The organism is Streptomyces sp. NPDC015144 (assembly GCF_043079735.1).
GTDB lineage: Bacteria > Actinomycetota > Actinomycetes > Streptomycetales > Streptomycetaceae > Streptomyces.
On record NZ_JBIBUU010000012.1, the window covers coordinates 1 to 56,761 of the forward strand.

Annotated in this window: 48 protein-coding genes (1 of these 48 cut by a window edge); 19 read left to right on the forward strand and 29 right to left on the reverse strand. The window is 72.7% G+C overall.

Features of this window, described 5'->3' with window-relative positions:
• Positions 1–387: 387 nt before the first annotated feature.
• Together ACF08W_RS20650 and tatA are read left to right on the forward strand one after the other, a co-directional pair.
• Positions 388–1,374 (forward strand): sporulation protein, encoded by a 987-nt coding sequence (locus ACF08W_RS20650; protein ID WP_392280115.1) that lies wholly within the window; start codon positions 388–390, stop codon positions 1,372–1,374.
• Positions 1,374–1,619 (forward strand): twin-arginine translocase TatA/TatE family subunit, encoded by a 246-nt coding sequence (gene tatA, locus ACF08W_RS20655; protein WP_385216300.1) that lies wholly within the window; start codon positions 1,374–1,376, stop codon positions 1,617–1,619. The genes ACF08W_RS20650 and tatA overlap by 1 nt, the downstream gene beginning before the upstream one ends.
• Positions 1,620–1,686: 67 nt before the next feature.
• On the opposite strand, the gene ACF08W_RS20660 is transcribed toward tatA, so the two are convergent.
• Together ACF08W_RS20660 and ACF08W_RS20665 are read right to left on the reverse strand one after the other, a co-directional pair.
• A complete protein-coding gene (locus tag ACF08W_RS20660) occupies positions 1,687–3,918 on the reverse strand; it encodes an NACHT domain-containing protein (RefSeq protein ID WP_392280116.1) in 2,232 nt (743 codons plus the stop codon).
• 8 nt (positions 3,919–3,926) lie between these two features.
• Positions 3,927–4,853, reverse strand: a complete 927-nt coding sequence (locus tag ACF08W_RS20665; RefSeq protein ID WP_392280117.1) for a DUF6801 domain-containing protein — start codon at positions 4,851–4,853, stop codon at positions 3,927–3,929.
• A 474-nt stretch (positions 4,854–5,327) separates the two neighbouring features.
• Here ACF08W_RS20665 and ACF08W_RS20670 point away from each other — a divergent pair, with 474 nt between their 5' ends.
• Positions 5,328–6,206, forward strand: coding sequence for a helix-turn-helix domain-containing protein (locus ACF08W_RS20670; RefSeq protein WP_392280118.1), 879 nt, complete (start codon positions 5,328–5,330; stop codon positions 6,204–6,206).
• Positions 6,207–6,379: 173 nt separating this feature from the next.
• Here the strand turns inward: ACF08W_RS20670 and ACF08W_RS20675 are convergent, their stop codons facing one another.
• Entirely contained in the window at positions 6,380–6,844 is a 465-nt protein-coding gene (locus ACF08W_RS20675; RefSeq protein ID WP_385216285.1) for a peptidase inhibitor family I36 protein, read from the reverse strand.
• A gap of 517 nt (positions 6,845–7,361) precedes the next feature.
• On the opposite strand from ACF08W_RS20675, the gene ACF08W_RS20680 reads away from it, so the two are divergent.
• A complete protein-coding gene (locus ACF08W_RS20680; protein ID WP_392280119.1) occupies positions 7,362–8,261 on the forward strand; it encodes an oxygenase MpaB family protein in 900 nt (299 codons plus the stop codon).
• 238 nt (positions 8,262–8,499) lie between these two features.
• Positions 8,500–9,564 carry a biotin/lipoate A/B protein ligase family protein gene (locus ACF08W_RS20685; protein ID WP_392280120.1) on the forward strand — a complete coding sequence of 355 codons (1,065 nt, stop codon included), beginning with the start codon at positions 8,500–8,502 and terminating at the stop codon, positions 9,562–9,564.
• Between the two features lie 25 nt (positions 9,565–9,589).
• Here the strand turns inward: ACF08W_RS20685 and ACF08W_RS20690 are convergent, their stop codons facing one another.
• Entirely contained in the window at positions 9,590–12,106 is a 2,517-nt protein-coding gene (locus tag ACF08W_RS20690) for a SpoIIE family protein phosphatase (RefSeq protein ID WP_392280121.1), read from the reverse strand.
• A 92-nt stretch (positions 12,107–12,198) separates the two neighbouring features.
• On the reverse strand, positions 12,199–13,647 hold the full coding sequence (locus ACF08W_RS20695) for an amidase (protein ID WP_392280122.1): 1,449 nt from the start codon (positions 13,645–13,647) through the stop codon (positions 12,199–12,201).
• Between the two features lie 233 nt (positions 13,648–13,880).
• Between ACF08W_RS20695 and ACF08W_RS20700 the strand changes: the two genes are divergently transcribed.
• Together ACF08W_RS20700 and ACF08W_RS20705 are read left to right on the forward strand one after the other, a co-directional pair.
• Entirely contained in the window at positions 13,881–14,549 is a 669-nt protein-coding gene (locus ACF08W_RS20700; protein WP_392280123.1) for a hypothetical protein, read from the forward strand.
• Positions 14,546–15,574 carry a nucleotidyl transferase AbiEii/AbiGii toxin family protein gene (locus tag ACF08W_RS20705; RefSeq protein ID WP_392280124.1) on the forward strand — a complete coding sequence of 343 codons (1,029 nt, stop codon included), beginning with the start codon at positions 14,546–14,548 and terminating at the stop codon, positions 15,572–15,574. The genes ACF08W_RS20700 and ACF08W_RS20705 overlap by 4 nt, the downstream gene beginning before the upstream one ends.
• 87 nt (positions 15,575–15,661) lie before the next feature.
• On the opposite strand, the gene ACF08W_RS20710 is transcribed toward ACF08W_RS20705, so the two are convergent.
• The gene (locus tag ACF08W_RS20710) at positions 15,662–16,015 is read right to left on the reverse strand and encodes a hypothetical protein (RefSeq protein ID WP_385216259.1); all 354 of its coding nucleotides are present in this window, start codon (positions 16,013–16,015) and stop codon (positions 15,662–15,664) included.
• Positions 16,016–16,228: 213 nt separating this feature from the next.
• Between ACF08W_RS20710 and ACF08W_RS20715 the strand changes: the two genes are divergently transcribed.
• The gene (locus ACF08W_RS20715; RefSeq protein WP_392280125.1) at positions 16,229–17,020 is read left to right on the forward strand and encodes a hypothetical protein; all 792 of its coding nucleotides are present in this window, start codon (positions 16,229–16,231) and stop codon (positions 17,018–17,020) included.
• On the opposite strand, the gene ACF08W_RS20720 is transcribed toward ACF08W_RS20715, so the two are convergent.
• The 3 genes from ACF08W_RS20720 to hydA all read right to left on the reverse strand — a co-directional run bounded on the left by ACF08W_RS20720 (position 16,983) and on the right by hydA (position 21,283).
• Positions 16,983–18,542, reverse strand: a complete 1,560-nt coding sequence (locus ACF08W_RS20720) for an NCS1 family nucleobase:cation symporter-1 (protein ID WP_392280126.1) — start codon at positions 18,540–18,542, stop codon at positions 16,983–16,985. The two genes, ACF08W_RS20715 and ACF08W_RS20720, sit on opposite strands and share 38 nt — an antisense overlap.
• An 89-nt stretch (positions 18,543–18,631) precedes the next feature.
• The gene (locus tag ACF08W_RS20725) at positions 18,632–19,633 is read right to left on the reverse strand and encodes a TIGR03842 family LLM class F420-dependent oxidoreductase (protein ID WP_352280489.1); all 1,002 of its coding nucleotides are present in this window, start codon (positions 19,631–19,633) and stop codon (positions 18,632–18,634) included.
• A 249-nt stretch (positions 19,634–19,882) separates the two neighbouring features.
• The gene (hydA, locus tag ACF08W_RS20730) at positions 19,883–21,283 is read right to left on the reverse strand and encodes a dihydropyrimidinase (RefSeq protein WP_352280488.1); all 1,401 of its coding nucleotides are present in this window, start codon (positions 21,281–21,283) and stop codon (positions 19,883–19,885) included.
• A gap of 338 nt (positions 21,284–21,621) precedes the next feature.
• Between hydA and ACF08W_RS20735 the strand changes: the two genes are divergently transcribed.
• Complete coding sequence (locus ACF08W_RS20735) at positions 21,622–23,508, forward strand: alkaline phosphatase family protein (RefSeq protein WP_392280127.1); 1,887 nt, start codon at positions 21,622–21,624, stop codon at positions 23,506–23,508.
• A 48-nt stretch (positions 23,509–23,556) separates the two neighbouring features.
• On the opposite strand, the gene ACF08W_RS20740 is transcribed toward ACF08W_RS20735, so the two are convergent.
• A complete protein-coding gene (locus tag ACF08W_RS20740) occupies positions 23,557–24,840 on the reverse strand; it encodes an aspartate aminotransferase family protein (RefSeq protein ID WP_385216241.1) in 1,284 nt (427 codons plus the stop codon).
• A complete protein-coding gene (locus tag ACF08W_RS20745; RefSeq protein ID WP_352280485.1) occupies positions 24,837–25,679 on the reverse strand; it encodes a nitrilase-related carbon-nitrogen hydrolase in 843 nt (280 codons plus the stop codon). The genes ACF08W_RS20740 and ACF08W_RS20745 overlap by 4 nt, the downstream gene beginning before the upstream one ends.
• 254 nt (positions 25,680–25,933) lie before the next feature.
• Here ACF08W_RS20745 and ACF08W_RS20750 point away from each other — a divergent pair, with 254 nt between their 5' ends.
• Positions 25,934–27,205: an aminotransferase class I/II-fold pyridoxal phosphate-dependent enzyme gene (locus tag ACF08W_RS20750; RefSeq protein ID WP_352280484.1), complete on the forward strand. Its 1,272-nt coding sequence runs from the start codon at positions 25,934–25,936 to the stop codon at positions 27,203–27,205.
• A gap of 147 nt (positions 27,206–27,352) precedes the next feature.
• Positions 27,353–28,438 carry a Rieske 2Fe-2S domain-containing protein gene (locus ACF08W_RS20755; RefSeq protein ID WP_392280236.1) on the forward strand — a complete coding sequence of 362 codons (1,086 nt, stop codon included), beginning with the start codon at positions 27,353–27,355 and terminating at the stop codon, positions 28,436–28,438.
• Between the two features lie 67 nt (positions 28,439–28,505).
• On the opposite strand, the gene ACF08W_RS20760 is transcribed toward ACF08W_RS20755, so the two are convergent.
• Positions 28,506–28,775: a helix-turn-helix transcriptional regulator gene (locus ACF08W_RS20760; protein WP_352280483.1), complete on the reverse strand. Its 270-nt coding sequence runs from the start codon at positions 28,773–28,775 to the stop codon at positions 28,506–28,508.
• 41 nt (positions 28,776–28,816) lie between these two features.
• Here ACF08W_RS20760 and map point away from each other — a divergent pair, with 41 nt between their 5' ends.
• Entirely contained in the window at positions 28,817–29,584 is a 768-nt protein-coding gene (gene map, locus ACF08W_RS20765) for a type I methionyl aminopeptidase (RefSeq protein WP_385216235.1), read from the forward strand.
• A gap of 12 nt (positions 29,585–29,596) precedes the next feature.
• Here map and ACF08W_RS20770 read toward each other — a convergent pair whose 3' ends face one another.
• Both ACF08W_RS20770 and ggt read right to left on the reverse strand, forming a co-directional pair.
• Positions 29,597–30,283, reverse strand: a complete 687-nt coding sequence (locus ACF08W_RS20770) for a glycoside hydrolase family 75 protein (protein WP_352280481.1) — start codon at positions 30,281–30,283, stop codon at positions 29,597–29,599.
• A gap of 144 nt (positions 30,284–30,427) precedes the next feature.
• A complete protein-coding gene (gene ggt, locus ACF08W_RS20775; protein ID WP_392280128.1) occupies positions 30,428–32,236 on the reverse strand; it encodes a gamma-glutamyltransferase in 1,809 nt (602 codons plus the stop codon).
• Positions 32,237–32,340: 104 nt separating this feature from the next.
• On the opposite strand from ggt, the gene ACF08W_RS20780 reads away from it, so the two are divergent.
• Positions 32,341–33,081, forward strand: a complete 741-nt coding sequence (locus ACF08W_RS20780; RefSeq protein ID WP_385216227.1) for a hypothetical protein — start codon at positions 32,341–32,343, stop codon at positions 33,079–33,081.
• Between the two features lie 46 nt (positions 33,082–33,127).
• Here the strand turns inward: ACF08W_RS20780 and murJ are convergent, their stop codons facing one another.
• Complete coding sequence (gene murJ, locus ACF08W_RS20785) at positions 33,128–34,915, reverse strand: murein biosynthesis integral membrane protein MurJ (RefSeq protein WP_392280129.1); 1,788 nt, start codon at positions 34,913–34,915, stop codon at positions 33,128–33,130.
• Positions 34,916–35,003: 88 nt separating this feature from the next.
• Between murJ and ACF08W_RS20790 the strand changes: the two genes are divergently transcribed.
• Positions 35,004–36,197 (forward strand): Ig-like domain-containing protein, encoded by a 1,194-nt coding sequence (locus ACF08W_RS20790; protein WP_392280130.1) that lies wholly within the window; start codon positions 35,004–35,006, stop codon positions 36,195–36,197.
• 239 nt (positions 36,198–36,436) lie between these two features.
• On the opposite strand, the gene ACF08W_RS20795 is transcribed toward ACF08W_RS20790, so the two are convergent.
• From ACF08W_RS20795 to ACF08W_RS20815, 5 genes are all read right to left on the reverse strand, one after another.
• Positions 36,437–37,309, reverse strand: a complete 873-nt coding sequence (locus ACF08W_RS20795) for an amino acid ABC transporter permease (protein WP_352280476.1) — start codon at positions 37,307–37,309, stop codon at positions 36,437–36,439.
• Complete coding sequence (locus ACF08W_RS20800; protein WP_352280475.1) at positions 37,306–37,950, reverse strand: amino acid ABC transporter permease; 645 nt, start codon at positions 37,948–37,950, stop codon at positions 37,306–37,308. The genes ACF08W_RS20795 and ACF08W_RS20800 overlap by 4 nt, the downstream gene beginning before the upstream one ends.
• Positions 37,951–37,966: 16 nt before the next feature.
• Positions 37,967–38,878, reverse strand: coding sequence for a glutamate ABC transporter substrate-binding protein (locus tag ACF08W_RS20805; protein ID WP_392280237.1), 912 nt, complete (start codon positions 38,876–38,878; stop codon positions 37,967–37,969).
• A gap of 19 nt (positions 38,879–38,897) precedes the next feature.
• Positions 38,898–39,641 carry an amino acid ABC transporter ATP-binding protein gene (locus ACF08W_RS20810; protein ID WP_366297813.1) on the reverse strand — a complete coding sequence of 248 codons (744 nt, stop codon included), beginning with the start codon at positions 39,639–39,641 and terminating at the stop codon, positions 38,898–38,900.
• A gap of 147 nt (positions 39,642–39,788) precedes the next feature.
• Positions 39,789–40,229, reverse strand: coding sequence for a DUF6278 family protein (locus ACF08W_RS20815; protein WP_392280131.1), 441 nt, complete (start codon positions 40,227–40,229; stop codon positions 39,789–39,791).
• 533 nt (positions 40,230–40,762) lie between these two features.
• Between ACF08W_RS20815 and ACF08W_RS20820 the strand changes: the two genes are divergently transcribed.
• Positions 40,763–41,947, forward strand: a complete 1,185-nt coding sequence (locus ACF08W_RS20820) for a Cmx/CmrA family chloramphenicol efflux MFS transporter (RefSeq protein ID WP_392280132.1) — start codon at positions 40,763–40,765, stop codon at positions 41,945–41,947.
• 158 nt (positions 41,948–42,105) lie between these two features.
• Here ACF08W_RS20820 and ACF08W_RS20825 read toward each other — a convergent pair whose 3' ends face one another.
• The 4 genes from ACF08W_RS20825 to ACF08W_RS20840 all read right to left on the reverse strand — a co-directional run bounded on the left by ACF08W_RS20825 (position 42,106) and on the right by ACF08W_RS20840 (position 46,906).
• Positions 42,106–42,885 carry an exodeoxyribonuclease III gene (locus tag ACF08W_RS20825; protein ID WP_392280133.1) on the reverse strand — a complete coding sequence of 260 codons (780 nt, stop codon included), beginning with the start codon at positions 42,883–42,885 and terminating at the stop codon, positions 42,106–42,108.
• A gap of 48 nt (positions 42,886–42,933) precedes the next feature.
• A complete protein-coding gene (locus ACF08W_RS20830) occupies positions 42,934–43,599 on the reverse strand; it encodes an MBL fold metallo-hydrolase (RefSeq protein WP_352280220.1) in 666 nt (221 codons plus the stop codon).
• Positions 43,600–43,611: 12 nt separating this feature from the next.
• Entirely contained in the window at positions 43,612–44,886 is a 1,275-nt protein-coding gene (locus ACF08W_RS20835; protein WP_352280219.1) for an alpha/beta fold hydrolase, read from the reverse strand.
• A 97-nt stretch (positions 44,887–44,983) separates the two neighbouring features.
• Positions 44,984–46,906 carry an FUSC family protein gene (locus tag ACF08W_RS20840; RefSeq protein WP_392280134.1) on the reverse strand — a complete coding sequence of 641 codons (1,923 nt, stop codon included), beginning with the start codon at positions 46,904–46,906 and terminating at the stop codon, positions 44,984–44,986.
• A gap of 505 nt (positions 46,907–47,411) precedes the next feature.
• Here ACF08W_RS20840 and ACF08W_RS20845 point away from each other — a divergent pair.
• Together ACF08W_RS20845 and ACF08W_RS20850 are read left to right on the forward strand one after the other, a co-directional pair.
• A complete protein-coding gene (locus tag ACF08W_RS20845; RefSeq protein ID WP_392280135.1) occupies positions 47,412–48,533 on the forward strand; it encodes a hypothetical protein in 1,122 nt (373 codons plus the stop codon).
• 160 nt (positions 48,534–48,693) lie between these two features.
• Complete coding sequence (locus ACF08W_RS20850; RefSeq protein ID WP_392280136.1) at positions 48,694–49,152, forward strand: SRPBCC family protein; 459 nt, start codon at positions 48,694–48,696, stop codon at positions 49,150–49,152.
• Positions 49,153–49,265: 113 nt separating this feature from the next.
• Here the strand turns inward: ACF08W_RS20850 and ACF08W_RS20855 are convergent, their stop codons facing one another.
• Both ACF08W_RS20855 and ctaD read right to left on the reverse strand, forming a co-directional pair.
• A complete protein-coding gene (locus ACF08W_RS20855; protein WP_352280215.1) occupies positions 49,266–49,616 on the reverse strand; it encodes a hypothetical protein in 351 nt (116 codons plus the stop codon).
• A 34-nt stretch (positions 49,617–49,650) separates the two neighbouring features.
• Positions 49,651–51,336: a cytochrome c oxidase subunit I gene (gene ctaD, locus ACF08W_RS20860; protein WP_392280238.1), complete on the reverse strand. Its 1,686-nt coding sequence runs from the start codon at positions 51,334–51,336 to the stop codon at positions 49,651–49,653.
• A gap of 519 nt (positions 51,337–51,855) precedes the next feature.
• Here ctaD and ACF08W_RS20865 point away from each other — a divergent pair.
• Positions 51,856–53,526: a GAF domain-containing protein gene (locus ACF08W_RS20865; RefSeq protein ID WP_392280239.1), complete on the forward strand. Its 1,671-nt coding sequence runs from the start codon at positions 51,856–51,858 to the stop codon at positions 53,524–53,526.
• Between the two features lie 201 nt (positions 53,527–53,727).
• On the opposite strand, the gene ACF08W_RS20870 is transcribed toward ACF08W_RS20865, so the two are convergent.
• Positions 53,728–54,441: a response regulator gene (locus ACF08W_RS20870; RefSeq protein WP_385216192.1), complete on the reverse strand. Its 714-nt coding sequence runs from the start codon at positions 54,439–54,441 to the stop codon at positions 53,728–53,730.
• A gap of 272 nt (positions 54,442–54,713) precedes the next feature.
• Between ACF08W_RS20870 and ACF08W_RS20875 the strand changes: the two genes are divergently transcribed.
• Positions 54,714–56,018: a globin domain-containing protein gene (locus tag ACF08W_RS20875; RefSeq protein ID WP_392280137.1), complete on the forward strand. Its 1,305-nt coding sequence runs from the start codon at positions 54,714–54,716 to the stop codon at positions 56,016–56,018.
• Here the strand turns inward: ACF08W_RS20875 and ACF08W_RS20880 are convergent.
• Both ACF08W_RS20880 and ACF08W_RS20885 read right to left on the reverse strand, forming a co-directional pair.
• Positions 55,969–56,640 carry a vitamin K epoxide reductase family protein gene (locus ACF08W_RS20880; RefSeq protein WP_392280138.1) on the reverse strand — a complete coding sequence of 224 codons (672 nt, stop codon included), beginning with the start codon at positions 56,638–56,640 and terminating at the stop codon, positions 55,969–55,971. The genes ACF08W_RS20875 and ACF08W_RS20880 overlap by 50 nt on opposite strands.
• Positions 56,637–56,761 carry the end of a hypothetical protein gene (locus tag ACF08W_RS20885; RefSeq protein WP_366297830.1) on the reverse strand. Its footprint extends 355 nt past the window's final position, so only the last 125 of its 480 coding nucleotides appear in the window; its start codon lies beyond the right edge, outside the window; it ends in the stop codon at positions 56,637–56,639. The genes ACF08W_RS20880 and ACF08W_RS20885 overlap by 4 nt, the downstream gene beginning before the upstream one ends.

Below are 56,761 nucleotides of genomic sequence, written 5' to 3' on the forward strand. Positions count from 1 at the left end.
TTCGACCTCGTCGACTACGGCGTCGTCGGCGACCTCTTCCAGGTCGTGCCCCAGCTCACCGAGGAGATCAACGCCCGCAAGGGCTGACACCCCCCCCCGGGACGGCGAACGGGTGCGGGGCCGCGCGGTACACACCGCACGGCCCCGCACCCGTTTCCCGTCACCACTCCGTACAGCAAAAGCGCGGTAAAAGCACGGCAAAACGCGCACGTCAAGCGGTCCTTCGGACCACCTGAGCGATCCTTTTCGGACTTTCCCGCTCCCCGGGTACCCACGGACCGGAGAAGCCCCTTCGGCGGCCCTATGCTCTACACGTTTGTAGAGAACGGGAGCCGTCGTCGGCGTTCCCGGGCTCCCCCGTACGCACATAAGGGAGTGGACGCCTCCATGGTGTTCAAACGACTGCTCGGCTCGCTCGGCGTGGGCGGCCCCACCGTCGACACCGTCCTCGCCCCCGGGGCGACCGTCCCCGGCGGCCCGCTGTCCGGTGAGGTCCGCCTCGAGGGCGGCAACGCCGACTTCGACATCACGCACATCACGCTGGAACTCGTCGCCCGGGTGGAGGCCGAGCACGCGGAGGGCGAGGACGAGCACGTCGTGGCCTTCGAGCGGTTCACCGTTGGCGGCGGCTTCCGGCTGGCCGGGGGCGAGCAGCGCACCGTGCCGTTCACGGTGACACTGCCGTGGGAGACACCCGTCACCGAGCTGTACGGGCAGGGTCTCGGCATCGTGCTCGGCGTACGCACGGAACTCTCGGTCGCCGGGGCCAGGGACAAGGGCGATCTCGATCAGCTCGTCGTGGGGCCGCTGCCGGTGCAGGAGGCAATCCTCGAAGCGTTCGGACAGCTCGGCTTCGGCTTCAAGTCCGCGGACCTGGAGGCCGGCCGGATCGGCGGCACGGGTCAGCAGCTCCCCTTCTACCAGGAGATCGAGCTGTCCCCGTCGCCGCAGTACGCGTACGCGTTCAAGGAGATCGAGGTGACCTTCCTGGCCACCGCGGGCGGCATGGAGGTCGTCCTGGAGGCCGACCGGCGCGGCGGGCACGACGCGCTCACCCGGTTCACCGTCGCGCACGACGGCATCCACCACCAGGACTGGACCGCCCTGGTCGACGGCTGGCTCCAGCAACTGGCCGCGCACCACTCGGTGTACGCGGAGGGCTCCGCGTACGGGCACGGCGACCCGTACGCCGGTCACCACGGTCACCACGGCCACCACGACGAGGAGCGCCGCTCCGGTCCGGGCCTGGGCACGGCCGTCGCGGTGGGCGCGGCCGGGCTCGCGGTCGGTGTCGTCGGCGGTCTGGTCGCCGCCGAAGTCGTCGACGAGGTGGGGGACTTCTTCGAGGGCGACGACGAGGACGGTGACGACTGATGTTCGGCATCAGTGAGCTCGCGATCGTCCTGATCGTGGTCATCCTTCTTTTCGGCGCCAAGAAGCTCCCCGAACTGGCCCGTTCCGCGGGCAAGTCGGCCCGCATCCTGAAGGCCGAGGCCAAGGCCATGAAGGAGCCGCAGGACCCCGGGGCGGCGCAGGGCCCGCCCCGGGTCATCCAGGGCGAGACCGTCGCCCGGAACGAACCCACCGCCCCGGCGACCGACCGGGGACCGCACATCTGACACGGCGCGGCCGGTCACCGGGCCGATCGGGCCCCGGCGACCGGCCGCGTCGTCCGGGCGTCGCCGTTCACCCGGAAGCGGAATCACCTGACGGGCCGGGACCGCCCGACGGGCCGGAGCCACCCGTCGGCGCTGGTCCGTCGGAGCGGCGCGCGAGGAATTCCTGGAGCTCGCGGTGGCGGAACTGGTAGGCGGTCCCGGCGGTACGCATCAGCCCCGCACCGCAGCACCAGTCGAGGAAGCGCCCCAGACGCCAGGGCAGCACCCGGTCGGACCACCAGCCGCGCGTGCAGAGCAGCAGGACCACGTAGCGGGTGCCCGCGGCTCCCAGGGCGGGACCGGCGCCGGTCCTGAGCAGCGGGCCGAACACCCGCCAGGGCCGGAACAGCAGATCGAGCGTGCCCCGGAACCCGCAGCGGAACAGCCGGTTGTAGAGGAGCGCGAGAGCACGCCCGCCGCCGAGCCCGAAGAGCACCAGGTAGATGAGCACCGCTCCGAGCGCGAGGACCGGGCTCAGCGCGTACCAGTAGAACGGGATGAACCCGATCCCGACCACGAGGCCGGTCACGATCCCGGTCACGAGGTCGTCCTTCACCATGGCCCGGGGCGATGTGTTCCCCCGTTCCGTACGGATCTCGGGCAGGTCGGAGAGCACGCCCGCCAGCCCCGAGCCGACCAACGCCCCGCCGAGGAGCCCCAGCACCGCCCCGTACACGAGCCCGATCGTCAGTCCGACGACATCGCCGATGTCGAACACGACGACGAGCCCTCCCCAGAAGAGGCCGCCCGCGATCCCGTTCAGGAGCTGGCGCCGTCCCGTCCCGGTTGCGACGGTCACCCGTTCCAGCCGGGACGGGACGGGCCAGGGAGGAGCCGCCACGAGGAGGCCGCCCAGCACCATGAGCGCCACGTTCATCACGTACACGCGCCAGTCGTCGAGCAGGGCAGCGGACACGTCGGCGACGGCCCACACCGCGACGGTCAGCAGGACATGGACGGTACGGGTGCGGCGGGGCCCGGCGAGCGGCCACAGTTCGTGGAGGACGAGATCGGTGCCGGACAGGCGCCGGCCGGCCACCTCGCCGGTACCGGCGTTGTTCGCCTGCAGGTAGCGGGCGAGAGTCGTCAGCCAGGTGTCCACCTGTCGTGGGGTGTAGGGCGCCTTCCGGCCGCCCGTGGCGGGGGCGTCGCGGATGAACAGGTGCAGCAGCCGGTCCCGGACCTGCTCCGGGGTCTCCGGGGCGGGGTCACACAGCTCCCGGGGGTCGTGGGCCCAGTTGCCGTCGGGGCCGGACTCGTCGTGGACGGCGAGGGCGATGGTCAGCCGCCAGGGAGTGGACAGACCCTGGGCCAGCGGGCCCGTCGGGTCGGCGCGGAGGGCTTCGAGGACCGGTGTCCATCGGCGCGGGTCCTCGGCGCGGGCGGCGATGAACGCCTCGGTCGCGGCCAGGCCGACGGGGGCGATGTCGATCCGGGAGGCGTCCCGCGCCCACAGGCCCGCGGCCTCCAGGGCGTTGTAGGCGCTGTGGCGGCAGGTGAGGATGAGCTGTCCCTTGACGACGCCGTGGACGTAGGCGTTCATGGCCTTCAGGGCGGCGGCGGCGCGGGAGCCGCGCCCGGGTGTCCCGCTGGCGTCCATCTCGTCGAGCCCGTCGAGCACGGGAAGGACCAGCCGGGCATCGACGAGGGCGGCCGCCGAGGCGGGGCGCAGCCGGTGGGCGCGGGCGAGTTCGTCGACGAGCCAGGTGGTAAGGCTGTCGCGGTGCGGGTCGAAGGTGGACAGCGACAGCCGTACGGGGACGGGGTCGCCCGGCCTCCGGTCGGTGAGGAGGCGCAGCATGAGGTGGAGGGCGAGGACGGTCTTGCCGGCTCCGGGAGCCCCGGTGACGACGAGACGGCCGGGCCGGAGCGCGCTGTAGTAGGCGGCGACGTCCTTCAGTGTGCCGTGGGGCGCCGCCCCCGCCCCGTGGTGGGCCGGGGAGGGCAGGAAGCCGAACTCCAGGTCGATGGTGTCGGTACTGCTGCCGAGGAGCCCTGTGTGGACTTCCTCCTCGTGTTTCCTGATGACGACGGCGAGACGCTCGGCGAGCGCGGCGGCGTCGGTGTCCGTGCCCGCCTGGGCCACCCCCGCCTGATAGAGGCTCACGACCGTCAGTACCAGGCCGGCCGCCCCGAGCACCAGCCCTCCCGGGTCCACGTCCCCGGTACCCGCCCGTACGGCCGCGGCGACCGCCGCCCCCACGGTCACCACCGTCAGCACCAGCCAGCCCCGGCGCGGCTGCCGCATCACGACGGACATCGCTCCCGTCACCTGGAGCGCGAGCGGACGCGGAAGAGGGCGGCGGCCGCGCAGGCGACGGCTCCCAGGGCGGCGGCCCCCACCGCCAGCGGGATCAGGGTCCCGGTACCCCGGCTACCGGTCTCGGCCATGGCGCCGGAGGGGCCGGACGGCTTCTCCCCGGCCGTGTCCGGCTTCGTCCCGTCGTTCTCCCGGTCCTGGGACGCGCCGGTGGTACCGGAGGTGCTCGCGCCGGCCGTGCCGGACGGGGCCGGTCCGGTCGTCGTCCCTCCCTTCCCGACGATGTCGAACGACGCCACGACGTCGTTCTGGCCGGGGTCCAGGCTGCACGGCAGACCGACCTCGATGGTCAAAGGACCCACGCGGGCGCTGACATGGGCCTTGAGGTCACCAACGGCGATCGTCGCCCGGCCCGGCTTGTCGAAAGTGCGGGTCGGTGCGGCACCGGTCGCCTTGATCACGAACGCTCCGGACGCCGGAACACTGGTCCTGGCCACCCGGAACCGTACGCTCACGGGGGTGCCGCCGGTGCCCGGTGCCGTGACCCGGGCCCGTACGTCGACGGTGCCCGAGAGCTCCTCGACATGGGCCTTGCGCAGCTCGCTCGCGTCGGCGGCGCTCACCGGCACCGCCGCGTGGATGACGAACTTCGGGGTGGCCTCACCGACCACGGCCGACGCCGGGACGTCCGCGTCGATCCTCACCTCGCCCCGCCGCTGCTCCTCCTTCGAGAGGGAGCAGGTGTACCGGAGTGCGGGCGCCGCCGGGTCCGCGACGGCGGACCCGGCCCCGAACACTCCCACTCCCGCGAACGCGACCACCGCGGCCGCCGCCAACCCCCGGGCTCCGCGGCCCGCCGGGCCCGGACGAGCGGCGCGGGACGTGGCGCGCCGCTCGCGCGCGTGCGGATTCCGGATCAGTTCGTCATGTGCCATCTCGGTCCTCAGTCAGTGCTCGTACCTCGGGTGTTCGGGGGTCCGGCGCGGAGTGCGGGGCCGATGGGCTCCTCGGTCGTCCGGGACCCGGCGCGCCCTCGCGCGTGCAGCGGACCCTGCGGCCACCGTAGGACGCGGCCGCGCGTCCGGAATTGCGCGTGCGCGTAGAAAAGTTGTCACGGCGCGCAGCGGAGCGAATTCGGCGCACACCCGTGCGGAACGCGCCGCCCTTTGCACACTGCCCGGCCCCACTGTCGTCCACTACGCTATTGCGGCGCCTTTGGACGGACTCTTGCCATGAGCGCGAGAACCGGATGCGGGTACGCGCACGGTGAGACGGTGAGAAGACCTGGGTGAAAGGTGTCTTCGATGGCCTTGGGAACCTACACGGTGAGTTCATGCACTACCCAGGACGTGACATCACGTGACCGCGCCGAATTCTGGGGTGCCCATGTGACGTCGTATCAGAGCCGGATGAGCTATCGGTATGCGCGCACCGACGATTTCCACGCGGGAACGGTCCGCCAGCACACCGACACCTACCAGCTCGTCCAGTGGTGGTCGGAAACGATCGAGTACACCCGCACCGCGCGTCAGACGCGGCACGACCCGGACGAGGACTACCGCCTGGTGCTGCCGGTCTCCGGGGAGATGGTGCTGCGCCAGGACGAGCGGGAGCTGCGGCTGGCACCGGGGACCGGGAGCCTTCTCACGTTCAGCACACCGTTCGAGCTGTCGCAGGACGCCTCCGCGCGGGCGTTCATCCTGTCGATCCCCGCCCAGGAGGTGAACGGGCGCCTGAACCGGTCGTCGCCGCTCGCCGTGCGCCTCGGTCTCGGCTCGGGGCTCGGCCGGGTGGTGGGCGACATGCTGGCCGTCCTGCACGAGGAACGCGCCACCCTGACCAGCAGCGCGTTCGACGCGGTGGCCGAGCGGCTGGTCGAGCTGGTGTGCCTGCTCGTCGTGGGCGACGACCGGCCCACCCCGTCGGGCCGCCTGCCGGAGGTGGAGACGGTGGTCCGCCGGTACGTCCGCGAGCACGTGGCCGACCCGCGCCTGAACGGTGCCACCGTGGCGCGTTCCCTGGGCTGGTCGCTCCGCCAGGTCCAGCTGGCCCTCCAGCACGCCGGGACGACCCCGAGCGAGCTGATCCGGGAGGAGCGGCTGCGGCTGGTGAAGGACCGGCTGCGGACACCCGCGTACCGGCACATGACCATCACCGACCTGGCCCACGCCTCCGGATTCTCCTCCTCCAGCGCTCTCAGCACCGCATTCCGGCGGCGTTTCGGAGTATGCCCCCGCGATATGCGGCGGGCGGGATTTCCGCCCGACGGCGATACGTGCGGGAGCTGACCGAAAACATTCGGATCTCCGGCCGTTTCCCTGCGCGACCGTCGGAATAGAGCCGAATCCGTTCTCAGGGAATCGGGCGGGGGAAGAATCACATGCCGACAGGCCGGACGAAGGACGTACGACGTGCGCCCCGGACCGCGGGCGGCCGGGGCGCACGTCCTTCCGTCATGGTGTCAGCAGGGGCGGACGTACCAGACGGGGGAGAAGTCGTACGAGGTGTACCCGTAGATGGTGCCGTTGGAGTCCCGGCCCCGGACGGAACCGATGACGGTGAACTGCCGGTTCATGAAGACGGCGGTCGTGCCGGTGGTCTGGTTGTTCCACACCGAGCCGGCCCCGTTCCACTGGACGAGCCGGTAGTCGCCGCACTGGTACAGGTCGAACCGGGTGCCCGTCATGTTCGGGCCGGTGTACAGACACACACGCAGGTACGCGCAGTCCTTCCCGTCACCCGTGGCGCGCACGCCGTCGACACCGTCGACGGACGCCTGGCTGTTGTCGCCCTGGATGGTCACCCCCTGCACGGACGGGGCCGTGTTCGCCTGCGCGGACGCGGCTCCGGTGACCAGCGCGAGCGGAACGAGCGCCGCGACGAGCAGGGCGCGCAGAGCGGTGACGAGCATGGTGCGTAAGGCCATGATTCCTGACTCCTGATCGCGTAGGACGGAGCGGCCCCGGTCGGCCGCCCCGGACGTGCGGGCGTGTGGGCGTGACGGCGCGGATCTCCGATGTCCGCGGAAGAACACTGCGCCGGTTTCCCGAAGCGCGGATGACATGCGTCTTCCCGTACACGTACACCTCCGGTAACTGATGGTGCGCCACCGACGGATCCGGCGGCAAACCCTTGGAGGCACCGGAGTGTTGGGTCCGTGTGGTGTTTCGCGGTGGGGGTCGCCGCTCAGCCGGTGTTGGGGTTCTGGAGCGTGGAGCTCCGGCCCGGGCGGGGCGTGGTCGCGGGGCAGTCGGGGTGGCAGATGTGGCGGGCCGGCAGATGTGGCGGGCCGGCAGATGTGGCGGGCCGGTCCCTCGGACGTCGGGACTCGCGGACGGGCGTTCGCCACCCGTCCCCTCTGCGGACTGCTGGTCCTGGCGGCCGTGCTCGCCGGGCGGGTCGGTACCCTCGGCTGAGGTGAACGGGCCCTGGAGGTGCTGGCTGTGCTGGTGGGACTGCGGAAGCGGATCGGGGCGGAACTCACCGCGACCATGCACGGCGGGGACCTCGAGCTGGAGCGGTACGCCGGGCCGCCCGGCGATCCCGGGCTGTTCGGCATCACGCCCGGGGATCCGGTGTGGCGGGTGCACGGGCAGGCCACCGGGATGCTCACCGGCGGGTTCGCCGCGCTCATGCTCCAGTCGCTGCACCCGCTGGCCATGGCGGGGGTCGACCAGCACTCCGACTTCCGCGCCGATCCGGTGGGGCGGCTGAACGGGACCGTACGGTTCATCACCACGACCACCTTCGGGTCCTCGGCCGCCGCCCGCGAGGTGATCGGCGTCGTCCGCCGGATCCACACCCGGGTGCACGGCACCGCCCCGAACGGCCGCCCGTACCGCGCGGACGACCCCGACCTGCTGACCTGGGTGCACACCGCCGAGGTGCACAGCTTCCTCGCCGGCCACCAGACGTACGCGCCCCGGCGGCTCCGGCTGACCCCCGCCGAGTGCGACGCCTACTACCGCCGGGCCGCCCCCATGGCCGAGGCGCTGGGCGCGCGGAACGTACCGCTCACCTCCCTGGAGGCCGAGCGCCACCTGACCCGCCTCCGCCCCGAACTCCACGCCACCGAGGCCGCGTTGGACTCGGTGCGGTTCCTCCGCCGCTTCGGACGCACCCGGCGGGAGCGGCTGGTCGTGCACCTGCTGATGAACGCCTCGGTCGGCCTCCTCCCCGACTGGGCCCGCGCCGAACTCGGCATCCGCCGCCCCGCCCTCGTCCGCGCCGCCTGGGACCGTCCCCTGGCGGCAGCCGTCGGCCGCGTCTTCCAGTGGGCGATCGGCCCCTCCCCGATCCAGGCCGCCGCCCGGGGGCGGCTCGCGGGGACGGCGCGGGGGTGACGAGGGAGTCGTCGCCCTCCGCGACGTGATCGACGAGGCCGGTGACTTCCCCGACCGGACGTCCCCGGCCCACTACCGCGACGTCGCCCGTGACCGGGCATGGCCGGCCCGCCGCCCGCCGTCGCGTGACGGGCCCGGCGGTCGCCCCACTACAGTGCTGAGCGAAGCACGTGCGCGATCGTCCCGTGTCGGAGCAACAGGTTCAGGGCCACGCCGCGCACGGGAAGGGAACAGAACCGTGCATGGCGAGTACAAGGTGCCCGGCGGCAAGCTCGTCGTCGTGGACCTGGAGGTCGAGGACGGCGTACTGCGCGAGGTGCGCGTCGCCGGGGACTTCTTCCTGGAGCCCGACGAGGCGATCCTCGCGATCGACGGCGCCCTGGAGGGGGCGCCCGCCTCGACGGACGCCGCGGGGCTGGCGGCCCGGATCACGGCGGCGCTGCCCGAATCGGCCGTCATGCTCGGGCTGACCGCGGAGGGCGTCGGCATCGCGGTCCGGCGGGCGCTGGCCCACGCGACCGAGTGGAGCGACTACGACTGGCAGCTCATCCACGAGCCCCCGCAGTCGCCCGCGCTTCACATGGCGCTCGACGAGGTCATCACCACCGAGGTCGCCGCGGGGCGCCGCCCGCCGACGCTCCGGGTCTGGGAGTGGGACTCCCCCGCCGTGATCATCGGCAGCTTCCAGTCCCTGCGCAACGAGGTCGATCCCGGGGGCGTCGAGCGGCACGGGGTCACGGTGGTCCGGCGGGTCTCCGGCGGCGGCGCGATGTTCGTGGAGCCCGGCAACACGATCACGTACTCGCTCTCGGTTCCGGAGGCCCTGGTCTCCGGGCTCTCGTTCGCCGACAGTTACGCGTACCTCGACGACTGGGTGCTCGGCGCGCTCGGCGACATGGGCATCAGGGCCTGGTACCAGCCCCTGAACGACATCGCCACCGAGGCCGGGAAGATCGCCGGCGCCGCCCAGAAGCGGATGGTCGGCCCGGACGGCGGACCGGGGGCCGTGCTGCACCATGTGACGATGTCGTACGACATCGACGCCGACAAGATGCTCGACGTGCTGCGGATCGGCAAGGAGAAGCTCTCCGACAAGGGCACCCAGAGCGCCAAGAAGCGCGTCGATCCGCTCCGCCGCCAGACCGGCCTCGCCCGGGAGCAGGTGATCGAGAACATGATCGCCTCCTTCCGCAACCGCTACGGACTGACCGGCGGCGAGGTCACGGCGGAGGAGATGGCCCGCGCCGAGACGCTGGTGCGGACCAAGTTCGCCACCGACGAGTGGATCGCCCGGGTGCCGTGAGGACCGGCCCCGGAAGGGACCGGGGCTATCCGGCGGGGATCTCCTGCTCGGTCCAGATGATCTTGCCGTCGGGGGTGTAGCGGGTCCCCCAGCGGCGGGTGAGCTGGGCGACGAGGAAGAGGCCGCGGCCGCCCTCGTCCGTGGTACGGGCGTGCCTGAGCCGGGGCGAGGTGCTGCTGGTGTCGGAGACCTCGCAGGTCAGCACGGACTGGCGCAGCAGCCGGAGCCGGATCGGGCCCGTGGCGTGGCGCACCGCGTTGGTGACGAGCTCGCTGACGATCAGTTCGGTCGTCATCGCCAGCTCCTCCAGGTCCCAGTCGCTCAGCTGCCGGGCGGCCTCGGCGCGGGCCCCGGCGACGGCGGCCGGATCGGTGGGGATCTCCCACGAGGCGACGTGGTCGGGGCTCAGCTCGTGGGTACGGGCGAGGAGCAGGGCGACGTCGTCGGGCTGCGGGACCGGGACAAGCTGCTCCACGACCCGGGCGCAGAGCGCGTCCAGGGAGAGGCCGCGCTGGGCGAGGGCGCCGCCGAGGCGGGCCATGCCGAGCTCCGCGTCCCGGTCCCGGCCCTCGATGAGCCCGTCCGTGTAGAGGCCGATCAGGCTGCCCTCGGGGAGGGTGGTCCGGGCCGTCTCGAACGGCATCGTGCCCAGGCCGAGCGGGGGCCCGGCGGGCAGTTCGGGGAAGCTGACGCGTCCGTCGGGGGCGACGACCACGGGTGGCGGGTGGCCGGCCCGTGCCATGGTGCAGCTCTGGGTGACCGGGTCGTACACGGCGTACAGGCAGGTGGCGCCGAGCACCGGGGGCCCGCCGTGTCCGTCGCCCCCGGGTTCCTCGTCGCTCAGGCGGACCACCAGGTCGTCGAGGTGGGCGAGGAGCTCGTCGGGCGGCAGGTCCATGTCGGCGAGGGTGTGGACCGCGGTGCGCAGCCGGCCCATGGTGGCGGCCGCGCCGATGCCGTGGCCGACGACATCGCCGACGACCAGGGCGACCCGGGCCCCGGACAGCGGGATCACGTCGAACCAGTCGCCCCCGACGCCGTCCTTGGCGTCCGCCGGAAGGTAGGCGGAGGCCACGTCCAGGGCCGTTCCGCCGGGCAGGGTGTGCGGGAGCAGACTGCGTTGGAGGGTCAGCGCGGAGGTGTGTTCCTGGGTGTAGCGGCGGGCGTTGTCGACGCAGACGGCGGCCCGCGCCACCATCTCGCGGGCGGGCAGGACGTCGTCCGGCTCGAAGGGGGCGGGGGTGTCCGACCGGATGAAGGTGGTCAGTCCGAGCACCGTGTCCCGGGCCCGCATCGGCACGCAGATCAGGGAGTGGAGTCCGTGCGCGCGGATGCTCGCCGCGCGGGCGGGCTGGTCGGCCGCCCAGGCGTGGTCGTCGGGGTCGAGCACGGGGATCAGGACGGGTTCGCCCTCGGCGAGGAAGCGCAGGCCGTGGGGCGGGGGCAGGAAGTCCACCGGCTCGCCGATCCGGCTGACGGCCTCCGGGCAGCCCTCGTGTACGGAGCGCATCCCGGCCCGGCGCATCCTCGGGCGCCTGGAGTCGGAGGCGGGGGTGGTGGCGGTACGGGCGAGTTCCGGGCCGGACAGGCCGACGCCCGTGGGCCAGGTGCCGGGGTCGTCGGGGCTGACGACCGGTTCCAGCAGGTCGACGAGGACGAGGTCGGCGAAGCGCGGTACCGCGAAGTCGGCCAGTTCCTGGGCGGTGCGCATCACGTCGAGGGTGGAGCCGATGCTGGCGCCGGCGTCGTTGACCAGGGCCAGCCGCTGCTGGGCGTTCCAGCGGTCGGTGACGTCCAGCACCATGTAGCAGAGGCCGGTGACCCGCCCGTCGCCGTCGGTCAGCGGCAGGTACGAGGTGGAGAAGGCGCGTTCGCGGCGCGGATCGGCCCAGGTCCAGCCCAGGTACTCGTAGTCGATGACGGGGATGCCGGTGTCCAGCACGCCGCGCATCAGGGTCTCGATGGAATCCGCCTCCAGCCCCGGGAGGACCTCGCCGAGCGTGCGGCCCACACGGTGCTCGCGCGGTACGCCGCTGAAGCGCTCCAGGGTGTCGTTCATCCAGACGTAGCGCAGGTCCGGGCCCAGCACCGCCATGCCGATGGGCGATCCGGCCAGGAAGGCGTCCAGCACCGACTGCCCGACGATCCGCTCCGGCCGCCGCTCGCGCCCGGAGACCAGGAAGCACTCCCGGCCGTCCATGTGGAAGGAGGCCGAGACCCGGAGGTCCAGCTCGATCCGGCCGCCGTCGCGCCGCCGCACGTCGGCGATGCCCCGCCAGCCCACACCCGCGCGGCAGCGTTCGGCGATCCCGGCCACCCGGACAGGGTCCTCGGCCATGGCGAGCAGGGCGCCACCGGACCGCCCGACCACCTCGGGGGCGCGGTACCCGAGGAGGTCTTGGGCGCTCTGCGTCCAGCCGACGACCGTGCCGTTCCCGGCGACCACCGCGGTGGCGTCGCTCGCCGTGTCGTAGGCGGGCCCGGCGGTGCGGGGCCGGGCGGGCCCGGCGCCGGGCTCCGGCTGCGGACCTGGACACGCCATGCCGGCCACCATCCCTCCGTTCCCTGTCCATGGTCGCGCCTCACGCACCGGGGCGCGAACAAGACGGCGGACGGCGGGGCCCCGGCCGGTCCCTACGCGGCCGGGGGCCGGTGCTCGTACCAGCGGCGGTCGGCCTCCAGCTGGGCCGCGAGGGAGATGAGCCGTTCCTCGCTGCGGGAGGGGCCGAGCAGCTGTGCCCCGACCGGCAGCCCGGCGGAGGTGAACCCGGCCGGTACGTTGACGCCCGGCCAGCCCAGCACGTTCCAGGGCCAGGCGTACGGGCAGGTCTCGGCCATCGCCAGGTCGGTGCGCCAGGCGCTCAGCCCGTCGAACCTGCCGATCGGGGGCGGGGGCAGGGCGGTCGTGGGGGTGAGCAGGACGTCGTAGCCGGGGCCGTCGCTTCCGGTGCGGCGGAAGAAGGCGCCGATCCTGCGGTGCTGGTGGACTTCGCGCCGCCGGGCCGCCCGGACGACCCGGCCGCCGAGCCGGGTGCCGGTGCGCAGGGCGCTGCGGGTGCGCGGGTCGAGGAGGGCGGGCGCGGGGTGGCGGGCGGCGAGTTCGGCGATCCCGGCGGTGGCGCGGGGGACGAAGCCGAGGCCGATCAGCCCGTACCGGGGCCGGGCGGCCTCGACGTCGTGGCCGAGGCGGGCGAGGGCCTGGGCCAGGTCGAGGACGGCCCGGCGCACCTCGGGGTGGGGTGCGGAGCCGGTGAGGGTGAGCGGGGGGCGCCAGGCGAGGGCGATGCGCAGCCGGCCGGGTTCGCGGCGGGCGGCGGCCGAGGCGGCGACGGGCGGCGGGCGGTGCGGGTCGTCGGGGTGGGATCCCGCGACGGCGTCCAGCAGCAGGGCGGCGTCGGCGACGGTCCGGGCGAGCGGGCCGTTGACGGTCAGCCCCTGGAAGGCGTCGGAGTGCGGGTGGACGGAGATCCGGCCGCGCTGGGGCTTGATGCCGACCAGATGGGTCCAGGCCGCGGGGATACGGACGGACCCCGCGCCGTCCGAGCCGAGCGCGGCGGGTACGAACCCGGCGGCGACGGCCGCCGCGGAGCCCCCGGAGGAGCCGCCGGGGGTGTGGCCGGTGTGCCAGGGGTTGCGGGTGGCACCGAAGGCGTGGCCCTCGGTGAACGGCCACTGGCCGAGCTCGCAGGAGTTGGTCTTGCCGACGATGACGGCCCCGGCCGCCCGCAGTCTGCGGACCGCCTCGCTGTCGGCGGTCGCGGCGGGCAGGTCGCCGTCGCAGCCGAAGTAGGTGGGCATCCCGAGGACGTCGGTGTCGTCCTTGACCGCGACCGGGACCCCGAGCAGCGGCAGCCGCTCCCCCGCCGCGAGCCGCCGGTCGGCCTCGGCGGCCTCGGCGAGCGCGGCCTCGGCGCGGACCTGGCGGAAGGCGTTGAGGCGGTGCTCGCCGGCCCGGATGCGGTCCAGCGCGGCGGACACCTGCGCGACCGAGGTGGTGGTGCCCTCGGCCAGTTCCCGGGCGCTGTCGGCCAGGCCCGCCGGGGCGGCCGGTCCGGTCGTTTCCGCGGTGTGCGGTGAGGACATGGGCTGACCGCCTTCCTCGTATCGGCAGACACGTACGACGGTGCGCGGGGGCACGGTGGACCCGTACACCCGAACGAACTTACCGGAGGGTAACGACTGGGGTGCGCTCCGCTCAACCGTTCGGAGGAAAGTGCCCGGGGGCCGGGTGCGGAGGCTCCCGCCGGGGACTGTCAGTGGGCCTTGCTACGTTCGGTGACGGAAGACGATCAGGGGACGTACGACGGGGAGGGTCCGTGGAAGCGGAGTTCGAGGGCGAGTTCGAGACGCATCTGACGGTGCGCCCCGACCCCCTCGCCGATGGCGGGGCGGGGCGGGAGCTCGACCGGCTGGAGCGCTGGGCGCGGGAGCGCGGTCTCGGGCTCACCCACATCGTGCTGGACGGCGGCGCCACCCCCGACCAGCCGATGCTGACCGAGCGTGGCCGGGGTTCGCTCTCCGGGAGACGGGCCGCCGCCGGCCGGTGGGCGGCCGAGCTGGGTGCGGCGGGTTTCCCGGTCGTGCGGGTGAAGATAGAGGCCGCTCCGTGGAACGCGGACGTGCCGGGCAGCTCAGCCGAGGCCGCCGCGCTCCCACCCGGTCTCCACTTCGAGCATCACGTCAAGCTGCGGCTCTCCGGCGAGCCGGAGGTGGCCGTCGCCCGGGAGGTGGCCGAGCGGCACGGGGCGCGTCTGTCGCGCAACGCCCGCCGTCTCACCGGCCCCCGCTGCCACGAGCGGTTCGTCACGCAGCGCTGCCACGGAGTGGGCCGCCCCCGGGCCCGGGCCGAACTCGACGCCCTGCTCGGCGCGTTGCGCGGGGCCGGGCTCGATGTGCTGGAGGTCGAGGAGGAGTTCGTCGTGCACGACGACCGCCCCTCGGTGGACGCGGGCTGGCTGGACGCACCGGCCGGGGCCGCGCGGTGAGCGGCTGGGACCGGCCGGTTCCCGGCGAGCCGCAGTTCCCGGACGCGGCGCTCGCCCCGCGCTGGCGGGCCGCCCGGCGCGCGGTCCTGGACCATCTGCTGCGGGTGGTCGCGGGTTCGCCCCTGGGCGAGGGCCTGGTCCTGCGGGGCAGTGTGCCGCTCCGGGCGTGGGTGGGCGCCGCGGCCCGGGAGCCGGGCGATCTGGACTGGATCGTGCCGCGGCCGGGGGCGGATTTCCCCGATCCGCTCGATCCGTACCCCTACGTGACGGGCGTCGAGGAAGTGCAGCAGTGGCCGGAGGCGGCGCACGGGGCGGCCGCCCCCGAGCTGCTGACGGACGGCGAGTGCCACGAGACGGGCGGCGCCCGCCCGGTGCTCGCGCCGGAGGGCCTGCGCTGGGCGGTCTCCGACGATCTGGGCGTGTCGCCCGACCTCGACGAGGAGGTGGCCGACGCGCTGCGGGCCGGTCCGCCGCTGCCGGAAGGGATACGCGTCGATCCGCTCCGGGTGTCCCTGGACCAGGAGTGGATGTACCGGGAGTACGAGACGCCCGGGATACGGGTCGTGGTGCCCTGGGAGGCCGACGGGCTGCCGCCGGGCGAGCTGCGGATGGACTTCGCGCGGGACGAACGGCTGCCCGAGGCACCGGTGTGGACGGCCTGCCCCCGGGGTGACGGCGGGCCGCCGACACCGGTCCGCACCGCGGGTCCGGGGCTCTCGCTCGCCTGGAAGCTGCTGTGGCTCGCCGAGGACCAGGAGGCGGAGGGCAGATCCGGCGCCAAGGACCTGTACGACGCGGTGCTGCTAGCCGAGTACGGACGGACGGTCCTGCCGCCCCGGCTGCTGCGCGCGGTGCTGGGGACGCACGCGCAAGGGTTCACGCCCGCCTCGGTGCGGGACTGGCTGGTGGACTGGTCCGCCTTCCACGCCGCGCACCCGTGGGTGGCGGGCGGCCCGGACGGGCTGCGGGAGCGGCTGGCCGTCGCGCTACCGCCGCTGCTGGAGCGGAGCGCGCGGCGGGCCTGAGGCGGCCCGTGCCGGACGGGAAGGCCCGTGCCGGGCCACAAGGTCCGGCCCGGCACGGGCCCATGGGTGGGGCGTCCGATACAGGGCCTACGGCTGGACGCTGATCTCGCCGATGCCGGTGCCGATGTCGGCGCAGTGGGCGGTGGACTGGCCGGACTGGCCGGGGGCCAGGGTCACGTGCTCCCCGTCCACGTCCGGGGCCCAGCCGCAGACCAGGTGCACCCAGAAGGTCTGCGTCGTACCGCCGTCGTTGCTGCACAGCGCGTAGCCGGTGTAGTCGTCGACCGCGTGCTTCCCGGTGTCGCAGGACAGGCCCGGCGGTGTCGCCGCGGCCGTCGTGGCCGTGACGACGGACACCGGCAGCGCGAGCGCGGCGGCCGCTCCCGCCGTGACGGCGCCCCGGAGCACGGTCCTGGACAGACTCCCCCTCGACTTCTTCATGTGTGCGTGTCCCCCTTCGCTGGTGACGGACTCGGTGCGCCGACGACCTCCCCGGACACCAACGGCCCAAAACACGGCAAAACATCACTCTGCGTGCGCGCCGTGCCGGGGTGTCCGTCGCGCGTCCACACCGGCCCGGACGTACGCTCGAACCGTCGGAGGGCACCGGACCGGACCCGACGAGCCTCCGGCGGCGGGCTTCAGGGAGGCGACGTGACCGCTCGACACCACGCCACCCGCCGGACCGTCCGGACCGCGGCCGTCGTGCTGGGGCTCACCGGTGGTCTCCTCGGCGGCAGCGGCGTCCTCGGCAGTGGTGCGGCACGGGCGGACAACGGGATCGACACGCTCTCCGCGCGCCGGATCGCTGAGCGGTCCCGCGACGCCCTGCTGAGCGTCGACTCCCTGCGCGTCACCGCCCGCGGCGACCTCGGCGACGGGCGGCCGGCGAAGTCGCTGGACGTCGTCCTGGACCGGTCGGGCGACTGCGTGGGGTCGGTACGGCTCGGCGGCGGCCAGGGCTCGGCACGGATCGTGAAGCACGGCGACGAGGTCTGGGTGAAGCCGGACGCGGACTTCTGGAAGAGCCAGGTCCCCGACGGCGGTGCGGCCTTCGCCGCGATCCTGAACGGGCGTTATCTGAGGGCCCCGGCCTCCGACCCCCGGCTGCGCACCCTGACCGAGGGCTGCGACCCCGTCGTCTTCGAGCAGCTCGCGGGCGACGTCGCGCACCAGGACCCGGCGGGGCTGCGCAAGGCCCCGCGCACCACGCTGGACGGCGCCCCCGTGGTCCCGCTGACCAGCACCCGGGAGGGCAGGACGTGGACGACGTACGTCGCGGCCACGGGGCGGCCGTTCCCGGTGCGGATCACGGTCCACGGCGGCGGGGCGGACGCGGTGGTGGGCCTCTCCGGCTTCGGGAAGCCGGTGCCCTCGGCCACGCCGCCGCCGGACCGTACGTACGACATCAACGCGCTGCTGGGCCGTTCGTCGGTTCCGACGTGACGGCGGACCGGCCGGTGAGCACCACGTACAGCACCAGCGAGGAGACCAGGCCGACCGCCCAGCCGTAGTCGGAGAGCGGTTGGAGGGCCGGGATCAGCCCGTCGGCCGGGAAGGGCCCCTCCCCCGGCGCGGAGTGCGAGCCGCCGACCGCAAGGACACCGCCGACGGCGAAGGCGACGACGGCCCGCCAGTTCCAGCCGTTGACGTACCAGTAGCGGCCGCCGGGGCGGTAGAGGTCCGGGAGGTCGAGCACGGTGCGGCGGACGATCCAGTAGTCGGCGATCAGGATGCCCGCCACCGTCCCGAGCAGTCCGCCGACCAGCCCGAGCCAGGTGAAGATGTACAGCTCGGGGGTCTCGGTGAGCTTCCACGGCATGATGACGACCCCGACGACCCCGGTGATCAGGGCCCCGGTGCGGAAACTGATGAACCGGGGCGCGAGGTTCGCCAGGTCGTACGCCGGTGACACCACGTTCGCCGCGATGTTCACGGAGACCGTCGCGACCAGCACCGTCACCAGGCCGAAGAGCAGCCCGAAGACGTTGTCGGTGCGCGCCACCAGCTGGACCGGGTCCCAGATGGCCTCGCCGTACACGGCCTGCGAACCGGAGGTGACCAGGACCGAGAGGAGGGCGAAGAACGTCATGGTGGTCGGCAGGCCGAGCGCCTGGCCCCGGATCTGGGCGCGCTGACCGGACCCGAAGCGGGTGAAGTCGGGGATGTTCAGCGAGAGCGTCGCCCAGAACGCGATCATGCCCATCAGCGAGGGGAAGAAGACCGGCCAGAAGCCCCGCCCCCAGCCGAGCTTCGAGGGCTGGTCGAGCAGCGGGCCGAAGCCGCCCGCCTTGACCGCGACCCAGACCAGGAGCACCACGGCGCCGACGATCACGAACGGTGCCGCCCAGTTCTCGAACCGCCGCAGGGCGTCCATCCCCCGGTGGATGATGGCGAGTTCGAGCGCCCAGAAGAGCAGGAAGCAGAGCCAGAGCGTCCACGGCTGGCCGCCGATCACGGACGCCTCCGCCCAGCCGCCGAACATCTTCCCGAGCAGGGTGAAGATGCCGACGCCGCCGATCCAGGTCTGGATGCCGAACCAGGCGCAGGCCACCGCGGCCCTGATCAGCGCGGGCAGGTTGGCGCCGCGCAGTCCGAACGAGGCGCGGGCCAGCACGGGGAAGGGGATGCCGTACTTGGGTCCGGCGTGCCCGGTGAGCAGCATCGGCCCGAGCACGATCAGGTTGGCCAGCGCGATGGTGAACACGGCCTGTTTCCAGTCCATGCCGAGCGCCACCAGCCCGGAGGCGAGCAGCCAGGACGGGATGTTGTGGGCCATGCCGACCCAGAGCGCGGCGAAGTTGTACGTGGTCCAGCGGCGCCGTTCCAGGGGGACGGGCAACAGGTCCTCGTTGACGAACCGGTTGTCGGCGGGAACGGCGCCGGGGTCGAGCCCGACGCGCCCGGTGGGGCCGGGCGCGCCGGGTATCGGGTCCTGCGGCGGGGGCGGGGGAACGGTCGAGGTCATGGCGGCTTGGACCCTTCGCTCGGGAGCGGTGCCGTGCGGGGCGGGGCGCGTACAACCGTGGGGGGTGCGGGGGACCGTGGGGACGGGGGTCAGTCGGTGAGGGCGGGGATGATCCGTTCGCCGTAGGCGTCGATGGTCGCCTCGCGCGCGTCGTGCATGTCGTACACGGCGAACTGGTCGACGCCCAGGTCGCGCAGGGCCCGCAGCTTCTCGATGTGGGCCTCGGCGGGGCCCAGCAGGCAGAACCGGTCGACGATCTCGTCCGGGACGAAGGCGGTGTCGGGGTTCCCGGCCCGGCCGTGGTGGCTGTAGTCGTAGCCTTGGCGGCCCTTGATGTACGCGGTGAGTTCGTCCGGGACCATGCCGGAGTGTTCGCCGTACCGGGCGACCAGGTCGGCCACGTGGTTGCCGACCATGCCGCCGAACCAGCGGCACTGGTCGCGGGCGTGGGCCAGGTCGTCCCCGACGTACGCCGGTGCGGCCACGCAGATGGTGACCGCGTCCGGGTCGCGGCCGGCGTCGGTGGCGGCCTGGCGCACCGCCTTGACCATCCATTCGGTGAGGAAGGGGTCGGCGAGCTGGAGGATGAAGCCGTCGGCCTTCTGTCCGGCGAGGGCGAGGGCCTTCGGGCCGTACGCGCCCATCCAGACGGGCAGCCGGCCGTCCTTCACCCAGGGGATGCGGACGGGCTGCCCGTCGACGGTCGCCTCGCGGCCCTCGGCGAGGTCGCGGATGACGTCGATGGCCTCGCCGAGCCGGGCCAGGGTGTTGGGGGCGCGTCCGGCGACGCGCATCGCGGAGTCCCCGCGCCCGATGCCGCAGACGGTGCGGTTGCCGTACATGTCGTTGAGGGTGGCGAAGGTGGAGGCGGTCACCTCCCAGGTGCGGGTGCCGGGGTTGGTGACCATGGGGCCGACGACGAGCCGTTCGGTGTGTTCGAGGATGCGGCTGTAGATGACGAAGGGTTCCTGCCAGAGCACCGCCGAGTCGAAGGTCCAGCCGTAGCGGAAGCCGTTGTGCTCGGCGCGGCGCATCAGCTCGACGACGGCGGAGGCGGGCGGGTCGGTCTGGAGGACGATTCCGAAGTCCATGCGGTGCTCCTGGGGTGTCTGATGAATGAGTGCGGGTGAAGGAGCGGGGTCCGGTGCGTGCGGTCGCAAGGCGCTGGATCGTCCGCGGACGGGGTCTCCCCTGCTCGAACGGAGTTGAGAGCTCGGGGAAGGAGCCACGTGGGCGGTTCGGCAACGCCGCGAGCAGTGGGGTGTCCCCTGCTCGAGCGAAGCCGAGAGCTTGGGGATGTGCCGGACCCCGCGACGCCGCAGGCATGTGTCAGACACCCCCTAGTCGAGGTACTGACAGGTGGCGCGCGGGGTGTAGATGCCGTGTCCGGCCCGGCCGGTGAACGTCCGTCCGGCGATGACGGGTTCGCCGCGCGACAGGACGGTCTCGACGCGGCCGGTGATCCGCTTTCCCTCGTACGCCGAGTAGTCGACGTTCATGTGGTGGGTCTTCGCGGAGATGGTCTGCTCGGCCGCCGGGTCGTAGATGACGATGTCGGCGTCGGCGCCCGGGGCGATGGTGCCCTTCTTCGGGTAGAGGCCGAACATCCGGGCCGGGGAGGCGCAGGCGATCTCGATCCAGCGGCGGCGCGAGATGTGTCCGTCCACCACCGCCTGGTGGAGGAGGTCCATCCGGTGCTCCACCCCGGGCATGCCGTTGGGGATCTTGGAGAAGTCGCCGCGGCCCATCTCCTTCTGCCCGGAGAAGCAGAAGGGGCAGTGGTCGGTGGAGACGACCTGGAGTTCGTTGTTCCTGAGCCCCCGCCAGAGCGCCTCCTGGTGCTCCCGGGGCCGCAGCGGGGTGGAGCAGACGTACTTGGCGCCCTCGAAGTCGGGCTCGGCGAGGTTGTCGGTGGACAGGAACAGGTACTGCGGGCAGGTCTCGCCGAAGACCGGAAGCCCCTTGTGGCGGGCGGCGGCGACCTCGGCGACGGCCTCGTCGGCGGAGACGTGCACGACGTAGAGCGGGGAGCCGGCGACCCGGGCGAGCTGGATGGCGCGGTGGGTGGCCTCGGCCTCCAGGGCGACCTTGCGGACGTCGCCGTGGTAGCGCGGGTCGGTGCGGCCCTCCGCGAGGGCCTGTTCGACGAGTACGTCGATGGCGATGCCGTTCTCCGCGTGCATCATGATCAGGCCGCCGTTGTGGGAGGCCCGTTGCATGGCGCGCAGGATCTGGCCGTCGTCGCTGTAGAAGACGCCCGGGTAGGCCATGAACAGCTTGAAGGAGGTGACGCCCTCCGCGACCAGCAGGTCCATCTCCTTGAGCGAGGACTCGTTCACGTCGGAGAGGATCATGTGGAAGGCGTAGTCGACGGCGCACTTGCCGTCGGCCTTCTCGTACCAGGCGTCGAGCCCTTCGCGGACCGGGCGGCCCACGGACTGGATGGCGAAGTCGACGATGGTGGTGGTGCCGCCCCAGGCGGCGGCGCGGGTGCCGGTCTCGAAGGTGTCGGCGGCGTAGGTGCCGCCGAACGGCATCTCCATGTGGGTGTGCGCGTCGACACCGCCCGGGATCACGTATTTGCCGGTGGCGTCGATCCTCCGGTCGGCGCTCCAGCCGTCGGCCGCGTCGCTGCCGTGCTCCGCGAGCGCCGCGACGCGGCCGCCCTCGACGAGTACGTCGGCGTGGATCTCGTCGGACGCGGTGATGACGAGACCGCCGTGGATGACGGTGCGGCTCATGTACCCCTCCTCACTGTGGCGGAATGGGTCTACGCACGTAGAAGTGGTGCGTGTGAAGAACGTAGAAGTGGGTTACCCACTGTGGCAATACCGCTGCCGACAACCGCTGAAGACGTTTCTGTTTCCCGCGCCGGGCACTCCACCGGCCCACAGCGGCGCACACGGCCCGCATCATCGGTGAATAACGAAATGGTTACGGGTCTGGTCCAAATGTTGAGTACGGTTCACGCGCCCGTACCTTCCCCGGGGTGGGCCGCTCACCGCCGGGGACGAACCTCGTCCCCATCGCCGGGCTCCCCCGTTGCCCGGTGCCACCGACCCGATCCCCGGAGGATCCCGTGTCACTGCCGCGCTCCGCGCGTACGCTGCTGGCCGCCGCCACCGTCGCCGCCGTCGCCCTTCCGCTCGTCGCCACCACCGCCGAGGCCCAGGACCCGAAGGCCCCGGCCGCCGCCCCGTACGCCGGTCTGCCCTCCGGCACCAAGCAGGCGAAGACCCTGGTCATCGGCATCGACGGCGCCACCTTCGACGCCTTCTCGCGCGCCGACGTGCCGCGCCTCCAGCGGCTGATGGCCCAGGGGCTGACCGCCCGGAGCAACCTCTACGCCGACCCGATGGCCCCGACCGTCTCCGGCGCCGGCTGGTCCTCGATCGCCACCGGCGTCTGGCCCGACAAGCACAACGTGAAGGACAACAACTTCACCAACCCGAACTACGCCCGCTACCCGGACTACGCGACCCGGCTGGAGACCGCCGACCCGGCCACGTCCACCCTGGTCGTCGGCACCTGGAACCCCATCCCCCAGATCGTCTTCGGCGCGAAGACCGATCTGCGCGTCGCGGGCGGCAACGACGCGGGCACCACCGCCAAGGCCGTCGACTACCTCGCCAACGGCAACCCCGACTCCACCTTCGTCCACCTCGACGAGGTCGACGGAGCCGGCCACAGCAGCGGCTCGTCCAGCGCCGCGTACCTCAAGGCCCTGGGCGTCGCCGACACCCAGGTCGGCCGGCTGCTCGACGCCGTCGCCTCGCGGCCCACGTACGCGCAGGAGGACTGGCTGATCGTCGTCACCGCCGACCACGGCCACACCCCCACCGGCGGCCACGGCGGCAACTCCCCGCTGGAGCGCGGCACGTTCGTGATCGCCCAGGGCAGGGGCATCGCCCCCGGCTCGGTACGCCACGACGTCAGGATCACCGACATCGCGCCCACCGTGCTGCGCCACGAGGGCGTCGCCACCGACCCCGCCTGGGACCTGGACGGCACCTCGCTCGCCGAGCCGAGGACGGACGACTTCGACACGCTGCGCCCCGCGCTGCGCGGACCCGTCGACGAGACGAGGCTCCCGGCCGACGTGAAGGGCTGGACCGGCACCGCCCCCGAGGGCTGGTCCATCGACAACGCGAAGATGCCGTCCGGCGGGGTCACCGAGTGGCGCGGCTGGGCCTTCGCCACGGACGAGTTCTGGACCAACGCCGAACGCGGCCAGGGCCGGGAGACCAACGTCCGGGCCCGCGACGTGTTCGCGGTCGCCGACTCCGACGAGTGGGACGACAAGGCGCACGGTGCCGGGCAGTTCGACTCCACCCTGATCAGCCCGGCCTACCGGCTGAACGGGGCGGCGACGGCCACGGTCTCGTACGCGACGAACTACCGGATCGACGGCCCGCAGACGGGCGACGTGTACGTCTCGTACGACGGCGGCGCCCCGCGGCTCGTGAAGTCGTACCGGACCGACGTCAACACGGTCGAGCGCCTGGAGCTGGCCGTTCCGGCGGGGGCGCGGACGGCCCGGCTGAGCTTCCGCTACACCGGGACGAACAGCGCCTTCTGGACCGTCGACCAGGTCGCCCTCGGCCAGCCCACCCCGCCCTCGCAGCTCGCCGTCGCCTCGCTGGACGCCGGGACCGTGCTCCTGGGCCGTCCCGGCTCCGACTCGCCCTGGAAGGTCACCGCGAACGGTGTGGTGCGCACCGCGCAGGGCGCACCGGTGAAGGGCGCCGCGGTCACCGCCGAACTCACCGCCGGCGGCCGGGTCGAGCGGCTGACCGGCAGCACGAAGAAGGACGGCTCGGTCCGCTTCAGGACCACGGTGCCGCGGGGCGTCGCCACGGCCTCGCTGAGGATCACCGAGGTCCGCTACCAGGACCTCGCGTACCACGGTGAGCTGGACCCGGTCCGCACCCTGGACCTCACCCGCCCCACCGGCAACCGCGGCTGACCGCCCGGCCGGGCCCCGGAGCCGTCGCCCGGGGCCCGGCCCGCCGCCTCAGTCCGCGGCCCGCAGCGCCTCGCCCAGGATCTCCGCGCCCTCCTCCGCCTCGGCGATGGTGAGCGAGAGCGGTGGCGCGATCCGCAGCACGCTGGTGTTGTGGCCGCCGCCCTTGCCGACGAGCAGGCCGCCCTCGCGGGCCGCCTCGAGCACCGCCGAGGTGGCCGCCGGGTCGGCCTCGTCGGTGCCGGGCCGCACCAGTTCGATGCCGATCATCAGCCCCCGGCCGCGCACCTCGCGCACCCGCTCGCACCCGGCGCCGACCGCCCGCAGCCGCTCGATCAGCAGACCGCCGACGCGCCGGGCGTTGCCCTGGAGGTCGTGCTCCAGGAGGTACGAGAGGTTGGCCAGCCCGGCCGCCATCGTGACCGGTGAACCGCCGAAGGTGGAGATGGAGTTGGCGTCCAGGCAGTTCATGACCTCGGCGCGGGCCACGACGCCGCCGACCGACATCCCGTTGCCGATGCCCTTGGCGAAGGTGAGGATGTCCGGCGGCCCGTTCGCGCCGTGCGCCTGCCAGCCCCAGAAGTGGTCGCCGGTGCGGCCCCAGCCGGTCTGCACCTCGTCGGAGATCCACAGCACCCCGTGCCGGTCCAGGACCCGCCGGAACGCCGCGTACAGCCCGTCCGGCGGCGACGTGAACCCACCGACGCCCTGGACCGGTTCGGCGATCAGCGCCGCCGGGGGCCGGGTGTGCCCGAGCAGGTCCTCCAGGTCGGCGACGCACGCCTCGGTGAACTCGGCGTCGCCCAGATGCGCGTAGGGGCCCCGGGTGCGGACGCCGCCGTGCACGTAGAGCGTCTGGAGCGGCGACAGGCCGGTCGTCGACCAGGCGTTGTTGCCGGTGATGGAGACCGCGGAGAAGGACCTGCCGTGGTAGCTGTTGCGCATCGCGAGGATCTGGTTCGACCCGCGGTACGCGGTGGCGAGCAGCAGCGCCGTGTCGTTGGCCTCGGTGCCGGAGGTGGTGAAGAAGACCCGGGCGTCCGGGATGCCGGAGAGCGCGGCGACCCGTTCGGCCAGTTCGACCATCGGCCGGTTGAGGTAGAGCGTGGAGCTGTGGATGATCCGGCCGGCCTGCTCGGCGACCGCCTTGGTGACCTCGGGCAGGGCGTGGGCGGTCATGGTGGTGAGGATGCCGCCGAAGAAGTCGAGGTAGCGCCTGCCGTCGGCGTCCCAGACGTACCGGCCCTCGCCGTGGGTGATCTCCAGGGGCCGCTTGTAGTAGAGGGCCAGCCAGTCGGGCAGGACGGCGAGGTGGCGGTGGTGGAGGCTGCTCACGGCTCCACCAGTCCGTCGTAGGCGTCGGGGCGGCGGTCCCGGTAGAAGGCCCACTGCTGCCTGACCTCGTCGATGAGCCCGAAGTCGAGGTCCCGTACGACGAGTTCGTCCTCCTTGTCACCGGCGACGTCGCCGACGAACTGCCCCCGGGGGTCGACGAAGTAGCTGGTCCCGTAGAAGTCGTTGTCGCCGTACTCCTCCTGGCCGACGCGGTTGATCGCGGCGACGAAGTACTCGTTGGCGACGGCCGCGGCAGGCTGTTCCAGCTGCCAGAGGTAGGCGGAGAGGCCGCGCGAGGTGGCGGACGGGTTGTACACCAACTGGGCACCGTTGAGGCCGAGTTGGCGCCACCCCTCGGGGAAGTGCCGGTCGTAGCAGATGTAGACGCCGACCCGGCCGACGGCGGTGTCGAAGACCGGCCAGCCGACGTTTCCGGGCTTGAAGTAGTACTTCTCCCAGAAGCCCTTGACCTGCGGGATGTGGTGCTTGCGGTACTTGCCGAGGTAGGAGCCGTCGGCGTCGATCACCGCGGCGGTGTTGTAGTAGAAGCCGGACTGCTCGAGCTCGAAGACCGGGACGACGATCACCATGCCGGTCTCGCGGGCCAGGTCCCGCATCCGGCTGACGGTGGGCCCGTCCGGGACGGCCTCGGCCCAGCGGTAGTGCTCGGCCTCCTGCACCTGGCAGAAGTAGGGGGCGTTGAACACCTCCTGGAAACCGATGATCTTCGCGCCCTGCCGGGCGGCCTCGCGGGCATGTTCCTCATGCTTGGCGATCATGGATTCGGTGTCGCCGGTCCAGGTCGCCTGGACGAGGGCGGCGCGAACGACTGGGGACATGAGCTGCTCCTTCGACGCGGCGTCAGAGAGCCTCAACGCGTTTCTACGCCCGTAGACACGTGCGTAGAGGAGAACGTAAGCCCCGCCACACAGCGGGGCAAGACCATCGCCGCGAACCGGCGGAGTCGATCATGTTTCACACCCGTGCGGTCCACACGCGCGCCCCGCCCCGCTCCCGGTCCGCGACCGCCGGGCACCGATTTGTATTCTCGGCCGCAGCCCCGTTTCGAACGGGATCTGCGAGAGGATCCACCATGACCAGCGAGCCGACCCCCGACAGCCTGTCCGGGCTCCTCGAACGGGCCCGCCAGGACCACCGCGACCTGGTGGCGCTCGGGCTCTCGCTCGATCTGACCCGGGGCAAGCCCTCCCCCGCCCAGCTGGACCTCTCCGAGGAGCTGCTGGCCCTGCCCGGCGTCGGCCGGCACACCGCCCCCGACGGCACGGACGTACGCAACTACGGCGGGCTCCAGGGGCTGCCCGAGCTGCGGGAGATCTTCGCCGGGGTGCTCCAGGTCCCGGCCGGCCAGTTGCTCGCGGCCGGGAACTCCAGCCTGGAGCTGATGCACGACTGCCTGGTGCACGCGCTGCTGAGCGTGGTGCCCGGCGCGGAATCGCGGTGGGTCGACCAGGAGCGGATCGCGTTCCTGTGCCCGGTGCCCGGCTACGACCGGCACTTCGCGCTCTGCGAGCGGTTCGGGATCGACATGATCCAGGTCCCGATGACCGCCGAGGGCCCGGACATGGACGTCGTCGAACGGCTCGTCGCCGAGGACCCCGCGATCAAGGGCATCTGGTGCGTGCCGAAGTACAGCAACCCGGACGGGGTCTGCTACAGCGACGCGACCGTGGCCCGGCTCGCCGCGATGGAGACCGCCGCCCCCGACTTCCGGATCTTCTGGGACAACGCCTACGCCGCCCACCACCTCACCGACGAGCCGGTCGCGATCGCCGACCTGCTCGCCGCCTGCGCCGGGGCCGGCCACCCGGACCGGGTCTTCGTCTTCGGCTCCACCTCGAAGATCACCGCAGCCGGCGCGGGTGTCGCGTTCTTCGGCTCGTCCCCGGCCAACCTGGAGTGGCTGCTCGGCAACAACGCGAAGCGGTCGATCGGCCCCGACAAGGTGAACCAGCTGCGGCACCTGATGTTCCTGCGCGACGCCGACGGGGTGCGCTACCACATGGAGCGCCAGCGCGCCCTGCTCCAGCCCAAGTTCGAGGCGGTGGCCCGGATCCTTGAGTCGGAGCTGGGCGGCACCGGGCTGGCGTCCTGGACCTCGCCCAAGGGCGGCTACTTCGTCACCCTGGAGGTGCCGGACGGCTGCGCGCGGGAGGTCGTGCGCCGGGCCGCCGAGGCGGGCATCGTGCTGACGCCGGCCGGCGCCACCCACCCCTACGGGGACGACCCGCGCGACGCCGTCATCCGGATCGCGCCCAGCTACCCCGGGCTCACGGAGGTGGAGCGGGCGATCGAGGGGCTGACCGTCTGCGTGCGCCTGGTGGGGTACGAGCAGCGGGCCCGCTGAGGGCTGCGGGGCACGGATCGCCCCACCCCCTTCCCGTCAACTCCCGCCACATCGCTCCCCGTTCGAGTGGTGTGCGGTGTTCCGCGGAGTTTCCGGGGCGGTCTGGGCAGTTGTCCCAGGGGACCTGAACCGGAAGAAGGGGAAGTGGTGGGACTGTCACGCGATCTCGGGGGCGCCATCAGCGAGGGGCCGACACCGGCCGACGCTGCGGGCGCTCCCGCCCTGCCGTATCCGAGCGGCTGGGCGGCACTGGCGTTCTCCGACGAGCTACGGCCGGGCACCGTGCTCACCCGGCCCCTGGCCGGCGAGGACGTGGTGCTGTACCGGCTCGGCTCGGGCGCGGTGCGGGCCATCCGTCCGTACTGCCCGCATCTGGGCGCCCATCTGGGCCTCGCGAAGGTCGAGGGGGACGACCTGGTCTGCCCCTTCCACTTCTTCGCCTTCGGCCCGGACGGCGCCTGTGTGCGCACCGGGTACGACACCGCCCCGCCGAGATCGCCGCTGTCGCGGCTGCCGGTGATGGAGGTGAACGGCGCGGTGTTCGTCTGGCGGCACCACGACGGCCGGGATCCGGACTGGTCGATTCCCGAGTGGCATGTGATCGGCCACCGGCCCTCGCGCAGCGCGGCCTGGGAACTGGCCGGAAACGTCCAGGAGGTCATCGAGAACTCGGTGGACCTCGGGCACTTCGCCACCCTGCACGGCTGGAAGAGGGCCGAGATCGGCGGCCCGGTGGAGTACGAGGACGCGAAGTTCCACGTCTCGATGCGCGCCCATGAATCGGCGCCGATGCTGGGCGACTTCGTCGTCCATGTGGAGGTGGACGGCTACGGGCTGGGCTGCCTGCACGCCGATGTGCACACGCCCCGGCTGGGGCTGCGGATGTGCACCATGGTGCTGCCGACGGCGATCGCGCCCAACCGGATGCAGTTCCGGCAGCTCAACCGGATCGCCTTCGACGAGCCGTCCCGGCTGCCCGGCCCGCTGGCGCGCACGGTGAGCCGGACCGCGGCCCGGCTGCTGGACCGTGCCGTCTTCCGGTCCAGCTGCGAGTTCACCGCCGCCGACTTCCCGATCTGGCACCACAAGCAGTACCGGCAGCCGCCCCGGCTGGCCTCCGGTGACGGTCCGATCGGCCCGTTCCGCCGCTGGGCCCGCCGGTTCTACCCGGAATCGACGGACGGCGGCCGGACGACCCTGATCGAGCAGTCGAACGGGGTCGAGGTGCCCTGAGACCGGCGCGGTGGGCCCCGGTTCCCGACGTACGGGGAGCCGGGGCCCACCGCTGTCCGGTCCTCCGCTATCCGGCCAGGGGGACCGCGTCCGGTTCCGGGGCGCAGCGGGCGAGGATCTCGTCCATCGAGAGCCCCAGCGCGCCGGCCAGGGCCGCGACCGTGAAGAAGGCCGGGGTGGGGGCGCGGCCCGTCTCGATCTTGCGCAGTGTCTCGGCGGAGATTCCGGCGTCCGCCGCGATCTCGACCATGCTGCGGCCACCGCGCGCCTCGCGCAGCAGCTCGCCGAGGCGTTCGCCGCGACGGCGCTCTTCCGGGGTCAGGGGGGTGCGGACCATGCCGTCATTCTAATACCGCTTCGACCGGTATAGTAATTGGCATGGTGCAACTCAAGACGGACACATCCATCGATGCCATGCGCGAGACCGGCCGGGTCGTGGCGCGGCTCCTGACCGCCGTACGGGAGGCGGCGGCGGTCGGCGTGTCGCTGCGGGAGCTGGACGAGGTGGCGCGCGGGGTGCTGCGGGAGGCGGGCGCGGGCTCGCCGTTCCTGAACTACCGGCCGCACTTCGCCCCCACCCCCTTCCCCGCCGTGATCTGCGCGTCGGTCAACGACGCCATCGTCCACGGCATCCCGACCGACCAGCGGCTGCGCGACGGCGACCTGGTGAGCATCGACGCGGGCGCGAAGCTGGACGGCTGGGCGGGCGACTCGGCGATCAGCTTCACCGTGGGCCGGGCACGGCCCGCCGACACCCGGCTGGTCGACACGGCCTTCGAGGCTCTGGAGGCGGGCATCGCGGCGGCGGTCGTCGGCAACCGGATCGGCGACATCGCCCACGCCATCGGCACGGTCTGCCGAGGCGCCGGGTACGGCATCCCCGAGGGGTTCGGCGGGCACGGCATCGGCCGGGAGATGCACGAGGACCCGGCCGTCCCCAACGAGGGACGGCCGGGCCGGGGCATGCGGCTGCGCCACGGGATGGTGCTGGCGATCGAGCCGATGCTGATCGGCGGCGGAAAGGACGAGTACTACCCGGACCGGGACGGCTGGACACTGCGCACCACCGACGGCAGCCGCGCCGCGCACGCCGAGCACACGGTGGCGATCACCGACGACGGCCCGCGCGTTCTCACCGCCCTGTGACCGTTCCCGCCCTCAGTTGTTCTGGAGGAACTGCTTGGCGAGGGCGTCCCCGGCGGTGACGGCGGCGCTGTGGCTCTCGATCGGCGACACCTGGGAGTTCTTGAACAGGATGTACGTGACGCCGGAGTCGACCCCGCCGGTCTCCGGGTCCGGGTCGATCCCGAGGGCCTTGGCGGTGGCGTAGGACGCCTCGCCGATGATCTGGCTGGGGCCGGTGTCGCCGACGACCGCGTACTCGACCTTGTTGTTGTAGATCACGGCGACGACACCGCCGCCCTTGATCCCCGAGTCGCCGTACTTCCAGATGCTGCTGGCGCTGGGGACGACGACGTACGGCAGCTTCTCGGCGTTCAGCGGCTTTCCGGCGGAGGTCTCGAACGCCGTCCCGTTCTGGAACCACGGGTCGGTGTTCTCGTTGCAGGCGGTGGTGATCTCGCCGTCGCAGTCGATGTCCATGTCGGCCTTCCAGAACACGGCGCCGTTCTTGCCGCAGACCGGGATGGTCGCCGATGTCTCCTCGTCCGTACGGTACTTGCCGTTGGAGATCTGCGAGCAGGAGGTCACCTTGGCCAGCAGGTCGGCCGCGCTGACGGTGCCTTCCTTGATCCCCGGGCCGGCGTGGGCCGCGGGGGCCATGGCGGCGGCGCCGAGCAGGACGGCGGCGGAGGTGGCGGCGAGGGCGAGCGTTCGAGTACGCACAGTGGGGGGACCTTTCAATAGGAAAGTTTCCTTACCGACCGGCTCAACATGGCCCCGACCGGCCGCCACCGTCAAGACCGAGGGGCCGGTTCCGCGTGTGTCAACGCCCGGAACCGGCCCCTTACACAGGGTGATGACGGACCGTCAGGGCCGTCCGGACGGCTTCACGACCATCGCCGATCCGCCGCCCCGGCGGACCTTCTCCGCGGCCGCCAGCCACCGCCCGTCCGGCAGCCGTTGGACGCCCGTGGCCGCCCCGATCTCCGGATTGAGCTTGAAGGCGTGGCCCAGCGACTCCAGTCGTGCCCGGAGCGGGCTGTTCCACAGCTCCGGTTCGAGCTCCGTCGTCGGCGCGTTGCGCTGGCTGGCGCGCGGCGCGGCGATGGCGTCGACCAGGGGGAGCCCCCGGTCGACGGTGCCGATCAGCGACTGGAGCACCGTCGTGATGATCGTGGCGCCGCCGGGCGAGCCCAGGGCCAGCACCGGCCTGCCGTGCTTCAGCACGATCGTCGGCGAGATGGACGAGCGCGGCCGCTTGCCCGGACCGGGCAGGTTCGGGTCGTGCACCGCGGGGTCGGCGGGCGCGAACGAGAAGTCCGTCAGCTCGTTGTTGAGCAGGAAGCCGCGCCCCGGCACGGTGATGCCGCTGCCGCCGGTCTGCTCGATCGTCAGCGTGTAGGCGACGACGTTGCCCCACTTGTCGGCCACGGTCAGATGGGTGGTGTTCTCCCCCTCGTACGTGGTCGGGGCGGCCTTGCCACCGGTCGCGCAGTCGGCCGGGTGGCGCGGGTCGCCCGGGGCGAGCGGGCTGGTCAGCACCGCGTCGTCCTTGATCAGGCAGGCCCGCGCGTCGGCGAACCGCCGGCTCAGCAGCTCCCGGGTCGGTACGTTCTCGAAGGCCGGGTCGCCCACCCAGCGTCCCCGGTCCGCGAACGCGATCCGGCTGGCCTCGATGTAGCGGTGCAGGTACTGGGTCTCGCTCAGCTTCGAGACGTCGGTGGACTCCAGGATGTTGAGCGCCTCGCCGACGGTCGTGCCGCCGGAGGAGGAGGGGGCCATGCCGTAGACGTCGAGTCCCCGGTAGTCGACCCTGGTCGGCGTCCGGCGCAACGCCCGGTAGGAGCGCAGGTCCTTCGCGGTGAGGTCACCGGCGCGCACGACCCGGGTGGCCTTCGGGTCGACGGGCGGTCTGCGGACGGTCCGTACGATGTCGTCGGCCAGCTCGCCCCGGTACAGGGCGTCGACGCCCTCGCGCCCCACCTGCTCGTAGGTGCGGGCGAGGTCGGGGTTCTTGAATCGGGAGCCGACCACCGGCAGGTCACCGCCGGGCAGGAAGAGCTTCCGGGTCGCGGGGAAGTCGGCGAACCTGGCCCGGTTGCCCTCGGTCTGCGAGCGGAACGTTTCGTCGACGACGAAGCCGTCCCTGGCGAGCCGTTCCGCCGGCTTCAGGACCTGCCGCAGCGGCTTCCTGCCCCAGCTCCTGAGCGCGGTGTCCCAGGTGGCCGGGGTGCCGGGGGTGCCCACGGCGAGCCCGCTGGTCACGGCCTCGTCGAAGGAGAGCGGCTTGCCGTTCTCCAGGAAGAGCGAGGAGTCGGCGCCGAGCGGGGCGGTCTCCCGGCCGTCGATCGTCTCCACGGTGCGCCGGGCGGCGTCGTAGTAGACGAAGTAGCCGCCTCCGCCGAGGCCGGCCGAGTAGGGCTCGGTCACACCGAGCGCGGCGGCGGTCGCCACCGCCGCGTCCACCGCGTTTCCGCCCTTGCGCAGCACCTCGATACCGGCCGCCGAGGCGTCCGCGTCGACGCTGGCCACCGCACCTCCGTACCCCACCGCGACGGGCGACTTGGGCGGTGCCTCGGGCGCCCGCGCGGACGCGGCCGGGGTCGCGGCGACAACGGCGACGACAGTGGCGAGAACGGCGGTTAAGGACACATTTCGCGCGATGGAACGTCTCATGCGCACCTCCAGTGCGGGATCGTCCGCGCAGGGTATCGCCGGGCCCGCCGCCCCGTCAGGTCCGCCGTTCCCACGTTTCCCGGTGCCCGCTAACATGCCCGCCCATGAGTGACGACGTACGCAACATCGTGCTGGGCGTGATAGCCGCCGGCGTCAGTGCCGCGCTCGGCTGGATCGCCCGCACCTACCTCTGGCGCCGCAGACTCCGCCGCAAGCAGGCGTTCTTCGGGCTGCCGGGCAACTCCGAGTGCCTGCTCGTCGTCAACCGTGACGCGGGCGGCGACGGTTCCGTCCACCGCCACGACGTCTTCGCCCTGCTGGAGCTCTCCGCCCTCATCAAGGACTGCTCGGCGCACGCCCAGATCCTCTCCCACGACGTCGCCCAGCAGGGCTTCGGCGAACGCACCGAGTTCTGTGTCGGCGGGCCGGTCTCCAACCGCCGGATGGCCGCCCATCTGCATTCGCTGCTGCCCGGCGTGAAGGTGAACACCGACCCCGCGCCCGGCCCCGACCGCAACGCCTTCCAGATCGGCTCGGAGCGCTACCGGGTCGAGAAGGGGGTGGCCGAGTACGTACTGCTCGCCCGGCTGACGGCCGGTCAGGACGCCCGCCCGGTCTTCCTCTTCTGCGGCCAGCAGGCCATCACCAACCAGGCCGCCTCCCGCTACCTCTCCCGCAACTACGAGAAGCTGGCCCGCAAGCACGGCAACAACAGCTTCTGCCTGCTGCTGAAGGTGGTCAACTCCCAGGCGTACGGCCCCGACGTGGTCGAGCTGGTCGCCGACGTGACCCGCGCCGCCCAGTCCCCCGCCCCGGCCCCGCGCAACTCCCACCGGGCCCCCTGAGATCCGCCCGTTCCGGTCCGGCGCACCGCCGGGCCGGGGCGCGGGCTCAGGCCCGGCGCAGCCGGGACCGACCCGCCTCGAGCACGGCACCGACCTCCCGCAGCCGCAGCGGGCGGGCCAGCAGGGCGACCGTGAGCAGCAGGACGACCGCGCCCGCGCCCAGCGCCGCGAAGTCCCCGGCCCCGGCGCAGGACCGTGCGGCCAGATGGCCGAACAGCCCGCCGGGGACCGCCGCCGCCACGAGGCGGAGCTGCGCCCCCAGCGCGGCCGAGCGCAGCGGCGGGGCCCCGGCGCCGAGCCTGCGGTGCAGCACGTACCCGGTGACGGCGAAGCCCGCGAACAGCGCCACGGTGTATCCCCCGGCCATGCCCGTGACGGCCCAGCGGGCCGGCAGCAGCAGATACGCGGCGGCCGCGAGCCCCGCGTTGAGCGCGGCGATCACCAGGTTGAGGAGGAAGGGCGTGCGGGTGTCGCCCATCGCGTAGAAGGCGCGGGAGAGCACGTACTGCCCCGAGTAGGCGACGAGCCCGGGGGCGAACGCCATGGTCATGCCCGCCAGCACGGCGATGTCCGCGTCCCCGGTCCGCCCGTACCCGTAGACCGCGCCCATCGCCCAGGGGGCCAGCGCGAGAAGCAGGGCCGTCGCGGGTATCACCAGCGCGGCCGAGGTGCGCAGGGCGTAGGAGACGTCGCGGCGCAGCCCCGGGAGGTCCTGGTCGGCGGCGGCGCGGCTCATCCGGGGCATCAGCGCGGTCATCAGGGAGACGGTCACGATGCCGTGCGGGACGACCCACAGCTGGAAGGCGTAGCTGTACGCGGTGTATCCGGCACCGCCCGCGAGTCCCTGCTCCTCGGCGCGCAGGCCGACGGTGGTGGAGAGCCGGGTCACCACCCAGTAGGCGATCTGGTTGGTGAGCACCAGCGCGACCAGCCACCCCGCCGCGCGCAGCGGCCGGGTGAGACCGCTGCCGCGCCAGTCGAACCGGGGCCGCCAGCGGAACTCCGCGGCGCGCAGCGCGGGCAGCAGGGCGAGGGTCTGCACGGCGATCCCGGCGGTCGTGCCCCAGCCGAGCAGCCGGGCCCGTTCCGGGGTGAGCGCTCCGTCCGAGCCCGCCACGACGGCCAGATAGAGGCCGAACACCCCGATGACGACGAGGTTGTTGAGGACGGGGGTCCACATCATCGCGCCGAACCGGTCGCGGGCGTTGAGGACCTGGCCGAGGAGGGTGAACAGCCCGTAGAAGAGGATCTGCGGCAGGCAGTACCGGGCCAGGGCGATGGTCATGCCGGCCTGCTCGCCGTCGTAGCCGGGGGCGTACACCTCGACGATCCAGGGGGCGGCGAGGACCGTGAGGCCGGTGAGGGCGAGGAGGCCGACGGTGCACAGGGTGAGGAGCCGGTCGGTGTAGGCGGCCCCGCCGTCGGCGTGCCGCTTGGCCGCGCGGACCAGCTCGGGAACGAAGACGGCGTTGAGGGCGCCGCCGATGAGCAGGGTGTAGAGGATGTTGGGGACGGTGTTGGCGACGTTGTACCCGTCGGCCCGGAGCCCGGTGCCGAGCGCGGCGACGACGACCGCGGACCGGAGGAAGCCGGTCGCCCGGGAGACGAGGGATCCGGCCGCCATGACGGCGCCGTCACGCACCGCCGATCGGGGCGCCCGGGTCGCCGCCCCCGTACCGCTCGCCGTTCCACCCACCGTTGTGTCCCCCGCCCCGCGGCCGTCCGGTCCGGCGTGGAGGGTATCCGGCCGACGACATGCGCATGAGCGGCGGGGCGACCGGGGCGGGCTCCGGACGGGCGGGGGTGGTGCCGGACTTCGTGATGTACGACACATTTCACAGATTTCGGCTGAATTTGCGAAACCTGGGCGCCTGACCGGGGGCTCTTCCTCTGTGAGAAACAATGCCTTGGAGGTATTTCCGTTGTTCGCTGTACGCCGTACCGCCCCGCTCGGCCGCCCGGTCCGGCTCTCCCTGGTCGCCGGTTCCGCGGTGCTCGGATCCCTGCTCACCGCCTGTTCCGGGGCGGCCGCGTCGGACTCGGCGAAGGACGGCGACCCGGCCGCCCGGAAGGCGCGGATCTCGGTGAACCTGAGCGGTGACCGGGCCGTCCCGGGCACGCCGGTCAAGGTGACGCTCGACAGCGGGAAGCTGACGGCGGTCACGGTGAGCGCGGACGGCGGCGCGGCGCTGACCGGCCGGATATCCGCCGACGGGCGGACCTGGACGTCCGAGCGCCCGGCCGCCCCCGGCACCACGTACGGGATCGAGGCGAGGACCGCGCAGGGCGGCAGCGCGAAGGCCGGGTTCACCACCACCGCCGCGCAGAAGGTCAACAAGCTGACGCTGGCCCCCGGCAAGAACACCACGGTCGGGATCGCCCAGCCGCTGTCGATCGTCTTCGACAACCCGGTCAAGGACCGGGCGGCCGTCGAGAAGGCCCTGAAGGTCTCCACCTCGAACCACACCGAGGGTTCCTGGGGCTGGCTCCAGGACTACTCCGGCAAGGACCGCGTCGACTGGCGGCCCAAGGAGTACTGGAAGTCCGGTACGAAGGTCACGCTCGACGCCGATCTCAACGGCGTCGACTCCGGACCCTCCGGCGGCTGGTTCGTCCGCGACTACCGGACCACCTTCACGATCGGCGCCGAGCAGGTCGTGAAGGTGGACCTCGACCGGCACCGGCTGGCGCTGCGGCGGGACGGCAGGACCGTGCTGGACGTGCCCATGTCGGCCGGTACCCCCGGCGGCGAGAAGGCGTCCTGGCGCGGCACGGCCGTGCTGATGTCCAAGGAGGGCACGATCAACATGCGCTCCGAGACGGTCGGCCTCGGCGACGCCTACGACAAGATGGTCGACTACTCGATGCGGCTGACCTGGTCCGGGATGTACGCCCACGCCGCGCCGTGGAACGCGGCCTACTTCGGTGTGGCCAACCGGAGTTCGGGCTGTGTCGGGATGAGCGACGCGAACGCCGGTGCGCTGTACGGGCAGGTGCGGGCAGGCGACCCGTTCGAGATCACCGGCGCGGACGCCAAGGGCACCGTGGCCGAGGGCAACGGCTACGGGGCGTGGAACGTGTCGTGGGCCGACTGGCAGGCGAAGAGCGCCCTGTAGGACGGTCGCGGGAGGCCGGTGCCCCGGGCGGCGGTGCGAGGGGAACCGCTGCCTTCCCCACCGGCGCACCGGTGCTCCGGCGGGAAGGCAGCTGGTCGAGCACCGCCCGGCCGGCGCAGCTGACCTTCTTCTCGCCCGGGAAGGCCCGGTGCACGGGCCCGTCGTCCCGTACGAGAAGTGATCACCGGCTGCTGCCGGGCGGGCACCGCTCTGCTGGGACCGCCTCGCGGCGGCCCCGGCTACTGCGCCCCCGGCAGCAGCGTTCCCGGTTCGGCCGGTGCGATCTCCACGGCCTTCATCTTCGGATTGCGCCGTTCCCGCTTGGCCACCCAGGTCGCGAACCAGGAGAGCAGCATGCACATCCCGATGTAGATCGGTGAGATCACCATCACCACCGGGATGAAGGGAAGATCGTAGTCGAGGTTGGACGCGATGAGCTTGCCCGCGTGCAGAAATTCCTCGTACGTGATCAGGAAGCCGAGCGAGGTGTCCTTCAGCGCGACGACCAACTGGCTGATGATCGTGGGCAGCATGGCGCGCACCGCCTGCGGGGCCAGCACGAAGGTGGTGACCTGCGTCTTGCGCATGCCGAGGGCGTACGCGGCCTCGCCCTGGCCGCGCTCCACCGAGTTGATCCCGGCGCGGAAGACCTCGGCGAGCACCGAGCCGTTGTACAGGGTCAGCCCGGTGACCAGGGCGGGCAGCGGCTGCACCTTCAGCGCCACGAAGATGAAGAAGATCATCACCAGTACGGGCATGGCCCGGAAGAACTCGACGAGCACCGTCGCGATCCAGCGCACCACCCGGTGCACGGAGAGCCGGCCGACCGCGAGGACGGCGCCGAGCAGCAGCGAGAGCACCGCCGCGTACGCGAACGCCTTGAGGGTGTTGCCCAGCCCCCGCAGCAGCAGTTCCTGGATGCCCTTGTACTCGAAGGGGGCCCATTTGGCGGCGGTGAACTGCCCGGTGTCGACGAGCAGGTAGACCACCCAGCCGATCAGGGCGAGGATCAGGACCGTCGCGGCGATCCCGTAGACCCGGTGGCGCTTGCGGGTGGCCGGGCCCGGGATGTCGTAGAGGGCGGTGGCCGCGGGTGCGGTGCGGGTGGTCATCGGGCGACTCCCCAGCGCTTCTCCAGCACGTTGAAGAGCGCGCTGATGGACAGGGTGATGATCAGGTAGCCGACGGCGATCCAGACGAACGACCAGATGATGCTGTAGCCCAGTTCGTTGAGGGTCTTGTAGGTGCCGAGCAGTTCGGTGACGCTGAACGCTCCCGCGATCGCCGAGTTCTTGGCCAGGGCGATGAGGGTGGAGCCGACCGGGGGGATCACCGTCCGGAACGCCTGCGGCAGGACCACCGTGCTCAGCGTCTGGCCGAACGTCATGCCCAGGCTGCGCGCGGCCTCCCCCTGTCCCGTCGGCACGGTGTTGATGCCCGAGCGCAGCACCTCGCAGATGAACGCGGAGGTGTAGCAGCCGAGCGCGAGGACCGCGAAGACCTTGAAGGGCAGGACGAGGCCGAACCGGGGCAGTCCGAGCAGAACCGCGAAGAACAGCAGGGTCAGCGGGGTGTTGCGCAGCACCGTCACCCAGACCGTGCCGATCACCCGCAGCGAGCCGACCGGGGCGACCCGGAAGGAGGCCATCAGGAAGCCGAGGGCCAGGGCCAGGGCCGAGGAGTAGACGGTCAGTTCGACCGTGCCCAGGAAGCCCTTGCCGTAGAGCGAGAAGTTGTCGGTGAGTACGTTCATGTTCGTTGCCCGCCCCTCAGGCGGCCGGATAGCGGTCGATGGGCGGCGGCTTCGGCGCGGGCACCCCGGACAGGCCGAGCGTGGCCTCGAACGCCTTCTTCCAGTTGCCGTTCTTCTGGTTGGCCTCCAGCGCGTCGTCGAGCGCGAACCGCAGCGCGTTGTCGCTGCGCGGGACTCCGATGCCGTACGGCTCCTGGGAGAACGGTTTGCCCACGACCTTCATCTCGTCGGGCGCCTTGGCCGCGAAGCCCAGCAGGATGGCGTCGTCGGTGGTGACGGCGTCGACCTGGTAGGTGAGCAGGTTGTCGACGCAGATCGAGTAGGTGTCGTAGGAGACCAGGATCGCCTTCGGGAAGTCGGCGGCGATGCGCTGGTACGGGGTCGACCCGGCGGCCGAGCAGACGGTCTTCCCGTCCAGGTCCTGCGGCCCGTCGATGCCGTGCTCGTCGGTGCGGACCAGCAGGCCCTGGCCGGCCATGTAGTAGGGGCCGGCGAAGCCGACGAGCTTCTTGCGCATGGCGTTGATGGTGTAGGTGCCGACGTAGTAGTCGATCTGCCCGTTCTGCAGCGCCGTCTCGCGGTTGGCGGAGGCGATGGTGCGGAAGCGGATCGACTTCGGGTCGAAGCCGAGCGAGGCCGACATCATCCGGGCGATCTCGATGTCGAAGCCGGAGTAGACGCCGGTGGCCGGGTCCTTCTCGCCCAGGTAGGGCTGGTCCTCCTTGGCGCCGACCCGGAGGTAGCCGCGCTTCCTCGCATTCGTCCAGGTCGGCGAGGCGGGCAGCCGGAAGGCGGTGTCGACCCGGTACACCGGGAGCTGGTCGGGCCTGGGGCCCTTCACCGGCGGGCTGCCCTCCTTGCCGCAGGCGGCGGCGAGCGCGGCCAGCAGAAGAGCGGAGCAGACGGCCAGGACTTTTCTCGTACGCAACACGGTACGCAACCCCCCGTCAGTGCTTGAGGATCTTGGACAGGAAGTCCTTGGCGCGCTCGCTCTCCGGAGCGGTGAAGAACGCCTCGGGGGTGCGGTCCTCGACGATGCGTCCGTCGGCCATGAAGACCACGCGGTTGGCGGCGGACCGGGCGAAGCCCATCTCGTGCGTGACGACGACCATGGTCATCCCGTCCCGGGCGAGCTGCTGCATCACCTCCAGCACCTCGTTGATCATCTCTGGGTCGAGCGCCGAGGTGGGCTCGTCGAAGAGCAGAGCCTTGGGGTCCATGGCGAGGGCGCGGGCGATGGCGACGCGCTGCTGCTGGCCGCCGGAGAGCTGGGCGGGAAACTTGTCGGCGTGCGCGGCGAGTCCGACCCGTTCCAGCAGTTCACGGGAGCGCCGGTCGGCCTCGTCCTTCTTCCGCTTGCGGACCTTGAGCTGGGCGAGCGAGACATTGGCGAGCACGGTGCGGTGCGCGAACAGGTTGAACGACTGGAAGACCATGCCCACTTCGGCCCGGAGCTCGGCCAGGCCCCTGCCCTCCTCGGGAAGAGGTCTGCCGTCGATCGCGATCCGGCCGGACTCGATCGTCTCCAGCCGGTTGATGGTCCGGCAGAGCGTCGACTTGCCGGATCCCGAGGGGCCGATGACCACCACCACCTCCCCGCGGCCCACGGTGAGATTGATGTCCCGCAGTACGTGCAACTGCCCGTAGTACTTGTTGACGTCCCGCAGTTCGATCAACGGATCGACGGCCATACGCTGCCCTACCCACTTTTCTCCGTACCGAGGTCAGCGCAAACTATCCAGCCCGAAAAGGGACTTCGCCCCCGACACGCATAAACAGGCCATAAGGCGTCTTATGTGCTTGTCTTCGCATGCCTGCCGAAAATGACGGGACGGACCTCAGCCTTCGGCGGATTCCGAGTACACCTGCGAGAGCTCCGGGCTGCCCGCCATCGCCCACTCCAGCCCGGCCCCGACCACGTCGATCTCCCGCCCGGAGGCCAGCCGCACCACGGGCTGCCCACCGGGCCGGATCCCCCAGACCGCGCCGGGGACGGTCCGCACCAGGACCGTCCCGAGGTACAGCCCGGCGTCGTTGCCCAGCCAGGGCAGCTCCTCCGGGTCGTCGCGCCAGCGCGGCGGTAGCTGGTCGAGCGCCGCCAACGACGCCGGGCTGTCGTCCAGTCGGAGCCCGCGCTGCTCCGCCCGGACCCGGAGCAGCTCGCACTCGGCGAGGAGTTCCGCCACCCCGTCGGGGTCGTCCGCGAACGCGGCGGCGAGCCCCGCCTCCTCCACCTTGCCGTGCCGCTTACGCCAGTTGTCCAGGAAAGGGATGTTCATGCCACTCAGGGTCGCACTCCGGCCGCACCGGACACCACAGGGCGCGCGGCCCGACGTCCCCGTACCGGGGTGCGGGGACGGGCGGCCCCGGAGGTGGAGGCGGAACGTTCCGGGCTGGTACCTTCGTGCGCATGTCCAGCCCCGAATCCGACAGAGGCTAGGGCCTTTCGTTTGGATCAGGCCGGATCAGTGAGCGGGATCCGGTGCGTGCGATCGCAAGGCGGAGGAGGGAGTCGACGCGGAGCGTCGGCGACCGACGACAACGCGGCGAGCGTGCGCACCGGGGCACGCGAGCCCGGCATGATCCAAACGAAAGGCCCTCACCACCGGTCCGCCGGTGGCCGATCCGCTGTCGCCAGGCCATCGCCGCAGGACCACCTCCGTGTGGGCCCGCGTTCCTCCCGTGCGCATCCGCCGGGTCACGTCCGTGAACGTTCCGGACGTTCTTCCGCGTTGCCGTCCCGTTCCCTCGGGGCGGGTGCGGGCCCACACCCCTGTTCGGTCCCTCCGTCGGTCTTCCATGGGGTTTCTTCATGCCATTCGCCGTATACGCGCTCGGGCTCGCCGTCTTCGCCCAGGGCACGTCCGAGTTCATGCTGTCCGGTCTGCTCTCGGACATCGCCACCGACCTGCACGTGTCCATCCCCGCCGCGGGGCTGCTGACCTCAGCCTTCGCGGTCGGGATGATCGTCGGGGCGCCCTTGACGGCGCTCTTCAGCCGGAACTGGCCGCGCCGCAGCGCCCTGGTGTTCTTCCTCTGCGTCTTCTGCGCCGCCCATGTGGTCGGCGCGCTCACCCCCGGGTACGGGCTGCTGCTGGCGACCCGGGTCGTCGGAGCGCTGGCCAACGCCGGATTCTGGTCGGTGGCCCTGGTCACGGCGGTCTCCCTGGCCGGTCCCGGGGCACGCGCCCGCGCCACCTCCGTGGTGGTCGGGGGCGTGACCCTCGCCTGTGTGGCCGGGGTGCCCGCCGGTGCGCTGCTGGGCGGGCACTGGGGGTGGCGGGCGGCGTTCTGGGCCGTGGCCCTGGTCTCCGTACCGGCCGTTCTCGTGATCGCGAGGAGCGTGCCCGCGGGGCGGCCGGAGTCGGAGCCGGTGCCCGTCCGGGCCGAGCTGCGGGCCCTCGCCGCCCCGCGTCCGCTGCTGACCCTGCTGACGATGGCGCTGGTGCAGGGCGCGACGTTCTGCGCGTTCTCCTACGTCGAACCGCTGGCCACCCGGGTCACCGGGCTGGACCCGGCCTGGGTGCCCGGACTGCTGGCGCTCTTCGGGGCGGGCTCGTTCCTCGGCGTCACGGCGGCCGGCCGGCTCGCCGACGGCCGACCGGTCGCCTTCACCTCGGGCGGGCTGGTGGCGCTGGTGGCGGGCTGGGCCGCGTTCGCCCCGGCCTCGGGCAACACGTACGCGACGGTGGCGTTCGTGCTCGTCATGGGGATGCTCGCGTTCGGCACCGGTACGGCGCTGATCTCCTGGGTGTTCCGGCTGGCTCCGGATGCGCCGACGCTCGCCGGATCGTTCGCCACGGCCGCGTTCAACGTGGGTGCCGCGCTCGGCCCCTGGCTGGGCGGGCTGGCCATCGACGCGGGGCTCGGCTTCCGGGCACCGCTGTGGGTCAGCGCCCTGCTGACGGCCCTGGCCCTCGCGCCCGCCCTGCGGGTCATGGCCGGGGCACGGGCAGGGGCGGGAGCCGGGGCGAACGCCGGGGCTCCCGCCGCCTGACCAACGGGATCGTGTGCCCCGCCCGGCGCTGAACGGGCGGGGCCGTCCTCGGTCGCAGCAAGCAGCCAGCAAGCGGGATCAGGGACGGGAACCACGCTAGCCCCGGGCACTGACAACGGGCCCGGACAGCGGGCCCGGAGCGGCCCCGTGCGGTGGGCTCAGACGCCGAGGTCCACGACCACCGGGGCGTGGTCGGAGGCCCCCTTGCCCTTGCGCTCCTCGCGGTCGACGTAACTGTCCTCGACGGCGGCGACGAACGGGGCGTTGCCGTAGACCAGGTCGATCCGCATGCCCTTGTTCTTCGGGAAGCGCAGCTCGCGGTAGTCCCAGAAGGTGTACGGGCGGTCGTACTTGAGCGGGCGCGGCATCACGTCGGACAGCCCCTCCTCGCGCAGCGCGGCGAGGGCGGCCCGCTCGGCGGGGGTGACGTGCGTGGCGCCCACGAACAGCGCCGGGTCCCAGACGTCCTCGTCGGTCGGGGCCACGTTGAAGTCGCCGAGCACGGCGAACGGCTGCGCGCCCCCGGCGTCCTCGGCGACCGCCTTGCGCAGGGCCTCGAACCACCGGAGCTTGTACGCGTAGTGCGGGTGGTCGACCTCGCGGCCGTTGGGCACGTAGACCGAGCAGACGCGGACCGGGCCGCAGGTCGCCGAGATCGCCCGGGGCTCCAGCGCCCCGTCGTACTCCGGGCCGCCCGGCAGCCCCTCGACGACGTCGGCCAGGCCGACGCGGGAGAGCAGGGCCACTCCGTTCCACCGGCCGGTGGCGTGGACCGCGGACTCGTACCCCGCCTCGCGGAGCGCCTCCGCGGGGAACTGTTCGGCGGTGCACTTGGTCTCCTGGATGCACAGCACGTCCGTGCCGGTGCGCTCCAGCCATGCCAGCAGCCTCGGGAGCCGGGCGGTGATCGAATTGACGTTCCAGGTGGCGATGCGCATGTACGTAAACCTAGCGGTTGGCACCGACAGCCGCCGGACCGGCGGCGGTCACAGGCCGGTCGACTCGCCGGGGGCCAGCCGGCCGTGGTCGGCGGGGGCCAGCGCACCGATCTGGGTGTCGTAGATCGGCCGGGCGAGATCGGTGAGCAGGGCGTCGTGGATGTCGATGGCGCGGCGCGGGGCGACCTCGCGCACGTAGTCGATGACCTCGGAGATCTTGTTCCAGGGGGCCATCACCGGAACCATCAGCGTGTCGACCGGCCGGTCCGGGACGGTGAGCGCGTCGCCCGGGTGGAAGAGCGCGCCGTCCGGGCCGTCGACGAGGAAGCCGATGTTGGTGATCCTCGGGATGTCCGGGTGGATCACCGCGTGCAGTTCGCCGTGGACCTGTACGTCGAAGCCCGCCGCCGAGAAGGTGTCGCCGTGGCCGACGGTGTGGACCCGGCCGGGGAAGGCCGCGGCCAGCCGGTCGGCGACGCTGCGCAGGGTCCAGAGCTCGGCGGCCGGGTCGGCCTCCAGCGCCGCGCGCAGCCGGCCCTCGTCGAAGTGGTCGGGGTGCTCGTGCGTCACCAGCAGCGCGTCGGCACCGGCGGCGGCGTCCGGTTCGGAGAAGGCGCCCGGGTCGATGACGAGCGTGCGCCCGTCCTTCTCCAGCCGGATGCAGGAGTGGATCTTCTTGGTCAGCGTCGGCTGCGCGGGGTTCACGGCGTCCATGGGCCCATCCTGCTACGGCCGGGGCCGGGTTTCCTCCTGGATCACGGTCTGGGCGACGGAGAAGGCGGCACCGGCGGCGGGGACTCCGCAGTAGACGGCGGTCTGCATCAGCACCTCCTTGATCTCGGTCGGGGTGAGGCCGTTGCGCAGCGCGGCCCGGACGTGTGCGGCCAGGCTCTCCAGGTGGCCGGAGGCGACCAGGGCGGTGAGGGTGACGCAGCTGCGGGTGCGCCGGTCCAGTCCCTCCCGGCTCCACACCTCGCCCCAGGCGTAGCGGGTGACGAGCTCCTGGAAGTCCTCGGTGAAGTCGTCGGCGGCGGCCAGGGCCCCGTCCACATGGGCGTTGCCCAGCACCTCGCGGCGGAGCTTCAGCCCGGGTTCGTACGGGTCGGGCCGTCCGGCGCCGTCCGGGGGCTGCGGCGTGGCGGCGGTGATCTCCGCGACGGGCAGCACGGGGGCGGAGAGCTGCGGGATGGGTGCCGGTACGGGGATGGCGGCGAGGGTGTCCTGCCAGGCCGTGGAGAAGTGGGTGAGCAGGAGGTCCGTGACGGCGGCGGGCTGCTCGACCGGGGCGAGGTGGGAGGCGCCGGGGACCAGTGCGAGGCGGGCGTCGGGGATGCCCGCGACCAGGGTGCGGGCGTCCCCGGGTCCGGTGACCCGGTCCTCGGAGCCGACCAGGACGAGCGTGGGGGCGGTGATCCGGCCGAGCTCGCCGCGGATGTCGAAGGAGGCGAGGGCCTCGCAGGCGGCGATGTAGCAGCCGGGGTCGGTGGTGCGGACCATCTGGACGGCCCAGTCGACGATGGCCGACTGGGCGGCGGCGAAGCCGGGGGTGAACCAGCGCTCGGGCGCGGTGCGGGCCATCGGCTCCAGGCCGTTGGTGCGGACGACGACGCCGCGCTGGCGGAACTCGTCGGCGCTGCCGAACCGGGGCGAGGCGCCGATCAGGGCCAGGGAGGCGACCCGGTGCGGGTGGCGGAGCGCCAGCTCGGCGCCGATCGCGCCGCCGATGGAGCAGCCCGCGTACCCGAAGCGCTGGACGCCGAGGCCGTCGAGGGTGGCGAGGAGGCGGTCGGCGAGGTCGCCGACGGCACCGGCGGGGCGGGCCGGAGCGCCGCCGTGGCCGGGCAGGTCGTAGCGGAGAACTCTCCAGTGCGGGGTGAGCTCGGGTATCTGCCGGTCCCACATGTGCCAGGACGTGCCGAGCGAGGGGCCGAGGACCAGGATCGGCGCGTCCTCGGGGCCGTCGAATCGGTACTGGAGGGTTTCAGTCGTCTTCTCACTCACCCTTCCACGCTCCCATATCGCGCCCCCGGTCCTCCCCCCAGGGCCAGAAGCCCCCTGCGGGAGGACCCGGCGGAAGGGGAGGAACCGGCATCGGGTCCTACGGCGCCGCGGGCGGACGGGCCGGAGGAGAGGGGACGGGGTCCTCCAGTGCCGAGCGCAGCGCCGCCAGCCGGGTGTGCAGTTCCGCGTGGTGGTGCGGGTGCGGGGTCTCCAGGCGGGGCGGGATCGCCGCCCGGAGTCCGGACGTACCGGGGAGGTGTGCGTGGGTGGCTCCGGCCAGGGTCCGCAGGAAGGCATCGACCCGCCCGCCGTCCTCGGGAGCCGGTGGGGCGGGCGGGCTGAGGCGGTCCCACACGAGCAGTCGGCGCACCGCCAGTACGGCGGGCCACAGCCGGTCCGCCGTACTGGTCGCACGGATCTCCTCGGCCGGGACCGCGGCGTGCATGGCCCATAGTTCGGTCATCCGCTGCCACGCGGCCGCGGTGGCTGCTTCCCCGGCCGCCCCCGTACGCAGATGTTCCCCCAGGGCGTCCCCCGTCGCGGCCACGGCGTTCGACACGGACAGGCACACCCTGCGTCGCGGCACGCCGCGCACGAACAGGGCCGCGGCCACGCCGAGCGCGAGGCCGAGGGTCAGGTCGAGGGCCCGGAAGGCGGCGAGCCTGCCGAGCCCGGAGGTGGGAGAGGCCGCGTCGATCAGCAGCAACGCGACCGGGGTGGCCAGCATCGTGCGTACGGACAGGGCTGCGGGAGGCAGCGCGCGCGTGATCGCGTGTGCGGCGGCGGCCACCGCCACGGTCGCCCAGGTCCCCGGCTGGTAGGAGTGGAAGACAAGGGCTGTGCCCCCGACCCCGGCCAGGGTCCCGGCGAAGCGCGCCTCCGCCCGCTGCGCGGGCTGCTGTCCCGGACCGCCCTGCAGTACGGCGGCCGCCCCCACGGCGACCCATGCCGGATGCAGGAGCGGAAGCACGGCGCCCAGCGCGGTTCCCACCGCCACGGCCAGCCCGACCCGGAGCGCCACCGTAGGGGCGGAGGAGGAGCGGGACAGCATGTGGCGCAGGTCCGCGGCCACGCTCCGGTGCGGGGGAAGCGGCAGGGGCCCGGGCCCTTGTCCGGGCTGCGGCAGCCCCGGGGAGGATTCCCGGCCGGCCTTTCGCATGGCCGCCGGTCCCTCGGTACCGGACCGGCCGAGGTCCGGCTCCCTGCCCGCCTCGATCTCGTCCGCGGCGGTGCGGAGCCGGGAGGCCGGACCGGCCGGCATCGGGCTTCCACCCCGTTCCCCCGTGCTCTGCGCCGCGTCCAGGACAACCTCCAGCCTCTTCATGAAGGCGTAGAGCCGCATGCGGCGGGCCGGAGGCGACCCGGGCCGCCGTCCCGTGCGGGCGTCGTCCAACGCCGCCCACGCCGAGTGCACCGCCGTGCAGGCCTGTCGCTGCGCGGTGATGAACTCCCGCGACAGGCCGTCCCGTTGTGCGTCCTGCTCCGTGCCGCCGCACCTGTCCACGAATGCCGCCACGGATCGGAACGCCGCCGAGACGGCCCGTTCCTCCGGCCGGAACGGCCGTGTCAGCCACCCGGACATGCCCGACACCCAGGACACGGCCGTTCCCAGGGCGAGGCATCCCGCCTGGATCGCTGTCTCCGTGAGGCCGGTCGGTGGCAGGAAGGCCGCCATCGCGGCGACCAGGACGACGAAGTAGCTTCCCGGACCGCTCGGATGCAGCGCGTGGACGAACAGCGTCGACACGACGGCGACGACGGAGAGCACCGCCACCATCGCCCATGCGTTGCCCTGTGCCAGCCCTCCCACGGCGAAGGCCACGACGAAACCCATCGACAGCGCGGCAAGCAGCGGGCCCCGGCGGGGATAGGGATCGCGGGCTCCATAGGCGTCGACGTAGCAGCCGATCGCGGTGAAGACGCCGTAGTGGATCCCGGCGACCGCGGTGACCGTACCCACGGACAGCCCGAAGGCGACCAGCGCCCGCACGGCACGTCGCCCGCTGAATCGGCCCGTCACGCGCCATCCCTCCGGGGCCCGTGACGGACGACGGAACCCAAGGTGAGGGCGAGGGCGCGGCTGTTCGGGGAACCGTGGCCGGGCAGCGGACCCGGGGAACCGGCGCCGCCCACGCTCAACACCGCCTCCGGTCCGCGAGGCGCTCGACCACGTACTCACGCGCCCCGTCCTTACTCGGACCGATCCGGCCCACCGGTCGGTGGAACCGTCCCGGCCCCGGATGTCCAGCCTGCTCCGCCAACGTCGATCCGCCCTTTCGCTCCAGCGATGCGAGGGGCCCACGCACGGCACCAGCACCGATCCGGGTGACCGTGGCTCCCGCCCGCGGCGCACGGACCGCTCGTGCCTCCGGCCGTGACCGCGCATCAGGCGGTTCCCGACCACTCGCAGGCGGCCCAACGACTGATCCGCCCAACCGTCACACACACCGCACCGCGGACCGCGCGGCCCGGTGTCCGAGGCCCGTCGTACTCTTCCCCGAGTCCATCTGCTCCGGGAGATCCGTATGTCCGCCCGCGCTCGGCTCCGTGCCGTCGTCCCCGCTCCTCTGCCTCCGTCCCAGGCCGGTCCGCCGGAGATCACGGGGCGGCCCGGGCACCGGATGCTCGTCCAGCGCTGCGACGACGAGGTCGTGGCCCGGGCCCTGGACGACACCTTCGCCGCACGTCCGGGGCCGGGCATCCGCTTCCCCGCGCCGTGGCCCCGCCGCCGCGGAACGTGGGAACTGGCCCCGGACGCGAGCCTGGCGGTCTTCGCCGGGGTTCATGCCGTGCGCGCGGTGGAGCCGTCGGGCGTCGTGCGGTGGGAGGTCCGCCACGGGTGCTGGTACGGCGCGTGCCGGGACGCGCACGAGTCGTACGCCGAGTACGCGGACCGGCGGGACCACCGGTACCCGGAGAGCGGGTCCGTCGGCTTCTCCGCGGACGGCCGACTCGTCTGGGCCCATGTACGCGGCCCGTTGCCCGGCGGAGAGCCGAGCCCCGACACGGTCGACGAGTGGCTGGTCATCGACGCGGGGAGGGGGCATGTGCTCGCCCGTGCCGACGCCGAAGCCGCAGCGGCGGGGAGCTTCCACTTCCCCCACCCGGCCGATCCCCACCAGATGGGGCTGAGCATCGGCGAGGGCCAGGACGGAGCACCGCTGCGCTGGGGCAGGTGGGACGGGAACGCGCTGGCCGTGGACTGTCTGGACGACGATCTGTGCCTGCTGCACCTCAGCCCCTCGGGCGACCGGCTCATGACCGTCTCCCACGACCAGGGCTCCCTCGCCGTACGGGATTCCGGGGGCGCCGTCGTGGCCGGGCTGGAGTGGGACGCCGAGGCTGCGGTCCCCCCGCACCCCGGTGCTCCCACCGACGACGAGGACGGGCCGGGCGCCTGCTGGGACTGGGCCGGAGGCTTTCTCGACGAGACCACCCTGCTCGTCTCGACCACCGAGAGCGACGACGAGTGGGGGCAGGGCCGGCACTGGCTGGTCGACACCACGGAGTCGGGCGGACCCGTGCCGGTCGGCTACCCCTTGCCGGTCTCCGGCGAGCCGACCGCGTTGGGCGGCGGCGCCTGGACGACACTGTCCCCGGGCCGCGACGTTCTCCACGTCTGGGAGCTGGACGGGCCGGAAGGCTGATCCCGGGCCGGAATCGATCGCACAGCCCGACCGGTCCGGCGAGCACTCCACGCGCGAGCCGGGAGCGCGTACGGCGACACGCGGGCGGCCACGGGTGCCGGGGCGGCGCGCTCCCGGTAGCGTCGGGCGGGAGACGTCCCGACGGAGAGAAGGCGTCGCAGTGTCCCGGAACCGCCGCTTGATCCTCTGCCCGCCGTCCACCGTGTGGGACCTGCTGGCCGACGGCAGCCGGTACGGGGAGTGGGTCTCGGGCACCCAGCGGATCATCGCCGTCGACCCGCACTGGCCCGAGGTCGGTGCCCGGCTGCGGTTCCGGGTGGGCCTCGGCCCCGTCACCCTCGACGACACCTGCACCGTCCGCATCTGCGACCCCGGGCGCCGTCTGGAGCTGGAGGCCCAGGCGTCCCCGTTCGGCGCGGCCCGTATCGCCATGAACCTGATCCCGTGGGGCGGGAACACCCTCTTCCTCCTCGAATGGCATCCGCTGCGGGGCCCCGGTACCCGGATGCACGGACTCCCCGTCGACTACCTCGCCTCCATCCGCAACGGCATGATGCTGACGAAGCTCGCCCGGATCGCCGTCCGGGAGGGCGACGGCGCCACCGTGCCCAGGCCCTGACCGGCCGTCGGCCCCATCGGCACCCGGGCCGCCCCGGGGACGCGGGAACCCCCGCCGGGACCGTCCGGCGGGGGTTCCACGGCTGTCGCCTGCCGTGCGTGTCTCGCTTTCGTCTATGCGTCCTCCCTGCTCCCGGCGGCCCGTACCGGGAAGAGCGTGGACCAGCGGGCCTCCTCCTCGCGCTGCTCCCGGGCCCGGAGCAGCCGGGACCGGACGGCCAGGCAGATCACCGCGGTGACACCGGCCACCGCGGGCAGGACGGCCAGGCCCGGGGCCACGGACAGGAGCAGCAGGAGCGGGGTGAGGGGCACCGTGCCCCAGCCGGTCAGAACGGCCGCCGCCGCGGGCCGGCGCGAGCGCGGCCGGTCCGGACCGGCCCGGAGGTCGAGGTAGGCGGGCAGGTACCAGACGTTTCCGGCTGCGAGGAGTACGAGGACTCCTCCCGCCAGCACTCCGTGGGACATCGGTGGCACTCCTCGGGAAGCGGTGCGGGGCGGGTCAGTGCGAGGCGGATTCGAGGGCGGTGATCTCCGGGTGGTGGAGGTCGAAGGCCGGGGATTCGCTGCGGATGCGGGGCAGGGAGGTGAAGTTGTGCCGGGGCGGCGGGCAGGAGGTGGCCCATTCCAGGGAGCGGCCGTAGCCCCAGGGGTCGTCGACGGTGACCTTCTCGCCGTACTGGCTGGTCTTCCAGACGTTGTAGAAGAAGGGCAGGAACGACAGTCCGAGCAGGAACGACCCGATGGTGGAGAGGGTGTTGAGCGCGGTGAATCCGTCGGCGGCGAGATAGTCGGCGTACCGGCGGGGCATTCCCTGGGCGCCGAGCCAGTGCTGGACCAGGAAGGTGAGGTGGAATCCGGCCGTCAGCGTCCAGAACGTTATTTTCCCAAGCCGTTCGTCGAGCATTTTTCCGGTGAACTTCGGCCACCAGAAATGGAATCCGGCGAACATCGCGTACACGACCGTGCCGAAGAGCGTGTAGTGGAAGTGCGCGACGACGAAGTACGAGTCGGAGACGTGGAAGTCGAGCGGCGGCGAGGCCAGGATGACGCCGGTCAGTCCGCCGAACACGAAGGTGATGAGGAATCCGGTGGTCCAGAGCATCGGGGTCTCGAAGGAGAGCGACCCCTTCCACATCGTGCCGATCCAGTTGAAGAACTTCACCCCGGTCGGTACGGCGATCAGGAAGGTCATGAACGAGAAGAAGGGGAGCAGCACACCGCCGGTCACGTACATGTGGTGGGCCCAGACGGTGACGGAGAGGCCGGCGATGGCGATCGTCGCGGCGACCAGGCCGATGTAGCCGAACATCGGCTTGCGGGAGAAGACGGGGACGATCTCGGAGACGATTCCGAAGAACGGCAGCGCCAGGACGTAGACCTCGGGATGGCCGAAGAACCAGAAGAGGTGCTGCCAGAGCAGGGCGCCGCCGTTGGCCGGGTCGAAGATGTGCGAACCGAATTTCCGGTCCATTTCCAGGGCGAAGAGCGCGGCCGCCAGGACCGGGAAGACCAGAAGGATGAGTACGGCGGTCAGCAGTACGTTCCAGGTGAAGATCGACATCCGGAACATGGTCATTCCGGGGGCGCGCATGCAGATGATGGTGGTGATGAAATTGACCGCGCCGAGAATGGATCCGAATCCGGAGAGCGCCACGCCCATGATCCACATGTCGGCGCCGATGCTCGGGGAATGCGTGGCGTCGGAGAGCGGGGCGTACGCGAACCAGCCGAAGTCGGCGGCGCCCTGGGGGGTGAGGAACCCCGCGGCGGCGATCAGCGAGCCGAAGAGGAACAGCCAGTAGGCCAGCATGTTCAGCCTCGGGAACGCCACGTCGGGGGCGCCGATCTGGAGCGGCATCAGCCAGTTGGCGAATCCGGTGAACAGCGGCATCGCGAAGAGCAGCAGCATCACCGAGCCGTGCATGGTGAACGCCTGGTTGAACTGCTCGTTGGAGATGATCTGCGTCCCGGGACGGGCGAGCTCGGCGCGCATCACGAGCGCCATCACACCGCCGACGAGGAAGAACAGGAACGCGGTGACGAGGTACAGCGTGCCGATCTGCTTGTGGTCGGTCGTGGTGAGCCACGAGACGACGATCCGGCCGCGGGAGCGGCGGCCGGGCCGGTCGGGGCCGGGGGGCAGGGGCCCTTGTGCGGGGGCTGCCGGGCTGCCCTGCTTTTCCATTGCGTCCACCGGACCGTGTCCTCCAGCTCTTGCGTTCCACGAGCGCTCCCCCGCCGTGCGGGGCGTGGGGAGCGGTCGGGAAGGTCCGGTGGATCACGGGGGGACGGGCCGGACCTTCCCGGCCGCACCATGCTGGTCCCGGCGCCGGAACGCCTCCAGGGACCGACGGGTACCGTTCACCGGGACGACCGGCCCTACGCGCGGGGCCCCGGGCGGCCGACCGGCCCCACCACCCGGCCCCCGGGTTACGCGGGTGCGGCCGGGGGCCGGCCGGGCGGCTGCCGTAGGCTGACCGTCCGTGGACCGGTTCCAGCCCCGCGGTGATCCGGTGAGCGATCCCCCGGCACACGGACCCTGAGAGCGGCACCCCGAATGACAGAGACAACACCCACGGCGCCCGGCTCCCCCGGTGAAGTCCCCTCCCCCGCGCCCCCGCACGGCTCCCGCTGCCCGGTCTCCGGGGCGTCGGCCGCGTCCGTCGCCCCGGCCGCCTGGCCGCAGCCGAGCCGGCCGGACCGAATGCGCGGACTGCTGGACGCGGTGATGAGCCTGGGGCGGGGTCTGGAGCTGCCCGAGGTGCTGCGCGGCATCGTGGAGGCCGCGGTGACGCTCACCGACGCGGAGTACGGGGCGCTCGGCATCATCGGGGACGGGCAGAAGCTGCTGGAGTTCCTGACGGTCGGCATAGCGGAGCCGACGGCCGCCGAGATCGGCCAGACGCCGTGCGGGCGGGGCATCCTCGGTGAGCTGATCCACCGTCCGGAGCCGCTGCGGCTCACCGATCTCAGCAGCCATCCGCGCAGTTTCGGCTTCCCGCCGCACCATCCGCCGATGCGTACCTTCCTCGGGGTGCCGATCCGGGTCCGGGACGAGGTCTTCGGCAATCTGTACCTGACCGAGAAGCGGGGCGGGGCGGACTTCGACGCCGACGACGAGTCGCTGCTGACCACGTTGTCGATCGCGGCCGGGGTCGCCATCGACAACGCCCGGATGTACGACGAGAGCCGCCGCCGGGAACGGCGGCTGGAGGCGCTCGGCGAGATCACCCGCAGCCTGCTGTCGGGGACGGACGCCGACGAGGTGCTGCATCTGATCGCCGAGCGGGCGATGGAGGTGGCGGGGGCCGACCGGGCCGCGATCCTGCTGCCGACGCCGTCCGCCGCCGCGCCCGGGACCGGGGAGGGCGCCGACACCCGGCTGACCGTCGCGGTCGCCCACGGCCGGGACGCCGGGCGGGTCATGGGGCGGTCCGTCCCGGCCCGGGGGTCGCTGGCCGGGCTCGCGGCCCGTACGGGTACGCCGGTGCACTGCGCGGACGTGACGACCGATCCGCGGGCCCATCCGTTCGGCGACGGGGCCGAGGACGGGCTCGGGCCGGTGGTGGCGGTGCCGTTGCGGGTCGACGCGGGGGCGAGCGGGGCGCTGCGGCTGGGGCGGCCGGCGAACCGGCCGCCGTTCGACGAGACGGAGATCGCGCTGGTCTCGGGCTTCGCCGACCAGGCGGCCATCGCCCTGGAGCTGGCCCGCGGACGGGCCGAGTCCGAGGAGCTGGCCGTGATGCACGACCGGGACCGGATCGCCCGTGATCTGCACGACCTGGCCATCCAGCGGCTCTTCGCGACCGGGATGACCCTGCAGAGCACCACCCGGGCCATCGCGGACCGGCCGGGCGCGGCGGAGCGGGTCAGCCGGGCGGTGGACGACCTGGACACCACGATCCGGATCATCCGGTCCACCATCTTCGATCTGCGGACGGCGGAACGGGCGGGGCGCGGCGGGCTGCGGCACCGGATGGCGGAGACCGCCCGCACCGCGGCGGCCGCGCTGGGGTTCCAGCCCTCGCTGCGGATCGACGGGCCGGTCGACACCACGGTCCCGGACGAGTTGGCCGAGCACCTGGTGGCGGTGGCCGCCGAGGCGGTCTCCAACGCCTCCCGGCACGCCCGCGCCACCCGGATCGGGATCGAACTCGTCGCCGACGAGGCGGTGGTGGCCCTGACCGTCACCGACAACGGCGCCGGGATCCCGGCCGGCGTACTGGCCGCCACCGGTTCGGGACCGGTGGCCGGGCGCTCCGGCGGGCTGGCCAACATGCGGACCCGGGCGGAGCTGTGCGGCGGCTCGCTCTCCGTGGAGCGCCCCGGGGACGGCGGCACCCGGATCGTCTGGCGCGCGCCCCTGCACGACTGAGGGCCGTCCCGCCATCCCGCCGTCCCGCTGTCCCTGACGGATCGCCGGGCGGCGTCGGACGCGGTGCATCGCAGGACGGAGTACGCCCGCACGCTGGAGGCGTGCGGGCGTTCCGACAGCGCGGCGAGGTGCCGGAGCGGCCGTCGGCCGCCCGTACAGGATCACGGGACGGCCCTTGGGCCCCGCCGGGGCGCGGTCCCGTCAGCCCCGGCGCTCCTTGACCCGGCCGACGAGCATCGCGGCCTGGATGCGGCGGCCCACGCCCAGCTTGGCGAGGATCGAGGAGATGCGGTTCTTGACGGTCTTCTCGGCCAGGAAGAGCCGCTCGGCGATCTCCCGGTTGGTGAGCCCCTCGCCGATGAGGTCGAGGATCTGCCGCTCCCGGGGGGTGAGTCCGTCGAGCTGGGCCTCCTCGGACGGCTCGGCGGGCGGCTGCTGCTCGGCGCCGCGCAGCCGCTCCATGACCCGGGCGGTGGTGCGCGGGTCGAGCATCGAGCTGCCGGAGGCGACCCGGCGTACGGCGGTGATCAGGTCGGCGCCGTTGATCTGCTTGAGCACATAGCCCGCCGCCCCCGCCATGATGGCGTCGAACAGCGCCTCGTCGTCGTCGAAGGACGTCAGCATCAGGCAGGCCAGCTCGGGCATCAGGGCGCGCAGCTCCCGGCACACCTCGATCCCGGCGTGGTCGCCGCCCTGGTCGTCGCCGAGGCGTACGTCCAGCACGGCGACCTGCGGCCGGGTGGCCGGTACCCGGGCCAGCGCCTCCCGGGCGGTGGACGCCTCGCCGACCACCTCGATGTCGTCCTCGGCCTCCAGCAGATCGCGCACACCGCGCCGTACGACCTCGTGGTCGTCGAGGATGAAGACGCGTACGGGGGCCGTGGACGGTGCGGGGGCCGGGGGCCGGGTGGTCATGCTCGGTGCGGGATTCGCGAACTCACTCACATCAGGCTCGATCGGTTCGGGGAGAGGGCCGGGACCAGTATGTGCCCGGCTCCGGGGACGGTTGGAAGGGGGTGCGAAGGCACGGTGAACGGCATCTGAACAGGGCCGAAAGGCCCTGTGGCCAGGGGCCGGTCAGCGGGTGGACCCCGGTGCCATACTGACGCCGCCAAGATCGTCCGGGCGCTCGCGGACGTCTCTCTTCCGGCCACCCCCACTGCGCTGCACCAAGGAGAACCCGGCCCATGAACACCTCCGGCGAGGACTACCACGCACTGCTCGCCCGGCACGACGCGATGCGGCTGCGACGACGCATCCTGGCCCCGGCCGACAGCCGTACGGACCGCTGGACCGCCGAGGCACCCCGGGCCTACGACGGCACCGCCGACCAGCTCCTGATCAGCGACGCGCTCCCGCTGGTGGGCCCGGTGGACGAGCTGATCGCGGACCTGTACCGGATCCTGTTCGAGCGGCATCCGTATCTGCGGGCGCTGTTCCCGGAGTCGATGGCGTTCCAGCGCGACCACCTCGCGTCGATCTTCCACTACCTGATCGGCAACCTGCACCGCACCGACGAACTGATCCGCGTCTTCGGCCAGTTGGGACGCGACCACCGCAAGCTCGGGGTGCGCCCCGCGCAGTTCGCCGCGTTCGAGGAGGCGCTCGTCGAGGCGCTGCGGCTGCGGGCCGGGATCCGGTGGACCGGTGCGCTGGAGGACGCCTGGCTGCGGATGCTGAACCTGGCGGTCTCCGCGATGGTCCGGGGCGCCGACGAGGCGATCTCCGAACCGCCCAGCTGGGAGGCGACGGTGGTCGCGCACGAGCTGCGCGCCCCCGGTCTCGCCGTGCTGCGGGTCCGCCCGCACCAGCCGTACGCCTTCGAGGCCGGGCAGTACGCGTCCCTGGAGTCGCCCCTGCTGGAGCAGGCCTGGCGCCCCTACTACCTGGCCCGCGCCCCGCACCCGGACGGCGAGCTGGAGTTCCACGTACGGGCCCGGAACGCCGGCGGGGTGAGCGACGCGCTGGTGCACGGTACGCGGGTGGGCGGCACCGTCCGGATCGGGGCGCCGCGCGGTGCGCTGGTCCTGCCGGACCACCTGCTCTCGGCCGAGCTGCTGCTGCTCGCCTCCGGCACGGGCTGGGCCCCGATGAAGGCACTGCTCCAGCGGATCGACGCGGACCGGTCGGGCGTGCACCGGGTCCGACTGCTGCTGCTCCACGGCGGTCCGGGGAGTACGGGGGCGGGCGAGGAGCTGTACGACGGGGCGGCCCTGGAGGCGTTCCGGCGCGACCGGCCCTGGCTGACCGTCGTCGCGGCGGATGCCCCGGGGGCGCTCCTCGGGGAGACCGGGGCGCGGTCCCCGGCCCGGCAGCACGCCTTCGTGGCGCTCTCCCCCGAGGCCGCCCCGGCCGGTGCCGGGCAGGAGGCCGCCGCCCGGCTGGCCGCCGCCGGGATTCCGCAGGCGCACCTTCATCTCGACACCGCCGGCAGGGGCGCGGTCACAGGAGGCTCCGCCAGTACGGCCAGAACCGGACTGCTATCAGCATGACCACGGCCAGGCACCAGGTCACCGGCACCACCAGCGGGAACTCCAGCACCGCCGCCACCAGGGCGCGCGGTGCCCGGAGCACCCCGTGGCGCAGGTTGTGCACCGTGGTGTGCCAGAACACGAAGATCGTGACCGCCCAGACGAGCATGCACCACAGGCACAGGGCGCCGATCTCGTACAACGCCTGGGTCATCAGCCACATGCAGAAGCCGACCCCCAGCAGGGCGCCGAGGTTCAGCCCCAGCCAGTACCAGCGCCGGTAGCGGGCCCCGGCGAGCAGCCCGGCGCCGGTGGCCAGCACCACCGCGAAGCCGATCAGCCCGACGAGCGGGTTGGGGAAGCCGAAGACCGATGCCTGGTCGCTGGTCATCACGCTGGTGCAGGACACCACGGGGCTGAGCGAGCAGGCCGGTACGAAGCCGGGGTCGACGAGGAGTTCGAACTTGTCGACCGTGATGACGAAGGAGGAGAGCAGCCCGAGCGCGGCGGTGACGATCAGCAGCCAGCCGAATCCGCGCCGCGCTCCGGCGCACTCCTCGTCGTGGGCCGTGTCCCCGGGCCCGTCCGGGCACGCCGTGGTGTCCGCCCGGCCCGCCGGTACGTCCTCCCGCGGCCGGTTCACCGTCGCCCCCGTGCCGAACCGGCCGGCCAGACGACCTCCACCGCGATGCCGCGCGCCCGGGCGAACGCGACCAGGTGCGCGGTGGCGTCCTCGCCGTCCGAGGGCGATCCGTCCCACACCG

Bases quoted from the DNA above. Each gene is read 5' to 3' on its own strand.
- ACF08W_RS20650 (WP_392280115.1), top strand. From the start codon at position 388: ATGGTGTTCAAACGACTGCTCGGCTCGCTCGGCGTGGGCGGCCCCACC.
- tatA (WP_385216300.1), top strand. From the start codon at position 1,374: ATGTTCGGCATCAGTGAGCTCGCGATCGTCCTGATCGTGGTCATCCTT.
- ACF08W_RS20660 (WP_392280116.1), bottom strand. From the start codon at position 3,918: ATGTCCGTCGTGATGCGGCAGCCGCGCCGGGGCTGGCTGGTGCTGACG.
- ACF08W_RS20665 (WP_392280117.1), bottom strand. From the start codon at position 4,853: ATGGCACATGACGAACTGATCCGGAATCCGCACGCGCGCGAGCGGCGC.
- ACF08W_RS20670 (WP_392280118.1), top strand. From the start codon at position 5,328: ATGAGCTATCGGTATGCGCGCACCGACGATTTCCACGCGGGAACGGTC.
- ACF08W_RS20675 (WP_385216285.1), bottom strand. From the start codon at position 6,844: ATGGCCTTACGCACCATGCTCGTCACCGCTCTGCGCGCCCTGCTCGTC.
- ACF08W_RS20690 (WP_392280121.1), bottom strand. From the start codon at position 12,106: ATGGCGTGTCCAGGTCCGCAGCCGGAGCCCGGCGCCGGGCCCGCCCGG.
- ACF08W_RS20695 (WP_392280122.1), bottom strand. From the start codon at position 13,647: ATGTCCTCACCGCACACCGCGGAAACGACCGGACCGGCCGCCCCGGCG.
- ACF08W_RS20710 (WP_385216259.1), bottom strand. From the start codon at position 16,015: ATGAAGAAGTCGAGGGGGAGTCTGTCCAGGACCGTGCTCCGGGGCGCC.
- ACF08W_RS20720 (WP_392280126.1), bottom strand. From the start codon at position 18,542: ATGACCTCGACCGTTCCCCCGCCCCCGCCGCAGGACCCGATACCCGGC.
- ACF08W_RS20725 (WP_352280489.1), bottom strand. From the start codon at position 19,633: ATGGACTTCGGAATCGTCCTCCAGACCGACCCGCCCGCCTCCGCCGTC.
- hydA (WP_352280488.1), bottom strand. From the start codon at position 21,283: ATGAGCCGCACCGTCATCCACGGCGGTCTCGTCATCACCGCGTCCGAC.
- ACF08W_RS20745 (WP_352280485.1), bottom strand. From the start codon at position 25,679: ATGTCCCCAGTCGTTCGCGCCGCCCTCGTCCAGGCGACCTGGACCGGC.
- ACF08W_RS20750 (WP_352280484.1), top strand. From the start codon at position 25,934: ATGACCAGCGAGCCGACCCCCGACAGCCTGTCCGGGCTCCTCGAACGG.
- ACF08W_RS20760 (WP_352280483.1), bottom strand. From the start codon at position 28,775: ATGGTCCGCACCCCCCTGACCCCGGAAGAGCGCCGTCGCGGCGAACGC.
- map (WP_385216235.1), top strand. From the start codon at position 28,817: ATGGTGCAACTCAAGACGGACACATCCATCGATGCCATGCGCGAGACC.
- ggt (WP_392280128.1), bottom strand. From the start codon at position 32,236: ATGAGACGTTCCATCGCGCGAAATGTGTCCTTAACCGCCGTTCTCGCC.
- ACF08W_RS20780 (WP_385216227.1), top strand. From the start codon at position 32,341: ATGAGTGACGACGTACGCAACATCGTGCTGGGCGTGATAGCCGCCGGC.
- murJ (WP_392280129.1), bottom strand. From the start codon at position 34,915: ATGTGTCGTACATCACGAAGTCCGGCACCACCCCCGCCCGTCCGGAGC.
- ACF08W_RS20795 (WP_352280476.1), bottom strand. From the start codon at position 37,309: ATGACCACCCGCACCGCACCCGCGGCCACCGCCCTCTACGACATCCCG.
- ACF08W_RS20800 (WP_352280475.1), bottom strand. From the start codon at position 37,950: ATGAACGTACTCACCGACAACTTCTCGCTCTACGGCAAGGGCTTCCTG.
- ACF08W_RS20810 (WP_366297813.1), bottom strand. From the start codon at position 39,641: ATGGCCGTCGATCCGTTGATCGAACTGCGGGACGTCAACAAGTACTAC.
- ACF08W_RS20815 (WP_392280131.1), bottom strand. From the start codon at position 40,229: ATGAACATCCCTTTCCTGGACAACTGGCGTAAGCGGCACGGCAAGGTG.
- ACF08W_RS20820 (WP_392280132.1), top strand. From the start codon at position 40,763: ATGCCATTCGCCGTATACGCGCTCGGGCTCGCCGTCTTCGCCCAGGGC.
- ACF08W_RS20825 (WP_392280133.1), bottom strand. From the start codon at position 42,885: ATGCGCATCGCCACCTGGAACGTCAATTCGATCACCGCCCGGCTCCCG.
- ACF08W_RS20830 (WP_352280220.1), bottom strand. From the start codon at position 43,599: ATGGACGCCGTGAACCCCGCGCAGCCGACGCTGACCAAGAAGATCCAC.
- ACF08W_RS20845 (WP_392280135.1), top strand. From the start codon at position 47,412: ATGTCCGCCCGCGCTCGGCTCCGTGCCGTCGTCCCCGCTCCTCTGCCT.
- ACF08W_RS20855 (WP_352280215.1), bottom strand. From the start codon at position 49,616: ATGTCCCACGGAGTGCTGGCGGGAGGAGTCCTCGTACTCCTCGCAGCC.
- ctaD (WP_392280238.1), bottom strand. From the start codon at position 51,336: ATGGAAAAGCAGGGCAGCCCGGCAGCCCCCGCACAAGGGCCCCTGCCC.
- ACF08W_RS20865 (WP_392280239.1), top strand. From the start codon at position 51,856: ATGCGCGGACTGCTGGACGCGGTGATGAGCCTGGGGCGGGGTCTGGAG.
- ACF08W_RS20870 (WP_385216192.1), bottom strand. From the start codon at position 54,441: ATGACCACCCGGCCCCCGGCCCCCGCACCGTCCACGGCCCCCGTACGC.
- ACF08W_RS20875 (WP_392280137.1), top strand. From the start codon at position 54,714: ATGAACACCTCCGGCGAGGACTACCACGCACTGCTCGCCCGGCACGAC.